The following is a 57,671-nucleotide window of genomic DNA, read 5'->3' on the forward strand; positions in this document are numbered from 1 at the left end:
GCTCCGAATGCCCGCGGATGAGGTTTGCCGCCAAGCAGTCCGTCAGTGCACGCGTTCATCTCCGGCCGCTGCATAAACAGCTTTACATGCTCTTCCGTACCATAAAAATCTACCATGCCTACGGCATTTTCTTCCTCATATAAAAGATCAAAAACAGCATCATAAGTAGCCTTATGCCGCAGCTTGGCAAATTCTGTCAAGGATAATCCTACCGCATCCTTATTTTTTTCCGTTTTTACACTTGTGACATATATATTGTCCATTCCGGCAAAATCAATAAAATTATCCCAGCCGCTTATACCGTTTTCTATATCATGAACCATTCTCTGTCTTGCCGTTTTATCATTTAATCTTTCCAAAACCTTATTCGTACCGCCGTCATGCACCCACGGCGGCAGAATCACACCCAGCATCGTACTGCCTGCGACATAAGGATATTGATCAAAGGATACTCTTATCCCTTCTGCCTGTGCTGCATCCAGCAGTTTTACCATTTCATCAATATAATGCCAGTTTTTCTTGCCGCATACTTTGAAATGAGAAAAATGGACTCTCACTCCTGACTTTCTGCCTATTTCTATTATTTCCCTCATTGATTCTATAATAGTGTCTGCTTCACTGCGCTGATGTACGACAAATACACTGTCATACTCAGCTGCCACTTTACAAAGTTCTATCAATTCTTCAGTAGGCGCATAAGCGCAAGGCATATAAATCAATCCCGTGGACAAGCCATAAGCGCCTGCTTCAAGCTCACGTCTCAGGATTTGCTTCATCCTGTGCATTTCTTCGGCGTTGGGTGCCCTGTTGATCAGCCCCATTGCCTCCATACGCACATTGCCGTGCGGGACAAGATAACATTCATTGATGGACGGTTGTGCTTTCTCTATCATTTTTAAATAATTTTCAGCAGTCTCGTACTGCCAGTCCACCTCATTGCTGTCACCATCAAGTCCTGCCAGATTTTTTCGCCACGGATCAATATATTTTACAGGCAGCGGTGCCATCGATACCCCATCCTGCCCGAGCACTTCGGTTGTTATTCCCTGCATTATCTTTGGCAGCAGCTGCGGCTTTATCAACACATTCAGATCACTGTGGCTGTGTGTATCGATAAATCCAGGGGCAGCGCACAAGCCGGTACAATCGATAAGCTCGTCAGCCTTTGCAGAAAAACTGCCTGTTTTTACTATTTTATCATTTTCTATAAAAATATTGCCGTCAAACGGTTTTTCACCGCTGCCGTCAAATATTTTTAAATTTGTCAGCATTATTGTCATCGGCATATCCTTCTTTCTATAAACAGCCCTGTTCCTTTTTGTCCAATAAATCTGTCTTCGGCATATACAATATCACCGCGCCTTATAACCGCATCCATGCGGCCCGTCATTTTTTTCTGCCCGTAAAGAGAATAACCGGCAGATCCATGCAGTCCTGCATCGCTGAAATCAGTTTCTCCCTTTTCATTTATGATCATGATGTCAGCATCACTGCCGGGCAGCAGATTTCCCTTGCGCGGATATAATCCGTAAATACGTGACGGATTTATGCATAAAGTTTCCACAAATTTATTCAAAGTGATCTTTCCGGCCGCCACTCCTGCGGAAAATATTGCCATGACTCTTTCTTCCACACCGGGCGCACCATTCGGACATTCAGTAAAATCTCTTTCACCGCGCAGCTTATCTGCCGTACTAAACGGACAATGATCTGTGGCTATTATATCAATACTGCCGTCAGACAATCCTTTCCACAAAGCCGCTTGATCTGCTGCCTTTCGCAGAGGCGGCGACATAATGTATTTTACCGCATCCCTGTTGCTGTAGCAATTCTCATCAAGCAGCAAATACTGCGGACAGGTTTCCGTATAAATATTTCTTTGTCCTCTCGCCCTTGCCTCTCTGACAGCATTCAAACCGCCCTCTGTGGACAAATGGACTATGTAGATCGGTGCATCTCCTGCCATATGTGCAAGGCGCAGTACTCGGCATACAGCTTCCGTTTCACATTCGGCAGGTCTGCTCAATGCATGGTAAAACGGTGTTTTTTTATTTTCGGCAGCAAAACGTCCGCGCAGATAATTTATTATCGAATCATTCTCACAATGCACAGCGGTCACAGTACCAAGCTCTCCGCCCTTTTCCAGGACACGCAGAATATCTGCATCGGCAAGTGCGAAATCATATGTCATATATATTTTAAAGCTGGAAATCCCCTCAGCTGCCAGTTCGCCCATCTCCCGCAGTATATCGGCATCAACATGCTGAATAACGCCATGCAGGCCATAATCGCTTACAGCCTTGTCTTTTGCGGCTGTCTTATATTCATTTATCCTGCTGCGCAGAGAGCATCCTTCAGGTCCAAAAGCCAGATGCTCAACGACGGTAGTCGTCCCACCGCAGAGAGCCGCACGCGTTCCCGTAAAAAAATCGTCACTTGTATGATAATCCCCGGCCTGCAAATCTATATGTGTATGCACGTCGACAGCCCCTGGCATTATATATTTTCCGTCGGCATTGATCCTTTCTCCCGGCTGTTCTGCAAAATCGCTGCCGATGGCTGCGATTTTTCCGTTTTTCAGCATTATATCCGCTTTGAATATATCGCGTCCCGTGACAAGAATTCCATTCTCAATAATAAGTTCCATAATAAGTCCCCGTCATCATAAATTGAATTTTTCACTTACTTCAGCAACGCTTTCATGATAGCATTATAACATTCTGTTACCTTTATCAGCTGATCTATTTCAATATACTCATCGACAGTGTGCGCTATATTTTCTTTTGACGGTCCCATACCTATGGTCTTTATACCCGCTTCACCAGCATAATGACTGCCGTTTGTGCAGAAATTATACTGAGTGATCTCCGGTGAAAAACCGGCTGCGTTCAGTTCCGCAATTATATTTTCGATAAATTCATCATCTTCTTTATAAAGCCATCCCGGAAAAAATCTTTCACCAATGATGCAATTGCCCGTATAACATTTTTCCTGACCGACCGCATAAGAGATTTTGTATTGCGCATCTTTATCCTCGCGCATTATTTCCGTCAGCGCATTTTTCAGCGGTTCCATAACCGATTCTTTATTTTCACCGGTCAGCAGCCGTCTGTCATAGGTCGCTCTGCAATATTCAGGAACAACAGATGCACCCGGATAGGGAGCTGATTTTATATCCGTCAGTTCCAGAATCCCATCTCCCAGAACAGCATGATGCCGTGGCTTTACCTTTTTGAGCATTTCTATGGCACGGCATATTTTATATACAGCATTTATTCCTTTTTCCGGATTGGCCGAGTGACATGCTTTACCGAAAGACTCCAGCACGATTTCTGCCCGGCCTCTTTGTCCTATTTTCAAATTCAGATTTGAAGCTTCACCGATTACCACATAATCAGGCTTCACTATCCTGCTTATTTCTCTGGCAGCCACTCCCTCAAAACATTCTTCATGAACAACTCCCGCAAAATAAATATCACCGGCAAAGTCTCTGTCCGAATCCTCAGCAAAAAAACCTGCGGCAGCAACCATTGCCGCAGCAGCTCCTTTCATATCGGAAGCACCTCGTCCATATATCTTATCGCCATGAATCTCAGCCGCAAAAGGGGGATACTGCCATTTTGTTTCATCTTCCACGGGCACAGTGTCCATATGTCCGTCAAACAGCACTTTCGGCCCTTTTTTCCTGCCCTTTATATGTCCTATTATATTGCCGTATTTATCTGTCTGCACATCATCAAAATGGGCTTTTTCCATATAGCCTCGCAAAACCTGCGCGACTTTGTCTTCTTCTCCCGAATAACTTTTATTTTTAATAAGCGTGCGGCAGAGATCGATTACTTCACCGCTGCGTTCTTGTTCCAGCATGATCTTTTCCCCTTTGTTTTTATCTTTACTCTGTACAGCTCGCTTCTTTGCCGTCCCATACAATTGACTGATAATTTTTTTTATCGGTAGCACCTTCCGTACTGAAGCACAGAACCACTGAATTTTGATTGAGCCCTATTCTTCCGCACAATTGCGCATATTCGGGTTTCATTAAAAGTTCCATAACAGCACCGCTCGGCGCTGCTCCGCTTTCACCGGAAATTATGCGTTTATCACCGGCAAGAGGAGCCCCCAGTGCTCTCATACCTTTCGCCGATACATTATCGGCACAGGCTATGGCAAAATCAGCATAGCCTGCCAATACTTTCCAGCCTATATCACACGGTTCTCCGCAAGCCAGCCCCGCCATCATCGTATTCATGCTGCCGCCCACAAAATGCAGCCTGCCGTCATCAGCCTTTGCCGTATCAAAAATACATGCGGCAGTATCCGGTTCTACGATTGTAACTATCGGCTTTTCCTTCCCCTTGCAGACATTGGCAAAAAATCCTGTCACGGCTCCTGCCAAAGCTCCCACGCCGGCCTGAATAAAAATATGCGTAGGTTTTTCCGGCAGCTGCTTATAAGCTTCCAGCGCCATTGTGCCGTACCCTTGAATTATCCACTTTGGTATGTCCTGATATCCCTTCCACGAGGTATCCTGCACCATTACCCATCCATATTCATCGGCATGTGAATTGGCCAGACGCACGGCATCATCATAATTAAGATCCGTGATCGTCACATCTGCCCCTTCTGCTTTTATATTTTCAAAACGCTCTTTACTGCTGCCCTTCGGCATATAAACGACGGCTTTCTGACCGAGCTGCCTTGCTGTCCATGCCACACCTCTGCCGTGATTGCCGTCTGTCGCTGTTACGAAAGTTATACTGCCCAGCTTTCCCTTTATTTCCGGTGATATCATTTTCTCAAAGGACAATTCACTTATATCCATTCCAAGCTTTTTGGCAATATAGCTGCCAATGGCAAAACTGCCGCCAAGTACTTTAAAAGCGTTGAGCCCAAACCTGTAAGACTCATCTTTTACAAAAAAGTTTTTTATCCCAAGCAAAGCTGCCATTTCTTTTAGTTCGACGAGCGGAGTTTCCTTATACATCGGAAAAGATTTATGAAAGGCCAGAACCTTATCGGCGTGCTCTCTGTTTAAAAAATCAATGCTGTTAATATTTTTTATGCCTTTGGTAAATGCTGTCAACTGCATTTATAGAATATCCTCCTTTTAATGAAAAAACGCCCGGAAAATTTATTTTCCAGGCGACTCTGCCATTAGTCTAATCTCTTTATGAGACTAATGTTATCTTATTTTGAAACAAATGTCAATATGCAATTTATTCTCAATCCGTCAAATCATATTCCTGTATCTTTCTGTACAAAGTGGCTCTGCTTATACCAAGCATTTTTGCGGCTTTTTCTGCCTTGCGCACTTCTCCCGCCACTTCCTCCAGTGCTTTTTGTATCGTACGTCTTTCCAAATCACCAAGATTGAGTTCACTATATTTTTTATTCTTGCTGACCTGTTCTTCTTCCGCCACTTCAGCAATATTTCCGGTTATAAGCTCTGCCATTTTGCCGATGAATTGCACCATCCACGGCTTATTCTCCACAAAATGCCTTGTCTGTTTTTCATCAAAACTGACCAAACCGATGACGCCGACAGTTTCTCCGTTGAAAATTATCGGTGCGGCAAGCTCCGTATACTCCGGACAATTCTGGTAATTCGGACAGGGTTTGCATAATATATGAAAACCGGGATGCTCTATCATTATCATTTTTCCGGTTTGCAATACATGATCATACACAAATCCGGCATTCATCAATTCACCGCAGTTTTCGCTGTATTTACCGGTACCGGCAATACGTATAAAATTCTTATCGGCTACCTCAACTTCAAGTCCGATAACTTCCGCTATAGCCTGAGCCGTTTTTTGTACAACCGGCTGTATCTGCTGCAACAAACTCTCCATATCCACCAACCTCATAAATCTATAATATTAAGCTTCATTTACCGGGACTGTCAATGTTTTCCGCAGTGCCTCAATATATTTTCATATAATTCGTACGGAATACAAAGGTTATCGTCCGTTCCCGTACCCAATTCCACACCTATACGGTTTTTACCGTGAAAATCACTGCCGCCCGTAGGTAATAAATCATATTTTTCGATCATAGCCGCAGCAAAAGCTTTGTCATCCTCACTGTAATTTGTATAATATTGCTCCATCCCATCAAGCCCCATACCGTGAAGCTCAGCAATGGCATTTTCCTGCTCACGGCGGCTCATCCCCATAAGGCCTATCAATTTATGAAAATGAGCAAGCGAAAGCACCCCGCCGGCTTGATGTATTCCCTCCGCAGCTTCGGCAATGCCGATATTTTTGTTCAGACCCAGCTCCTGTATTGTCGGGTTCAGGTATGTGTCCCAAAGTTCCTGCATGGTATCGGTCAAATGCAAGGTCGTCATATAGCGCATTATAGCATAGCGCTCCATCTTTTCACCGTACACGAAAGGTCTGACTTTTTCCAGACTTATATCTACTCCTTTTTCCCGTATGCGATCGATCACCCGTTCCATCTGATTTTCCTTATGTGCACGAATATTTTTATATAAGCTCTTAAAAGCAGGATGGTTATAATCAAAGCCAAGTGCCACGGCATGAAGTTTTCTATTTCTGTAATCTATAGAAACCTCCATTCCCGGAATAAATTCTACTCCTGAACACAGAGCTTCCTGCGCAGCTTCATTAATTCCATCTATAGTATCATGATCAGACAAAGTAATCGCCGATACACCGCGTTTTTTTGCCAATTGTACTAATTCCCGCGGTGTGTATGAACCATCTGACATAGTAGAATGAACATGTAAATCAATAAATTTCATTTTCCGACACCCTTCGTTAATAATATATGCAATTCAATATAATATATTTATTGTAAAGCAATTTATTTATAAACACAACATCAGGTGTCACTTCTAATGCACAAATGATTCCTGTGCCGCAAAAAAATTATATACAGCCTGTGCTGTCGGTTTAGTCATTCCCCTTACGGCTGCCATTTCCTCCACAGAAGCTGACTTTATTTTATCCAGCCTGCCAAAATGATCCCACAAAAGCTTGCGTCGTTTGGGACCTATGCCGTCAATATGATCAAGAATGGAAACCATATTTCTCTTGCCGCGCAGTTTCCGATGATAAGTAATAGCAAACCGATGCGCTTCATCACGTATTCGCTGCACCAGATAAAGTGCATCGCTGCGGCGAGGCAGAATGACCGGATCACTCTCCCCTTCTGTAAAAATGTACTCGAACTGCTTGGCAAGTCCCACGACCGGCACAGTCAGATGACCTGCTCCTCTTATTATCTCAAGTGCCGAACTCAGCTGCCCTTTGCCGCCGTCTATTATTATAAGATCTGGCATTTCCCCTTCATCAAGCTTTTCATAACGTCGTTTTGTGACTTCACGCATGGACATAAAATCGTCTGGTTTTCCTTCCGTGGATTTTATTTTAAACCGTCTGTAATCTGATTTTTTAGCCTCACCGTTTTCAAAAACCACCATAGATGCTACAGTTTCCGAACCTTGTATATGTGATATATCAAAACATTCCATTCTTTTTGGCAGATGCACCAGGCGCAGATATTTTCCCAGTTCTTTTACAGCCCCCATAGTTTTGGCATCTTCACGCAAAATTCTTTCTTCTTCATCTTTAAGATATTTTTCTGCATTTTCTTCGGCCATTTTTATTATATCTTTTTTTACTCCCCTCTGGGGAATATTCACTTCCACCTTTGAACCATATTCTTTTGTCAGCCAGCTTTCCAGCAGCGATTGTTCCTTTATACCGCACGGCAGCAATACTTCTCTGGGCAGTGAGGATGTCTGATTGTAATATTGCTGCAGGAATGCGGTAAGAACATCCTCATCTGTTTCCTCTTCACTGTTTTTAAGTATAAAATGACTGCGGCCCGTCATCTTCCCATTTCTGATATAAAAAACCTGTATGCATGCCCCGCGGCCAGAACGAGCCATACCGATGGCATCCTGATCTCCTTCCCCCGTCATTATTTTTTGTTTTTCAATTGTTTTTCTGACAGATGCAAGCTGATCACGCAATGATGCCGCCATTTCAAACTGAAGATTTGCGGCTGCTTTTTCCATTTGCTGCTGCAGTGATTTTTCAAGGATATCATTTTTCCCGTCCAGAAAAAGCACTACAGAATTGACCATTTCAGCATATGCTTTCTTGCCTATTTTCCCCACACATGGCGCAAAGCATCTTTTTATATGATATTCCAGACAAGGCCGATCCACATTCATATTCTTACAGGTGCGCAGCGGAAAGGATTTCCTCAAAAGTTTCAAGCTCTCCTTAACCGCGCCAACATTTGTATATGGTCCGAAATAACGCGAACCATCCTTTTTTATATGTCTTGTCACTATTACTCTTGGAAAATCTTCTAAAAGAGTGACCTTCAAATAGGGATATGTTTTATCATCACGCAGACTGATATTGTACCGCGGATGATGCTTTTTTATAAGGTTGCATTCCAAAATCAAGGCTTCGATCTCAGATCCTGTCATTATTGTTTCAAAATCGGCTATTCTATTTACCATTGAAATTACTTTGGCAGAATGATTTTTATTGCTCTGAAAATACTGCCTTACCCTATTCTTCAGAACAATTGCCTTGCCCACATATATTATTCTCTTATTGGCGTCCTTCATGATATATACACCGGGACTTTGGGGCAGCTGCTGCAGCTTCTGCTCTATAAGCTCATTCATTTTCATCAACTACCTCCTATGCAGTCTGATTTAACGGACAATATAAGCAGAATTGTACAAGCTGCACTCAGTTCTTAAAATCTGATCAACTATTAACATTTCTACTTTAAGACAAAAAAGCCGCCTGAATGGCGGCTTGGCAATCAGCTGACAAGGGTAGGCTTCATCGACTGCAAAAAGCGCCCTTGCTGTTCAGTTAAGATTCTTGTCTTTGTAATAATTTGTCCCTTTTACTGCAACTTCCACGGCCAGGCCCTTTGTAGTCATCTGATATATCCATACTCCCGGAGACACCATCACTGCGCCTTCCAAAGAATCGCCGCTTACCCCGTCATTGGCAGCCGCTGTTGCCTGTGCACCGAAGGACCATCCTTTTTCCACAAAGGTGTTCCATGCATCTTCATTTGCAAAAACAAAAATCACTGCATACTCCTTGACTCCCAATCCCAATCCAGCCTGATATTCCTGCATACGCATGAATATTTCCTGTCCGCTGCTGTTATTTACAGCCATTCCCCGTCCGTGAGCGCTGCCCAAAAGTCCCAATTTCAAACCGGTACTGTTGAACACCGCATAACCAGCCGCATGTTCGATGACCGATTGTGCCTTAGGCTGTTCTTTATAAAGCGCATCCAGCGTTGCTGCCGTTTTCTGCCGCAATTCATCTCGTTGTGCATCTTTACTGGCGGCTGCCGCTGTTGAAGCAAATGCTATCACCAAAACAAATATCAGCCAAGCTGTCTTTCCCACTATCTTTTTCATTGGTATTCCTCCACAATAAAAAAATTTTCCTACGGGATCCTGAATAAATAATGAAGTGCACTAAGAAATTCACACTGATATTATAATAGCAAATCCCCAGTATTAGCGCAATATTATATTTTCATTAGGTTCCATATACTTGCTGCTTAGCCATCGCAGTTTATTTTATCCCATATCTTATTCCAAGATTGAAAATATCCAGCACAGAATTTTTTAAATAATATTTTGATATAAATCGTTTGTAGATACTTTAATATTTTTTGTGATCTGTGGTACTATTATATATTGTTAGATTGATAAAATATGTGAACATACATATCTGGAGGTAATAGAATTGGAAAGTTGGCTCTTTTATGCATTGCTTTCGGCACTTAGTGCCGCGCTGGTTTCTATTTTTGGCAAGGTGGGCTTACAGGGAATCGACAGCAATGCAGCAACGGCAGTGCGCTCTATAATTATGGCATTATTTTTGATAGGCGTTACTGCTTTACAAGGCAGCCTGCAACATATTCCTGATGTTTTTGCTGATCGAAAAGCACTGCTGTTCATATGTTTGAGCGGAATTGCCGGAGCAACATCCTGGCTGTTCTATTTTTTGGCATTAAAAGTCGGAAAAATTTCTCAGGTAGCTCCGATAGATAAACTAAGTGTAGTTTTTTCTGTTCTATTGGCCATGTTGATTTTTCAGGAGAAAATAAGTCTGATTCATGGCTTAGGCATCTTACTTATTGCTTGCGGAGGACTGGTCTTAGCAATTTTTTAAAAATATGTACCGGACAGATAACGACAATTAATTATAATATATTTTATATATAACCAGGATTTCACCGTGTAAAAAAAACACTTGACTTGGTGTTGACTCCAAGTGTTACTCTTATTATGAAAAAATGAGATCAAACGGCAGTTGTGTTTCAGTAATGGCTATAAGGATTGCCATGCAGAAGAAAGACACAGCTCATTGATTTTACTTACTAACAGCTAGAAATTGGAGAGAAAATTTATGAAAGTTTTATATTATGATTGTTTTTGCGGTATCAGTGGTGATATGAATATTGGCGCATTGCTTGATTTAGGTGTAGATGAAAATTACTTGAGACAGGAATTATCTAAACTCAATCTGGCTGCTGAGTACGAACTGAAGATAAAAAAAGACAAGAAAGCTGGTATCAACGGCACCAGAGTTGATGTAGTTTTAAAGCAGGAAACCATTGGCAGCCACGGACATAATACTCAAAAGCAGCCCGATATGAGTCATGATCACAAACAGGGGCATCATGATCATAGAAATTTGAAGGATATTGAAAATATCATCAACAAGAGCAGTTTAAATGCTTCTGTCAAAAAAACATGCTTAGATATTTTTATGAAGATCGCGGAGGCCGAGGCAAAAGTTCATGGCAGTTCTTTGGATGAAGTTCATTTCCATGAAGTTGGCGCAGTAGATTCAATTATTGACATTACCGGAGCCGCTATATGCCTGGACTTTTTAAAAGCAGACAAGATCATCGCTTCAGCCGTTCAGCTGGGCGGAGGATTTGTAAAATGTGCTCACGGCATTATTCCTATTCCTGCACCGGCTACAATTGAAATCTTAAAGGATATTCCCATTAAGACAGGCATAGTCCCGTTTGAAACTACTACACCGACCGGCGCCGCTATTTTGGCGGCAAATGTCAGTACCTTCACCGACAACATGACCTTTTCAATAAGCAAGATCGGTTATGGCATAGGACATAGAGATCTTGAAATTCCTAATGTTCTAAGAGTATATCTTGGCAGTGAAAAAACTAACAAAGACTCTGAAAAATGACTATTATGCTCGAATAATATTTATTCATCCCGAAAATATGAAAAAGAGGTTATGAACTATGAATATTGAACTTCAGTCCAAATTGGATCACTTAATAAAATTATTGACTGATCTTGACAGTGCAGTCGTAGGTTTTTCTGCCGGTGTGGACAGCACTTTTTTAACGGCTGCAGCCTCTCGCAGTCTGGGAAAGAAAGCAATAGCCGCAACTGCGTATTCGGCTACACTGCCTGTATCAGAAAAAGAGGAGGCAGTACGAATAGCCAATCAATTAGGAATACAACATATTTTACTGCCTATCGATGAATTGGCGAATACCGAGTTTGCAGCCAACACTAAAAATCGCTGCTATTATTGCAAAAAAACCCGCTTTAATGCCCTGCACCAATGGGGGATAGAACATGGTTATACATGGGTGCTGGACGGTGCTAACGCTGATGATTGCATGGATTATCGTCCGGGCATGAAGGCAATAGCCGAAATGGAAGGTGTATGCAGTCCCCTGCTGGAAGCCGGCTTGACCAAAGCAGAAATACGGGAAATTTCTAAAGAATGGGGTTTGCCTACATGGAATAAACCCAGTGCAGCCTGCTTATCATCCCGAATAGCTTATGGTCTGACTGTCACAAAGGAACGTCTGAATCAAATTGAACAGGCAGAAAAGATAGTAAAAAAATTTTGCAGTGGGCAAATCCGAGTCCGACATCATGATAATTTGGCCCGCATCGAGGTTTCTCAGGCTGATATTCCCATTCTTGCCATACCTGAAAATGCTCAGTATATATGCAACGCTTTGAAAAAACTGGGATTTAAGTTTGTTACACTGGATCTTGCCGGCTATCGCACCGGCAGCATGAATGAAGTACTGGCACAATAATTTACCTTTAAATAATTTCATCTGAAAAATCAAAAAAGCAGTATCATCTGCAGCATTGCACTGCAGATGATACTGCTTAAATATTATTATTGATCCTTTATGCTCTGTCCAAAGAGAAATAAAATTATTTTACTTCTACAGTTGCGCCAGCTTCTTCTAATTTAGTTTTAACAGTATCAGCTTCATCTTTAGCTACTTTTTCTTTGATAGGAGCAGGAGCACCATCAACTAAAGCCTTAGCTTCTTTCAAACCAAGTCCGGTTATTTCACGAACAGCTTTGATAACGTTGATTTTGCTTGCGCCAGCAGATGCAAGGATTACATCAAATTCGGTTTTTTCTTCAGCAGCAGCGCCGCCAGCGGCAGGAGCAGCAGCAACAGCAACAGGAGCAGCTGCACTAACACCGAATTTTTCTTCCATAGCTTTTACAAGTTCAGATAATTCAAGAACAGTCATTTCTTCAATGGCTTGCATAATTTCTTCTTTAGTCATTTTAATATTCCTCCAAAATTGAATGTCGTTTTATTATATAATATATAGCTTAGGCTGATTCTTTCTGTTTACGAATCGCTTCAAGCACATAAACAGCATTGCGGATCGTGCCCTGAAGTACATTGACCACACCGGAAACAGGAGCCTGCATACTGCCAAGCAATTTGGCAATGAGGACTTCGCGGGAAGGCAGAGAAGCCAAAGCCTTAACGCCTTCAGCATTAATAACCTTACCGTCAACAACACCGGCTTTAACAGTTAAAGTTTCTGTTGTTGCCAGATTGTTTTCCTTTATAAAAGTTTCAATAACTTTCGCCGGAGCAATAGCATCTTCACTGGAATAAGCAACTGCTGTCGTACCTTCCAAATATTGAATCAAATCTTCATAACCAAGATCCTTAGCCGCAAAACGGAGCATCGTATTTTTTACAACATGATAAACAACACCCGCTTCACGCATTTTTGCACGAAGCTTTGTATCCTGAGCAACAGTGAGACCTTTATAGCTGGTGAGAACAATCCCCTGTGCATTGGTAAAGCTTTCCTTAAGTTCTGCAACGATAGCTTGTTTTTCTGGACGTACTGCCATGAAAACACCTCCTCTCAAAAATTGTGCCTGCATAACAAAACAGCCTGTGGTCTTCTGCCGCAGGCTGCATTTTAGAATAATGGCATTGCCATATATATCAAAAATCCATTAAACCTCGGCAGGCAATCACAATTATACCGCGATGCGGCACCTGCTGTCTTAAGTTTCTTAAGATGTATTATTCAGCTTTAGTTGCTTTCAAAGACGGATTAACATGAACACCAGGGCCCATAGTAGCACTCAAGGTAACAGATTTCATATATTGTCCCTTTGCTGCTGCCGGTTTCACTTTTATCAGTGTATCAATCAATATCTGGAAATTTTCCAGTAACTTAGCACTGTCAAAAGAAGCTTTTCCGATAGGCACATGAATATTCCCTGCTTTATCCGTACGATATTCGATCTTACCGGCTTTTATTTCGCCGATAGCTTTTGTAAGATCCATAGTAACAGTTCCCAATTTTGGATTAGGCATCAGGCCACGCGGACCAAGAATCTTACCTAAACGACCAACAACCCCCATCATATCAGGAGTCGCAACTGTTACATCAAAATCATACCAGCCGCCTTGAATCTTAGTAACAAACTCATCTGATCCAACATAATCAGCTCCCGCTGCTTCCGCTTCGTTAACCTTGTCACCTTTAGCAAAAACGAGAACCTTTTTAGTTTTACCTGTACCGTGCGGCAGAACTAATGCGCCGCGAACCTGCTGATCCGCATATTTAGGATCTACACCTAAACGTATTGCCGCTTCTATTGTTTCATCAAACTTAGCTGTCGCAGTTTTTTTAACTAATTCAACAGCTTCGGAAGCATCATAAAGCTTATCTTCAATAAGTTTTGCTGCATCCTGATATTTTTTGCCAAATTTGGCCATAAAATATTCTCCTTTCGTGGTTATAACGGGTATGCCTCCCACGTACTATGAAATCAATCTACGATTTCAATCCCCATACTACGGGCAGTGCCTTCTATCATACGGGTTGCTGCTTCAACATCAGCAGCATTCAAATCCTGCATTTTTGATTCAGCAATTTCTGCAGCTTTTGCGCGAGGCAACTTAGCTACTTTCTTTTTGTTTGGTTCACCAGAAGCCTTTTCAATCCCAGCAGCTTTTTTTAATAATATTGCAGCTGGCGGTGTCTTCGTGATAAAGGTAAAAGAACGATCTTCAAACACACTGATTTCTACAGGAATTATAAGACCAGCCTGTTTGGCTGTTCGTTCATTGAATTCTTTAACAAAAGCCATAATATTTACCCCAGCCTGACCTAATGCAGGACCAACCGGAGGAGCAGGAGTCGCTTTTCCTGCTGCTACTTGCAGCTTTACCATCTTTACAACTTTTTTCGGCATATCTAACACCTCCTTAAACGAGATATATTAAATCTTCTCTATTTGGTCAAAGCCGACTTCTACAGTCGTTTCCCTGCCAAACATATCGACGATAACTTTCACTTTTGATTTATTATAATCAATTTCTGTAACAGTTGCTGCAAAATTCTCGAAAGCCCCTGAATTAATATGGACGCTTTCTCCTATTTCTACATCAATGCTGACTGTCGCCGAAACAGCTCCATCTTCTCCACAGGAACCAAGAATCTTTTTCACTTCTCCGTCAGTAAGAGGAATAGGTTTCGTTCCAGATCCGACAAAGCCGGTAACTCCAGGTGTATTTCTTACTACGTACCACGAACGGTCACTCACGATCATTTCGACAAGCACATATCCCGGAAAAACTTTATGACTTACTACCTTTTCTTTCCCGTTTTTCTTCTCAATTTCATTTTCCAAAGGAACAACTATTTTAAATATTTCACTTTCCATCCCCATGGAATGAACCTTACGTTCCAGATTAACCTTTACTTTGTTTTCATAACCGGAATAGGTATGAATGACATACCATCTTTTTTCAGTTTCCGCATTAATGGACATTCACTGCACCTCCCCGGTATCAACGCAAAATAATTTCTAAAGCCCTGGCGAAAACGGTATCGCATATCCAGATGAGAGCACACACAAATATAACTGCGATGAATACAACGACTGTATAAGAAGACAATTCCTTACGAGTAGGCCAAACCACTCTTTTCATTTCTGCTTTGACGCCAGTTAGAAATTCTTTTAGATTGAAACTCTTACTTTTTTCATTCTCAGTTGTCATTTTCCCATCAGTCAATCCATTCACATCCTAAAATAAATACAGTATAAAACTCATCATCTTCAAACATAAAAATTATTTTGTTTCTCTATGCGGTGTATGTTTCTGACAAAACTTGCAATATTTATTCATTTCCAGTCTGTCCGGATCGTTCTTTTTGTTTTTATTGGTCTGATAATTACGCTGTTTGCAAACTGTGCAGGCCAAAGTAACTGCATTACGCATTTCCTATGCACTCCTTACCGAATAATAATTCATATGATAATTTATCAAGCGCCGCAATTTTACGGCTGCATACCCGAATAAACTTTACCATAGCAAGCGATAACTGTCAATTAAAAACCGCTTTAATTTCTTACTTACATAAATAAAACCCCCATAAAAGGGGTTGTACTTGCACTTTGGTGGCGGCGCACGGATTTGAACCGCGGACACTGCGGGTATGAACCGCATGCTCTAGCCAACTGAGCTACGCCGCCGCAATTCTCTTTTTTATGGAGCTGATGACCAGGATTGAACTGGTGACCTTATCCTTACCAAGGATACGCTCTGCCGACTGAGCTACATCAGCATAATTGGTTGCGGGGAGAGGACTTGAACCTCTGACCTTCGGGTTATGAGCCCGACGAGCTACCAACTGCTCCACCCCGCGATAATTTGGAGCTGACGAGAGGACTTGAACCTCCAACCTGCTGATTACAAATCAGCTGCTCTGCCAATTGAGCTACATCAGCATGCTATGCCTTTCAATCGAATCAGCCGTCGGTAATATATACTACCATGTTCTAAACCATTTGTAAAGAACTTTTTTCATTTTTTTTAATCCAATCAATGAAATAAATTCTTAATGAAAAAAATGGTCGGGATGACAGGATTCGAACCTGCGACCTCATCGTCCCGAACGATGCGCGCTACCAAGCTGTGCTACATCCCGTTGAAAACAAAATATATTATATCGCTTTTCAAACAATAATGCAAGCCTTATTTTAAAATTATTTCTGCATATTTATATCTTTTTCTCTGTAATTAATACGGGAACCGATTAAAAAGCAATGCACGTATTTCATATTTTAGATTCAGCGTTATTTTAAAGTTTGCATGAACATATCGGATAATCGGATATGTTCAATACAATTTCAAGACAGGCCTATCAGCAGGATATAAATTAAATATTTTTGAGATCATTTTCTTTTATTTTATAAAAGCAGATTGTAATATTGCAAATATATTATGTTTTAGCTATAATAAATTTTACCGACTTTGAAGCGGCAATTATATTATATAGAAGCAGGAGAGTTTTATAATGGAAAAAACAGCAGTAAAAAAAGAGACAGTGCAGATGCCTGCACAAATTGTCGCAGAAACATCAATAGCCGATGTTTATCGCGCGGCCAAACAACTTGACGGTATAACCCGTCATACTGATCTTATTTATAGTGAATATTTCTCTCAGATTTCATCCAATGATGTATATATAAAACCAGAAAATCTTCAAAAAACAGGTTCGTTTAAGCTTCGCGGTGCATATAACTGCATCAGCCAGCTGTCTGACGCGCAGAAAAAACGTGGTGTAATTGCTGCTTCTGCTGGTAATCATGCGCAGGGAGTGGCATTTGCCGCCCAAAAATTAGGTATTAAAGCAGTAATAGTCATGCCCGCCACGACACCGATTCTAAAAGTTGAGGCGACGCGTGCTTACGGAGCAGAGGTTATCCTGTACGGCGACAGCTACGATGATGCCTGTGCAAAAGCTTATGAGTTAGAAAAAAAGAACGGTTATGTTTTTATTCATCCTTTTAATAATCTGCAGGTCTTGCTTGGGCAGGGAACGACCGCACTGGAAATTATAGACAGCCTGAAGGATGTTGATGTCATTCTTGTTCCGATCGGCGGGGGCGGTTTTGCCAGCGGGGTAGCTTTGGCAACAAAGCTTGTAAATCCTCATGTAAAAGTGATCGGGGTCGAGCCGGCAGGCGCAGCCTGCATAAAGGCGTCTTTAGAAGCAGACAGAGTAGTATCACTTGCCAGTGTGGAAACAGTGGCAGAAGGCACAGCAGTGAAAACTCCCGGTGATCTTACCTTCGCCTTCATAAAAAAATATGTTGATGATGTGATAACAGTCACGGAATTCGAAATAATGTCCGCACTGCTTTCTTTGATAGAAAAGCACAAGCTCATAGCTGAGGGAGCAGGTGTTCTTTCCTTGGCAGCTTTGCCTAAATTATCTTTCAAGGGAAAAAAAGTCGCAGCTATAGTCAGCGGCGGCAATATCGATATATCTACAATTTCAGCGCTTATAGATAAAGCATTGGTGGCACGCAGCCGTGTGTTCTGTTTCAGCGTTCAGCTGCCTGACAAGCCGGGACAGCTTCTTGCAATCTCAAAAATTCTGGCAGATCTTGATGCCAATGTCATTCATCTTGATCACAATCAAGCTAAAGTTACGGATAGTTTTCAAAAAGTATTATTGGAAGTGACCGTTGAAACTCATAACAGCGAACATGTCGCAAAAATTTCTGAGGAATTAAAAAAACATGGCTTCCAAATTACGAAAGTATATTAAAGAATGTTTTAGATCGGCAGAATTAATCTCCCGGATTGACAAAAAAACTGCCCCCCAAAAGTTAGATTTAGGAAATCTGACTTTCGAGGGGCAGTTTTTCATTGCACAATAGCGTTTATGTCAGTCATCGAAAAATTAAATTCAATACAGTATATGCGCTATTATATAGCCCACACAGCTGCCTGTAATAATACCGATAAGTCCGGGAAGTATAAAGCTATGATTTATTACAAACTTGCCGATGCGTGTAGTACCCGAACGGTCAAAACCAATGCAAGCCAGATCCGAAGGATATGTCGGCAAAACGAAATACCCGTAACAAGCTGAAATAAATGAGATGATTATCAGCGGATCTACACCTACGCTCAATGCCATGGGGACAACAATAGCCAATGCCGCAGCCTGCGAATTAACAAGTTTTGATATCAAGAACAATACTACCGCATAGGTCCATGGATATTGGAGAACCACTTCTCCCAATACTTTTTTCATTCCCGGCAGATAGGCACCAAAATAGGTTTCTGCCATCCACGCTACACCATACACAGAAACAACAGCCACCATACCGGATTTAAATACCGATCCGTTTGTAACCTCACTTACCTTGACCTTGCACGCCAAGAGGATTACCGCAGCTATAACAAGCATAGACAACTGAATAGTAGGCGTCATTGACAATGGCTGCCATACGCCTTTTCCGTCAGGTACAAACGGAAGCAGTTCTGTCGGGAAGCTACCGAACAAGGCTATTACTACTATTCCCGCCAGAAAAATAAAAGTCGCTCTGTATGCAGTCTTTGGCAGTTTCATTTCGGCTATGGATTCACCCTGCTCTTCATAAATATAAGCACGCTGCTCCGGATCTGCCAGTCTTGCCTGAAATGCCGCATCCTTGTCCAAATCCTTGCCGCGATGCAAACTCCATAATCCGGCCACAACTACTCCGCAAAAAGTGGCAGGTATCGATACTGACAATATCTGCACAACCCCCAAAGGATGAGATGTATTTGCCAGCATTGCTACCATTGATACTACAGCCACCGACGCAGGTGAAGCGCATATTCCCATCTGTGAAGCAACGGAAGCCACAGCCATAGGGCGTTCCGGACGTATATTCTGCTTTATGGCAATATCATAAATGATCGGAAACATCGTATAAACCACATGACCTGTTCCGCATAAGACAGTAAGAAACCATGTCGTAATAGGAGCCAGGACTGTTACTTTCTGAGGATTCTTACGCAATATTTTCTCTGCATATTTCAGCATAACATCCAGTCCCTTTGATGCCTGCAAAAAGCCTGAGCATGTTACGACAGCCATGATGGTAAGCATAACATCAATAGGCGGTTTACCGGGAACCAGCCCTATGACAAAGACGAAAAAAGTTAAACCGATACCTGATACTGCCGCCAATCCCAAGCCGCCATAATGCACACCGACAACGAGACAGGCGATTAGAACAATAAAACCTAAAATTTCCATAATATGAGTCCCTCCAAAATAAATTGTATTTATTATACAATAGGGTTATTATATAAATTTAAAATGGATTAGTCAAATTCATATAAACATAAAAATGGGCAATTTATATTTATGTTTATATAATATAACTGCTGAAAAACATTGTAAAGCAAATATTTCGGCATATTGTCATCTGTATTTATTTATTCAATTGTTTTTTTTATTGCATGCGATCGGTTTTTTTTATGATAAGCTACACCGTCCTGTTCCAGCTTATATAACCTTTTTCCTGATCTGCTAAAATACTCCCGAATTTATTCTTTTACTTTTCCGATAGAATTATTTTTTTATAACACAAAAACTCCCTATAAAATAGACAAAAGAAAAATCCATTTTATGGGGAATTTTTTACATTTCCTTACTGCGGTTTTTTACTATTATAATTTACTGACTGCCGCCTTTATTTCATCAGCTTTGTTCAGCCTTTCCCATGGCAGATCCAGATCATTTCTGCCGAAATGGCCGTAAGCGGCCGTCTGTCTGTAAATAGGTCTTCTTAGTTCCAGTGTTTCAATAATGGCACCCGGTCTCAGATCAAATACTGTTTTTATAACATCCACTATCTGCCCGTCGCTTATTTTTCCTGTTCCAAAAGTTTCAACGGCGACTGATACGGGTCTGGCAACTCCTATTGCATATGCCAGTTCGATTTCTATTTTATCCGCTATGCCTGACGCAACTATATTCTTTGCCACCCAGCGTGCGGCATATGCTGCCGAACGGTCAACTTTCGTCGCGTCTTTGCCGGAGAACGCACCGCCTCCATGACGGCTTGTTCCTCCGTATGTATCTACGATTATTTTTCTCCCGGTCAGCCCAGAATCTCCCTGAGGTCCGCCTATAACAAAACGGCCTGTCGGATTGATAAAATATTTTGTCTGCCCGTCAAGCAGGTTGGCCGGAATTACCTCCCGAATCACATATTTTTTTACATCTGCTTCTATTTGTTCAAGTGATATTTCTTCACTATGCTGCGTGGACAATACTATTGTATCAATTCGTTTCACATTATTATCATCATCAAATTCCACTGTCACCTGTGTTTTGCCATCAGGTTTCAGATATGGCAGAACACCCGTTTTTCTCACCTTAGCCAATTGCCTTGCCAGACGATGTGCAAAGGTAATCGCCGGCGGCAGATACTCGGGTGTTTCATTAGTAGCGTAACCGAAAATTATTCCCTGATCGCCCGCACCTGTATCAAAAGCTGATGCATTTTCTTCAGAACGCGTTTCCAGAGCTTTATCGACTCCTTGAGCGATATCCGGTGACTGCTCGTCGACCGACACCAGTACGGCGATCGAATCGGCATTAAATCCGTCTGATTTTTTATTGTACCCTATATTGCGTATTGTTTCACGGGTGATTTTAGCAATATCGACGTATGCTTTCGTAGAAATTTCTCCTACAATCAAAGCCAGTCCGGTAGCAACCGTAGTTTCTGCCGCCACTCTGGAATAGGGATCCTGTTCCAGCAGCGCATCTAATATGGCATCTGAAATCTGGTCGGCTATTTTATCAGGATGTCCTTCCGTAACTGATTCGGATGTAAATAATTTTCCCATGGTGAATTACCTCTTTTATATTATTTTTGTACTTACACGCTCATTATCCACCCACCTGATATTGCATTATTACCCGCCAAATAATTTTTATCATTTGAATGTTACTGCTTTGATCATTTTTTGCCGTTCAGATATTATATTCCACGGCCAATTCCTCTTTAGGAAAAAATTGTTCATATACCAGCCTTCGTACACGGGCAAAATCATCACTGGTTCTGTCTCTGGGTCTGGGAAGCTCCACGGAAATAACTTTTTTTACGGTTCCCGGCTTAGCTGATAAGACCACTATCTTATCCCCCATAAATATAGCCTCATCAATATCATGTGTCACCAAAATCAGCGTAGTCTTCTCTTTTTCCCAAATATGCAATACCTCTTTTTGCATATTTATTTTAGTGAATGCATCAAGTGCACCAAACGGTTCATCCAAAAGCAATGTATTTGGCCTGTTGATCAAAGAACGCGCTATGCTGACCCGCTGCTGCATACCGCCCGACAGCTGCTTGGGCAGTGCTTTTTCAAATCCGGTCAGTCCTACCAGATCGACATGTTCCCTGATAATCTTTTTTTTCTCTGATTTTGACAATGTTTGCGATATGCCGAACTCAATATTTTTTTCGACCGAACTCCATGGCAGCAGCCTTGGTTCCTGGAAAATTACACCTATGTCCTTTTCGGAAGGATGATCTATTTTTTTTCCGTTTAATTCTACGCTGCCTGATGTGCTTTGTTCCAATCCGGCTATAACTTTTAACAATGTGCTTTTTCCGCAGCCGCTGGTCCCAACTATACTGATAATCTGTCCGTCGCCAATAGAAAAATTTATATCATGCAAAACTTCGATTTTTCTGCCGTTAATAATGAAAAATTTTTGCACATTTTTTACATTTATAGCCATAGATTTATCCTTTCTTAATCCTCCTGATCCACCCAATACAATGTTTTTTTCTGTATTTTGATAACTAATATATCTATGATCAGCCCAATTATCGCGATCGAAATAATTCCCACGAATAATGTCCCAGGCTGTGCCAGCTCACGTCCGTATGATATCAAATATCCCACTCCGGCCGAAGCAGCGATCATTTCGGCTGCAACCACGCAGGTCCATGCGCCGCTTATCCCCAAACGCAGTCCGGTAAATATCGCCGGAACGGCCGAAGGTAAAATAATTTTGCATAACATTATTTTTCTCGTCTTGCCGAAGGCTTTTGCTAATTCCAGAAGTTTCGGATCCGCACTGCGTATTCCCTGCATTGTATTGAGCAGTACGGGCCAAAATGCGCCTATTACAATAACTCCTATTTTTGATGCCTCACCTATTCCCAGCCACAATATAAAAAAGGGAATACAGGCGATAGCCGGAATCGGTCTCAATATGCCTATTAAAGGGTCAACCATTTTGCCGAAGGTTTTAAATAATACCGCCAGGCTGCCAAGCACAAGACCAAGCATGCTCCCTATAATATATCCATAAATTACTCTTCCCAGACTTGCTGTAACATGTTTAAAATAGCTGCCTTTCTCCACCATTTGATCAAACGAAACGGTAATAGTTTCAGGGCTGGCAAATATCGATGGTTTTATAAGACCGCGATCACTTGCAATCTGCCATAAAATTATTATAAGCAGGGGCAGCACTAAGGCTAAAAATAAATTTTTAAATAACGCTTTTACCCGAAAAATATTGTGGACTGCCATGCTTTCCCCCTTCTTTCATCTAGGTATATAGATAACATTTATTGAATGCCTGCTTTTTGCAAAATTGAGGTATCAATATATTTGGCAATATCAACATTTTTTTTCAGCAGACCATATTTATAAGAGTCCTTTGCACCTTTATCAAGAGCATCTATTTTATCCTGAGTAAGTGTCAAATTCAAATCTCCTACATCTAATAATATTTTTAATCCCGGAACAGTTGCTTCTGTAGCTTCATGAGTAATTTCTATTGCCTTGTCAGGATTTGCCTTCGACCACTCTGCGGCTTTCTGCAGTGCTTTCAGCAGTTTGGCCGTTGCTTCCGGATTATCTTTGATAAATTGGTTTCTTGCCAATATTGGCGACACAAATAATTTTATACCTGTACCTCTTTGCAGAACGGATACACCGTTTCCTGTCTCTGCCGCTTGTGAAAGGTTTGGTTCCCATATAACATCAGCATCAATATCACCTGATACAAGACTTGAAACTCCATCTGACGGGCCAAGATTTACAATTTCGACATCTTTTTCGGTCAGCCCCCCTTTAGCCAGCAGCAGATATAAAAAAGGCTGAGCGTTACTGCCAAAAGGAACTGCTATTTTTTTCCCTTTTAGATCAGACAGCTGATGAATATGGGCGGCATCTCTGACAGCAATTCCCTGATTGTCGCTTGAAGCACTCGCCGAAGCTATGATCTTTATGTCAAGTCCGTTGGCAATACCTGAATAAACCGGCATATCGCCCATAAAACCGACATCCAGATTATCAGATGTCATTCCTTCAATGATCGGTGGCCCATAATTGAATGTGGAAATTTCCACATCAAGTCCCTCATCCTTAAAATAGCCTAGTTTTTCCGCCACATAAACCTGAAAATATGTTGGCTGTGATGCCAGACGTATTTTTACGTTACTGTCTTTCGCCGCTGATTTTTCTCCGTCCTCCTGCGCTGAACTGCCGCAGCCGGCAAAATAAAGCATTGATAAAAATATTCCTAATATAGCTGCGGTTTTACGTATTGCGGTAAATTTCATGGCACTCTTTCCCTTCATTCAACTTAACTTATAATATCCGCTGAATTTTAATCAGCCGCACGGTAATACCGGGGATTGACATCAATATTTTCATACAGTCGAAACAAGTCATACGGCACCGTATCGGCATTGGCGTTGGCATTGCGTATTTTCTCCCAGCTTATTCCGTATTTTCTATACATAGCTGCGGTTCTCTCAAAAACATCCCAGTGCCATTCTTCCGTCGGTGTTCTGTGTCCCTCAAGCGGTGACCCCACATTTACATACCACTGACTTGCACAGACGACTATGCCGTGTGAAATCAAATATTCTATACCTTCAAGCAGCGATTCTTTCGGCTCAATGCCCGAGACCACTGTGGACCGGACATTATACCGGCCAAATACCTGAACCTCATAATCAAGTGCATTGAGCCAGTTTTTTCTGCCGCCGCATAATTGAGCCTTACCGGGGCAGATAACATCAAATATTTTTTCATTCCATATTTCAAGATTTGTCGCCATCGTACGAAAACCTGCCTCTTTGTATTTTTCAAATACCGACAGATCCTCCGGTGCGCCCACACAGGCTGTCCCGTTAAAATCTTCAAGCCCTGTGGCTTCCTGAATAGCTTCCGCCACATCAATATAATATTCTACTTCTCTTCTCTCGGGAATAAATCCGCCGCTTATTGTCACGTGATCAAAACCCTGTTTATAGCCGACCGCAATCGTTTCACCGACCTGCTGCGGAGTTTTCCATTTTATATCCTGCGACTGTGAATAAATTTCCTTTGTTGCATTAATATTGCAGAACAGGCAGTCCATTCCTTTGTCTTTCAGCGAGCATTCATTGCTGTACGATACAAACATGCCGCCATAACCATAATCTGCCGCGACCGTGCGCATTGCTGTCCCGTCTGACGTTTTGCGGCCGTAGTATTCGGGTCTCTTAGTGAATTCAATATTTTCTATGACCAGTTTCTTCCTGTCATATATATTATAGATTCCATCCTCATATTTCAATTTCAGCGGACTGTCTATATTCCAGCGTATCTGCACTCTGTATTTTCCCAGCGGTGTCAAAAAGCACGCAGGAAATTCAATATTGCTGTGCGCATGCCGATCATGGGTAAAAAGAACATTTACCTGCTCGATATATTTGCCGCCGATGTCCAAATGTCTGAAAACCTCAGGTGCAAATGCTATACCTTCAACCAAAATACGATTTTTTAATTTAATTTCATCTAACAATTTATGTTTTTCTTCATCGGAATAATGACTCATATTTCTAACCTCCTTAATTTTCGGTTCTTCCTGATTTTCCGCAGAAAACATAAAAACCGGAGATCTCTGCCTTAGTATGCAAAAAACCTCTGGTTTTCCAGTCGGTAATTTATTCACTGATATGCCTTCAGCTTATTCAGCAAATGGAGATCAAATGCCGCGTCCGATGCGGCTGATTTTTTCAATCAGCGCTATTGCGCCGGCGTAACCTATATCAACACCGCTGACAGCCAGCTCCCTGTTCTGCGGGTTGCCTATGACAAATAATTCTGCATTAAGCCTGGCCGCCGCACCTGCCTCCAATTCTGAACCAAAAATTATCTCATTATCCGGGCCAAGTTTTTCTTCTATTCTTTCCGTATCATCACTGTACACTATATCAGAGATAATTTTCTCCAGCGACTTCACAGGCTGCTGTTCTTGTGAATCCCCCTCATAATCTGTGATGACAGCTGTTTTTATCTGCATGCCGAGATACTTTTTGAGGAACTCCCCGTAGCGTATAACCTTGCTTTCTTCGCCGATAACAGATATTTTGCGGCGAAAATCATAGGAATAATAATATTCGGCAAACTGCCGGATTACATAGTCAAATTTTTTCTTTTCGCTGTACAGAAAATTGTCAACTACATTTTTACTGATGCCAAGCTGTTCACCGACAATTTCCACAAAATTATCGGTATCAGGTCCAAGGCCCGGATTTTCTATGAAAACATATGGCGTACCATAGGTTGATCTGAGGTTTTCAGCGGCTTTCACTCCCCATTTCGAAACTACAACATTAAGTGCGGCAGCCGGTACAGACTGCCATGACTGCCAATCCTCTCCATCACCAAAAAGTCTGTTCGTCTTCACTCCCAACGATCCCATTATTCTCTGGATCTCCCTCAGATTTCCCTGCCAGTACAGATCCTGCTGCGGTATGATGCCAAATATATTTACGGATTTAGTTTCCCTTTCCTGTTTCGGCGCTTTACCCGCAATCTGATCCAGCAGAACAGCCACGACTTCTTCATAACCCGTTCGTGCATGTCCGCGGAATCCCGGTGCTTTATAATATGCGGCCGCATACCCTTGATCCGTTATTTCCTGCGTCATTGCTACAACATCATCACTTATCATTTCTGACTCGACACCGGAAAGCACCACATAAAGCTGGCCCTCAATGACCCTCACTGTATTTTTAATTTGCTCGCGCAGCCGGGAACCGCCGCCGAAAACAATTTGTTTTTCATACATGTTGGTCGACGGCACACTATAGCCGTTTATTGACCCCACGATACCATTACCGGATTTATTTGCGGCAAAGGATTGAATCCCCAGTCCCGCAGTTCCGTGAATAATAGGCACGACTGCTTCGACAGCTTCCAATGTAGAAAGGGCTCCCTGAAGATTGCAGCCATATCTTGTCTTGCCAATCTCTGCTGTCATTATTTCACCTCCAGCTTTACATACCAGTCCGGACTTTTTTTCAGCCAGCTTGTCTTATAGGGCAGACTGTCATTTTTATATAAATAATTACCGAATTCATTTGCTGTCTGTGCCTGCCGCAAACGTTCTATAAGCTCTGCCGCTCCCTTATATCCATATAGAGTCATCTGGCTCACCGATATGGGGATTATTCCCAAAACTGCCGTCCAAGCCGCAGATCCGTCTGTTCCTATATAAAAATCAGGTTTAATTTTTCCTAAAATATTGGCCAGTTCAAAGGGTTGACCGCCGCCGATTTTGATAAAAAGATCATCCGGCAAAATCTCCAGTGCATCTTTATTCAGAGAATCTATATACGGTGCCGAAATTCCGCTGATTTCAAAACCGATTCCTCGCAGAAACAATGCCAGTTCGGCTGCTGGACGAATAGGCAGCGCGATAAATACTTTTTTTCCGGCAAACGGTTTATTTTTCAGATATTCAGCAAAAAATCTCTCTTCTTCCTCAATAACAGCATGTGCTCTATCCGCCGACTTAAAAGTATCTCCCAGCGCCGAAAGCCAGGCAGCCGTCCCTTCTATTCCTATGGGAACTCTGCTTATAATGCTTTTTACCCCGCTTTTTTCCTGCAGTCCGGACAGCAGCACCTCTGCTTCATCCGAATTAACAGCTATTGCGGCCTCTGCCCTTCCTGCTTTTGTTATATCGTCCAGGCAGGAAAATTGCGGTATTATATTGCATTTTATTTCCAGCCTGCCAGTCAATCGTTCCAATTCCCCGAGATTTTTTCTGCTTTCCGTAATGCTGATAATATCTACAATATTTATTTTTTCGCCGTATTCCGCCAAAATATATTTAGCCAAAGCATGCAGGACAATATCGATTCCATTTATTTCGGCTTTGCTTTTAAAGCCGTCAGTATATATAGATATTATTTTAACCGGCAGTTCCTCCTGCATTTCAAGAATAACAGTGCTGATATCATCATTATTAATGGCAACGACGGAAGTCCCTAAAATAAATATTGCCTTCGGCTGATGCTTTTCATATGCCCGACGCACTGTATCACGCAATTTTTCGTCACTGCCCAGAATAGTATCACGCTCATCAAGATTGGTCGAATACCATATCGGCTGTTCCTGACCGTGTATTAACGATGTTTCCAGGATTGCCGTGCCTACGACTCCATGCACAATGACAACCGTATCTCCTATTTCTGACAGGAGCCGCAAAGCTTCGTAAACTTCATCCTTTTTATCCTGTGAGAAAGTGCGTATTCTCTGCTGAATCTCCTGATCTGCTGTTACAGCCTGCAGTTCTTTTTTGCTTCCCTGATAAGCAGTGACCGCATTTGTACGCTTTTCTCTGGTCAGAATTTTTCTTTCTTCCAGCATTGTCAGCCGCTCCTTTCCATTGTCAGATATTCGCCGACTCGGCAACTATACCCGTCTCGTAATCAAAAATACGATCGCCCCATATCTTAGCCCAGTCTCTCAATTCGGAAACACTCAAGGGAGCGGGTATAGTCAGATCATCATTTTGTGCTATATACCTTGCCAGCCGTCTGTATATATCTGCATGTTTGTCATGAGGATTGGCCTCGATCACTGTTTTTCCGTACAATTCACTTTGAGATACGACTAATGAGCGGGGAATATATTCGACAGTTTTTGTACCTGTTCGATTGGTAAAATCATCCAGCAGCATCTTTGAATATCCTGCCGATAAACCGTTGCCTATTATGCCGCCAAGCCTCGCCCCTCCCGCAGGAGCATATTTGCTGATCGCTTTAAATAAATTATTAGCTGCATATACAGCCATAAAGTCTGAAGAACTTACCACATAAGCCCGATCCGTTATTCCGTCTCTTATCGGCACCGCAAAACCGCCGCAGACAACATCACCCAAAACATCATAAAGTACGTAATCAGGCTTATACTCTGCAAAAAGTTTCAATTCCTGCAGCAACGATACCGCCGCGTTGATGCCGCGCCCCGCGCAGCCGACGCCCGGCACCGGACCTCCCGATTCTATGCAGAGCACTCCCCCGTAGCCTTTAGCCGATATATCAGCTAAATGTACTTTTTTCCCCGAACGCATACTGTCAAGTACTGTCGGCAGATATGCATTGCCCCGCAGCGTATTCGTGGAATCACTTTTGGGATCGCAGCCGATTTGAATTACTTTATATCCTGCTTCAGCCAATGCCGCGCTGATGTTTGATGTAGTAGTAGATTTTCCTATTCCGCCTTTTCCATATATTGCTATATGCCTGCCAAATTTTTCACCCATCTTATTTACCTCTTGCTGCTTATTAAAAGCCGCCTGTCCGGCTTGCAGCTTTCCTCAATGCTGTATTTTTTTATGCAAAAATCTCAATAGTCTAACATAGAAAATTTTTCTCTTTTTAAAATGACAGCCAAAACTATTCACACAAATCCTTTTTTACCGCCCAAATCAAAGATTCGATACATTTCTCTCTTTCAACGAATTCACTCTGTAAAGATCATCCCATGACGGTATTTCCAATGCATTGTTTTTATCCATCCTGATCAAACCTTTATCCTGAAATCGTCCTAATATCTCTGTGACGGTCTGGCGGCATGCCCCGATCATATTAGCCATTTCCTGGTGAGTAATCCGATAATCTATATAGTATTTATCTTCCTTCCTCTTTCCCGCAAGATGGCACAGCAGACTGGCCACTTTTGCTTCTGTATTGGCTGCCAGCAAATCTTCCAGTCTGTATTCATAATTTCTTACATATGAACAAAAGATCATGATCAGCTTAATAGAAATATTTATATTTTTTTCAAGGATTTTAATAAACTCATCACGTGATATCCGCCACAATACGCATTTTTCCATAGTTTTAGCAAATACTCCGCGGTTTTCCCTTAATAAAACCGCCGGCAATCCTATTATTTCACCGCTTTTGCAGATCGAAACAATAATTTCTTTGCCTGTAACGGTATTATGGTAATGTTTAATATGTCCTTTTCTAATGTAATAAATATAATCTGCCGGGCTGTCTTCATTAAAAATAATTTCATGGGAGGATAATTGCAAAATACAAGAATTCGCTTTCAATAGAGCCAGTTCTTCAAGTGTCCAATTTATTTCCTGCATCAATTACCACTCCCTAAAAAAAATAGGCCGCATATCCCTTCCGGGATCACGCGGCCTGCAGTTTACTGCTCAGCATTTATTATACTTATTATTTTGACAGTGCTCAGACATATATCCGGTAATCGGCAATATTCTCCAACGTGTCCCCGTCCAGATCATACAAATAATCAAAAAACCGGCCTTCATCATTCGTACTATTGTAGAATTGTTCATGCGTTATGCCGTTGCGCACGAGAATTTTATAGCTTCTGTGCATAAGATCTATAAACCACTCAGTAGTTGGTGCTCTATGTTCTGCCAGAGCAGAGCCTGGTTTTGGCATCCACATCTGCGGTACTGCAACTACGCCGAATGAAGATAATTCGTCCACTCCTTCCAGCAAAGTATCCTTCGTTTCAAGCCCGGCCACAAAATAGGATCTGACATTGCCTTTTCCGAACACTTCTACCTCATGACGCAGTGTATTGACCCAGTTATCATACCCGCCGCACATAGCATCCTTGCCCGGACAAATATATTTGAACAGATTTTTATCCCATATTTCCATATTCGTCGCGATCCTGCTGTACCCCGCTTCTTTATATCGTTCAATAACTGATAAATCCTGCGGCGCACCTATACAGGCCGTTCCGCCGAAATCCTGCATGCCTGTGTAGTCCTGTATTGTTTCGGCTACATCAATATAATAATCAACTTCCCTGCGTTCGGGAATAAAACCGCCCGTGACAGTCAGATGTGTACATCCTTCATTATACGCGGCTCCAACTGTTTCAGCTATCTCACCAGCATTTTTCCACTCAATATTCTGTTTTTCGGCATATTTGGCTTTAGTCTCGTTAATATTGCAAAATCGGCAATCCATATTTTTTTCCAGCAATGCACATTCATTGCTGTAAGCGATACTTATCTTTGACGAACCGACATACTGGGCTATAGTACCCATAAATTTACCATTGGTGGTTATTTTATTATAATATTTTGGTTTATGCTCAAACTTTATCTCAAATAAATATTCTTTTGCTTCTCTAAGATAAAATTTTTCTTCCTCTTTAACAATATTGAAGCGTGATGCCGGATCGAAAGCAAATGCAAACCTATATCCGTTCGGTGAACGAAAAGCTTGTGGCAGACTGTCAGCATAGCTTATATGATTATTAAAAAAACAGGCATGGATTTGCTCCAGATATTCATTTTTAAAATCAAGATTGTGGAATAATGAAGGATCTGCATTTATTCCCTCGTTAAAAACGCCTGCTCTTATTTCCAATTCTTTCAACAGTTCCTTTTCTGATTGATTATCCCTTTTTGCGGTCATCTTCTCACTCCCCAATATTATAAATATAAGCGTCAATAATTTCTTCTAAAACAGCTTATCTTTTTTTCAATTCGTGCCGGACCTTCTGATATTTATGTCTGATAATAAAATGAGGATATACAGATATGACATCTGTATATCCTCGTCTGCAGTATTCTGCTCAACGCAATGTTTAATTGATATTGGAACATAGTATAGTGCAATTCAGAATTCGTGTAAGTCGTTCAGACGACAAGAAAAAGGATTTTATTATTCATCCATCATATAGCGGCGCCCCAACGCATTATATTTAGCGACACCAAAACGATGGTAGGGAAGCTGTTCATATACTGTTTCCGGTTTATTCGCCAAATAATTCTTTATGGCAAGCAGATCATCCGGCGAATCATTGAATCCCGGTATTACGGGCGTTCTGGCATATTTAGGCAGTTTGGGAAAATCACGACAGAGATTATCAAAATTCTGCAGTATTTTCCGATTTGTTTTTCCAGTATAGGCAATATGTTGTTGTTCGTCAAGTGATTTTATATCAAAAAGAATTGCATCCAAATATTTGGCAGCCTGCTTCAAGATAGGATAATCAGCATATCCGCAGGTTTCTATAGCCGTCGTCAGGCGCCGCTTTTTAGCCTGCCTGAGCAGTTGGATCAAAAATTCACCCTGCATCAGCGGCTCTCCGCCGCTCACAGTCAACCCGCCGTTCCCATGCCGATAGAAAATACTATCCTTCTCAACTATATCAAGGACTTCTTTGATCGAATACTGATGCCCTTCTGCTTTATATGCTTTTGCCGGACATTCATGAACACATTTCATGCAGCTGCTGCATTTATCTCTTTGGATAACAGCTTTATGCAAATCAGAAAATTCTATTGCACCGGCATCACATATCTTTTCACATTCGTTACATATTTTTTTGCCTAGGCATTTATTTGCATCATAAGAAATTTCCGGCTTGGTTTTTTGAGATTCGGGATTACAACACCAACGGCAGCGAAGCGGACATCCTTTCATAAAAACAATCGTGCGGATGCCAGGACCATCATGCAGCGAATATTGCTGGATATTGAATATCATTCCTTTTTTGTCCATAGATTATATAGCTTCATTCTGCGTTCTGGCTATAATGTCATTTTGCAAATCAATTGACAGATCTGTAAAATAAGCACTGTAGCCGGCAATACGCACAAGCAGATTACGATAATTTTCGGGGTTTTTCTGTGCCGCAATCAACGTTTCCTGGTTTATCACGTTGAATTGTATATGCCAAAGCTTTAAGTCGCGCCATGCTTCTATAAAATCAACCAGTTTTTTTGTTCCCTTTTCTCCGCGTACACAGGCAGGACTTAGTTTGACATTGAGCAGCCTTGCTGCACGTTCATGATATTGATAATTTTTCGTAGCAAAATTTGACAGCAGCACTGCTGTAGGACCATATGTGTCTGCCCCCTGAGATGCACTTGAACCATCTGATAATGGTGTCCATGCCAGTCTGCCGTTAGGTGTGGCACCAACCACTTTGCCGAAAGGAACATGCGAGGTAAACGGAACATAGCGCAAATCAAGATTCACTCCCAGCTCCGCCGAATATTTTCTGGTAAAGAGCAGCGCCTCTTTATCAAGCCGTTTGCCCAATTCATCAGCATAGGAATCATTATTTCCGTATTTCGGCGCATTTAAAAGCCTTTGCCGCAAAATATCATATCCTGCAAAATTCTTTGTCATAGCTTCCTTGATCTGAGCCAGTGTCGCTTTTCGATCCTCAAATACGATTTTTTTAATTGCTGCCAGTGAGTCAATGACTGTGGCATAACCTATAAATTCAAAATATCCCAAGTCTATGCCTCCGTCGATATGAGGCTGATGAATATCAACCAAACTACTGCGGCATAATTTGTGAAGCGCCGATCCCAGCGGACTGGCAAAATGATTTGCTCTCAGGCGGATAATTTCATGCTGCTGAATAAAAGCATGCTTGAGAAAATTTTTTTGCTGCTGCAAATATGCCGCGAAAAATTCGTCAAAAGAAATAAAGGTATCTATTTCCCCCGTTTCTATGCCGATCAGCTCACTGCCGTATTTTGCCATACGTCCGTTATAGATAGTCATTTCCAATGCCGCAGCAAAATTTATATAAGCATTCGGACTTGTATAGGTATCACGATTGGGCATGCGGCATTCAGCGCAGCCTGACACACTGTAGTCATAGGCTTCGGCAAAATCGGCACCTTTGGCAAGCAGCAATGGTATAACTTCCTCATCATTGATAAGCTTTGGAAAACCAGATCCCTCTTTTATCGTTTCGGCAACTTCAGCCAGATACTGCTGTGTGCTGCGCGTATGAACGCGGGCTGCCAGGTCAGGATAATTTAAAGGAAATTCTCGTTTCGATTTCAATAAAACATATGTGAGATCATTGACCGCATCCTGACCATCAGGTGTCTGTCCTCCCACGGTAACCGCTTCCCAGTGAGCATAGCCTTCATTGAATGCGCCGCCTGCACTTGATATATATAAATCTATATATTGAGACATCGCTACCCATTCACAATCAAAAATCTCCTGCACATCATTATCGGTAATGAGACCTTCCTTTATATCTTTTTCATAAAAAGGATATAAATACTGATCCATGCGTCCGTTGGAGATAACTGTCCCTGTCTTTTGTTCCACACGGGAAAACAGCTGAGTAAACCATTGAGACTGAACTGCCTCGCGAAAATTACGGGCAGGATATTCCGGTACCCGTCTGCATATCTCAGCAATATTTTTCAGCTCTGTTCTGCGCGAAAGATCATTTTCCTGCAAAGCTTTTTCATCTGCCAGCTCCGCATGCCGGCGAGCCCATAGAGTTATCGCGTCACAGACAATTATGACCGCTTCGATAAATGGTTTTTTTTCTGTCTGATCAATGGGACTGAAGGGATCAAGCTGCCTCAGTTTTTCTCCCATTTCCGTGCGTATACCAAAAAAGCCCTGCTGCAAAACTATCTCATAATCATGAACCCATTGTATGGAAGACCGAAAAGATGCCGTCTCATTGACAATAAATCTTGACGAAAAATCTTTGTCATTATTATAAGTAAGTGCCGCTGTTTTCGGTGTAAGAGCTTTTATTAAATCTTCATGAAATGTTTTACCCTTCCAATACGGTGCTATCTCCTCAGCTATGAGTCTGGCATCATTGCCGTCAATATCAAAAGGAGATGTTTCTCTGTCAGGCAGCTGTCCTATAGCATCTCCCATAATATCGCCGTCAAGTTCCGGATATAATATGCCGTAACGTCCGCTTCGTCCTATTCTGCCTGCAATAAGCTGGTCATCATCAATATAGACCGTCGCTTGTTCGGCATAATACTTCAACGCTTTTGCCCAGCGCAAAATCATGGGCTGTCCTTCTGTTTCTTTAAACGACCGTGTAAAATACAAACCTCTTTCAATATCAATGACAGGCTTTTGTCCCTGTACACGCTTCAATAAAGCAAATGCGCGGTTTTTCGGCCCGTGTAAGCCGGCAATATTTTTATTTCCTTTTATTTCAGAAAGAATACGTTCTTCCTGTCCGGAAAAAATTTTTTCTTCTGTCATTTTATCCTCCAGCTTTCATTCATATAGTGTAATAAAAGGTCTGTAATTTTTCTTCAAAAAATTCTTTGTATATCTTATCTTTTTGTCTATGAAATTCAGGACTTACCCTGCTTCGCGGTATAGATTGTTCGATATTATAACTTTGCTTGATCCTGCCCGGCTGCGTATCCATGACAATAACACGCTGCCCTAAATATACAGCCTCCTCGATATCATGCGTTACTATGATCATGGTAATTTGTTCCATCTCCCAAAGGCGGAGCATCTCTTCCTGCAAATGCATTTTAGTTATTGCATCCAATGCACCGAAAGGCTCGTCAAGGAGCAATATCTTGGGCTGGTTCGACAGGGCTCTGGCAATCGACACCCGCTGTGCCATTCCCCCTGAAAGTTGTTTTGGATAAGCTTTTCTGACGTCCTGCAACCCGACTATTTCAAGATTTTCCACTATGATCTTTTCAACATTTTCCGTTGATTCCGGCAGGCTGAATTTTATATTTTCTTCCACTGTCAGCCATGGCAGCAGACGATGATCCTGAAAAATAAACCCCCGCTCGCGGCCCGGGCCTTTAATGGGCCCGTTTTCAAAATAGACGCTGCCTTCATAATCTGTATCCAATCCTCCCATAATCCTCAAAAGCGTGCTTTTCCCACATCCGCTGGGCCCGATTATCGAAATAAATTCCCCGGGATTAATTGTCAGATTAACATTCTCCAGAACTTTTTTTGTCTGCTTGCCTGAAACAAACTGCTTACTTAATTTTTCTATTTGAATAATTGGATCTGCCATATATTTCAACTCAATTCCATTTAATCATCACAGTTGACAACTTTTTCAATATATCATCCATAAATTTACCGACAATTCCTATTATGATCATACCTAAAATAACCATGTCAGGTCTTGCAAGATCACGTCCGTCCATCAGCATATACCCAACGCCTCTTGTCGCTGCTATCATTTCAGAAGCCACTACGCAGATCCACGCACTGCCCAGTCCCAGCCTGGTACCGGTCATTATAAATGGCAAAGCACCGGGTAAAACTACCTGCTTTATCACTCTTTTCTTCGAAACTTCATATACGCGGGCGAGTTCAATATATTTTCTGTCAATATTTTTTATTCCGTCCAGTGTATTCAAAAAAACCGGAAAAAATGCACCAATAAATATTATATATATTTTAGATGCCTCGCCGATACCGAACCATAAAATAGCCAGCGGGATCCAGGCAATCGGCGGAATGGGTTTCAAAACCTGAAGAATAAAATCAGTGATTATCTCAAATTTTCCTGACAGCCCGGCTGCCACCCCGACAGCCAATGCCGCGGCCAATGCCAAAAAGAATCCCTCAAGAACACGCAGTATACTGATTATGATATTTCCGGCCAAGGTCCCGTCTGCGGTTAAGGTGACTGCCGTTTGAATGACTTTATCCGGTGACGGCAGTGTGTAATTATGAATAATCCCCAATAAAGCCGCACCTTTCCATAAAAGCAGCACTAGGATGGGAAGTATCCAATATAAACTCAAATATTTAGCTGTCTGTATATATTTACTGGCTGCCATTTCTTTCATTCGCGTCTCCTCTGTTCATTTGATTAAACGGACATATATACTGCCTCTCATCGAAACAATATATATGATTACTTATCACCTATACCGGCCTCTTTTAAATATTCAAGATTAATAAAGCTGTCCATATCAATATCATTCTGAATCAGTTTCTGCTGAAGCAAATAGTCTTTTACTTTTTTTATTTCATTTACATCTTCTGTTGTCAAAGCCTGATCATAATGAAGATTCTTGAAAGTATCTTCCAATATCAAAGGATCGACTTTCATGTCTTTTGCTATTAGTTCAGCCGCTTCCTTAGGATTGGATTTGATATAATCTGACGCCCGCTGACATGCTTTAATATATGCGGCTATGATCTGCGGGTTTTCCTCTGCATACTTTTTCACGGCATAAGTAACAAGATTACCGCGTTTTATTCCTGTTCCATCGGCTATTACCTTCGCCTTTCCTGACGCTACAAGCTGCGAGATAAACGGCTCCCAAATAACGGCAGCATCAATCTGACCGCTTTCCAGCGCTGCCGGTATATCTCCGGCCGGTATATTCACTGACTGTATATCATTAAATGTCAAGTTTTCCTTTTCCAGAAGGAGCGCCAGTAAATGCTGTGCATATGTACCTTTGCCATAAGCAACCTTTTTGCCTTTCAACTGCCCTGCCGAAACAATATCCGACCCTGGGCCTGCCAGAAGTGCCAACGCTTTTTCGCCATATGCAACATCAGCAATTATTTGTATATCCTGTCCTGACGATTTAGCTAAAATAGCGGGCATATCCGCCATGAATCCTATATCATCATGCCCCGAAGCTACAGCTTCATTTACCAGAGGACCCGATTTAAAATCCGTCCATTCGTATGTAGCCCCCACTTTTTTTAATTCTTCATCGAGATAGCCTTTTTCTTTTGCTACATAAATCGATGCATATAACGGATAAGGCTGTGCCCCTATACGCAATACATTTGAACTGTTTGCTTTATCAGCTGATGACGATCCGCTGCCTTCCTCACTATTTAATCCGCAGCCGGCAACCAGCAAAGTGGCAAGTACAAATAATAAAATCACTTTCTTCATACTTTGATGCTCCCTCTTTATTTCATAATTAATATACAGGCAGGATGATCCGCAGCAAATATAAACCGTATGCCGAAAAACAAAAAGACCGGGCTAAAAAGCCCAGTCTTCATTTATTATGATCAACTGCCCGGAAAGTACAATGCATCGCAGGATAACACTTCACGAAGAACACTGCACTTCCCCATTAATTTGCTATTCTAACATATTTACAAACAAAATATTGTCGTCCAGGCGACAATATTTTGTTTTTTTATTAAAACAGTATACTTTTTTTAAAAATATATTGACAAAGCAGTACTTTGTGTAATACCATTATAAAAAAATATGGTCAACTAGAAAACTAGAGACTGGTTTTGCGTACACGCAGATCTCTGGTTTTTATTTTTTAATTATGGTATACCAGAATACCACCATTAAAAACAGCAGAACCCAAAGGAGATTTTTATGTTTCAGGCAATAGATCGAGCACAAATACGTGATTTCGACGGATTTTACCACAAGATTGTGGAAGATATCAAGGCTTCAATTGTCGATGGGACTTTAAAAACCGGAATGAAATTACCTTCTGAACGCGATCTGGCAGCTCAATTCGGTGTAAGCCGTGTCCCTGTGAGGGAGGCCTTAAAAACACTGGAGTTCATGGGTATTGTTCAGCATATTCGTGGTAACGGTGTATATATTCGTTCAGTTGATATACATGATTTGCTTCAGCATATAGAATTCGCTGTGCAAAATGATAGCGATGATATCAAACAGACTTTGAATGAATTATTTGAAGTCCGCGAGGCAATTGAGGTAAAAGCAGCCCAGCTTGCAGCTGCACACAGAACAGAGAAGGATCTGCAGATTCTTCGAAATGCTGTTTTTGCCATGGAGTGTGATATCAAGGCCAATCGTAATCATAAACAATCTTCAATGGATTTTCACTCAGGTATCATTGACGCTGCACAAAATAAAATATTAAGCAGCATCAATAAAACACTCCTCAATCTACTCTGGCTTTCCCGTCAAAAATCAGCTGAGATCAGCGGACGCGGTCCCATAGCATTAGAATTTCACCGTAAATTATTCAAAGCAATTCAGGATAAAAATACTTCATCAGCCGGTGAACTTATGAAGGAACATTTAGGCCAGGCTAAACGGGCCTTGAGCTGCAATAAGGAATAATTTGATAATAGGTATATATAATACAAAGGAGAGTATTATGAATAAGAAACTTGACCAGCTAAGCTGCACTAATTGCAGTATATATAACTGCCGATACGGAGATAAAAAATTCCCGGGATTTTGTCTGACCACAAAGGACAACGGTGAACATGCCATTGCAGAGGATATTGCTGAGATAAAAAAACATTTACAGGGCGATGATCAAGATGCTATAGTAGCCAGAGCCTCTGCTCAGGTCGAAGGACTATTCTATGGCAAATTGACTAGAGTGGAGGAAATCATCGAATTTGCCGGTCGCATAGGTGCAAAAAAAATTGGTATAGCAACTTGCGCCGGATTGATAGAAGAATCAAAAATATTTGCTGAAATTCTTGAGGCCAAGGGCTTTGACTATTACAGCGCTATCTGCAAGGTTGGCGGTGTGGACAAGGCCGAAATAGGTATAAAAGAAGAACATAAAATACGCCCGGGCAATTACGAGGCCATGTGCAATCCTATATTACAGGCCCGTCTTTTGAACTATCAAAAAACAGATCTGAATGTGGTAGTCGGCCTGTGTGTGGGACATGACTCCTTATTCATAAAATATTCGGATGCTTTGGTGACGACACTTATAACAAAGGACCGTATAACCGGGCATAATCCTGCCGCTGCCTTATATACCGCTCATTCCTATTACGGCCGTCTGCTGAAGAAATAATAATTTTTTCTGTGCCGTTTAAATCCGGCATAATTTCCATTTGGCCCCAAAATTACATTTTGCTGACCGGAAAACCGGAAGCATAAAACATAAAAAAATGTTTTATGCTTCCGGTTTTTTATTACTGTGCATCATCATTTATTTTTGTAAAACTATATATGTGTGAAAGGAATATTTTGATTATGAAAAAACATATTTTATTCTATTTCCTGCTGGCGGTTATCGCGGGAGCATTACTGACAGGCTGCGGCTCCAAGCAGGCTGCCGAACAGTCAGCCTCAGGCTCAAGTCCTCGCGAAATCTCTGTAGGTGCGGGTTCAAATTTCGAACCTTACACCTATATTGATAAGGATAATCAGCCTGCCGGATATGATGTGGCTGTTTTAAAAGAAATTAATCGCAGACTGCCGCAATATCAATTCAAATATCAGTCAATTGAACTGAAGAATCTGCTGCTCAGTCTGGATGCAAAAAAAATACAGCTGGCCACTCAGCAATTTGAAAGAAATCCTGACAGGGAAAACAAATATCTATTCACCAATGAAGGCTTTGCCAATTATGACAAACGTCTTATTGTAGCTAAAGGACGCACCGATATAAAAACGATAGATGATCTTGCCGGAAAAAAAGTAGGCTGCGGACAGGGCAGCAACACAGCTGCAATACTCGAAAAATATAATCAAAGCCATGATAATAAAATAAATATCGTATATGTCCAAAATGGAAATAGTGCCGTATATGATGACATAGTGAACGGGCGCCTTGATGCCGGTGTTATGACCCGAAAAACATTCAAACGCACCAATGATGCTTTTGGCGGCGGTCTTGATATCGTTGACGACAATTTATTCAGTAAATCGGAAGCATATTTCATCCTCAGCAAAAACGAAACTCAGCTGCGCGATGATATCGATACAGTTCTCAAAGAAATGAAAGCAGATGGCACTCTGAGCAAATTATCCTATGAATACACAAATTCCGACTATAATGTCGAATAATGGTTTTATCCGGCAGCAGGAGGTCAGACAATGGGAAGTCTTTTTGATATAAGATTAGTTTTTGAATATTTTCCGACGATTATTTCCCGCTTTCATATTACATTGCTGATTGTGGTAGTCGCTATAGGTGTCGGATTACTGCTGGGTCTTTTTATTGCTTTGGCCAGAATGTATAAGATTCCCATATTAAACCAGCTTTCCATAGTTTATGTGTCGTTTATCCGCGGCACGCCGCTCATTGTTCAGTTATTTATTATTTATTATGGATTTCCTCTTCTGCTGGACGAAATAGGCATAGATGTCACTCAATGGGAAAAATTATATTTTGTCTTAATAGCTTACGGTTTGAACAACGCTGCCTTCATGTCTGAGATCATTCGCTCTGCAATTTCGAGCGTGGCAGTCGGCCAGCATGAAGCTGCTTATTCTGTCGGTCTCAGCCGTTGGCAGACACTTCGCAGAATAATATTGCCTCAGGCTTTTTTGACGGCCTTCCCTGTATTCGGAACAAGAGTGGTAACCACATTTGAATCTACGTCTTTAGCCTTCACACTCGGCATTCTTGATATGATTGGCCAGGCACAGGCTATCGGCAGCCGTACCTATCACGAATTGGAAGGATATGTCGTACTTGCGATTATTTTTATTGCCGTAAGTATGATACTCGAAAAAATATTTATATATGCGGAAAAAAGATTGATTTTGAACAGGAGATAGCAGCATGATTTTTGATTTTCAATATGTAGTCACATCTTTTACAACGGCGATCCACTACATTCCCGCTACTCTGGCATTGTCCCTGATCCCCTTGTTTTTGGGGATCATTTTTGGAACCATGATCGCTGTCTGCCGCAGATTCAGAATAAAATTTGTTGCTCCGCTTGCAGATATTGCTATTCCCGTAATGAAGGGCATCCCCTTAGTTCTTTATCTATTTATCATGAATTTCTTGATTTTCAAACCGTTTGATATGCTGGCCCAGTATTACGCCTGGGCCGATATTATACGATATATGGATAAATTGTATATCGGTATAATTGCGATCTCTATTTATGCCATTGTTATTATATCAGAAACTATGCGCAGCGCGCTTATGTCTGTAGGCAAAGGCCAGTATGAAGCCTGCTACTCAGTTGGTCTGACCCGCTGGCAGGCATTATGGCGTGTGATCCTGCCCCAATCACTTCCCGTCGCGATCCCTGTTTTGGGCAATAATCTTATCGGCCTTATCAAAGGGTCTTCTGTGGTTTACCTTATAACTGTTCTTGATGTTATGAACGGCGCCCTCACGACTGCCCAGATAAATTACCGCTTTTTAGAAGCATATATAGCTGCGGCGTTTATTTACTGGGGAATCTGCCTTTTGACTGAATGGCTTTTTACTGTATGGGAAAATCATACAAAAAAATATCAAATGAGAATTGATAAGCACAATTTACGAAAAGAGGTGTTATAAATGATCGAACTTAGAAATGTGCATAAAGCATTCGGCCAGAATGAAGTTTTAAAAGGTATCAATCTAAAGGTCAATAAAGGTGAGGTAGCCGTAATACTCGGTCCGAGCGGCTCTGGAAAAACTACACTGCTGCGCTGCATCAATTTTTTGGAAACGGCTGACGACGGTGAATTGATCATTGGCGACAGCAAAGTCAATTTTAGAAACGCAGCCAGAAAAGAAATATTGGCCGTTCGGCGCAGAACAGCTATGGTATTTCAAAACTACAATCTATTCAACAATATGAATGCTCTGGAAAATGTTATGGAAGGCTTGGTGACAGGAAGAAAATTTCCTATTGAGAAAGCAAGAGAAATTGCCAGTCAGGCTCTTGATAAAGTGGGACTTAAGGATAAATATAATGCCTATCCGCTTCAATTATCGGGCGGCCAGCAGCAGCGAGTCGGTATAGCCAGAGCTATTGCGCTTAATCCTGATGTCATTTTATTTGATGAACCTACTTCAGCACTTGATCCCGAACTGGTCGGCGAGGTGCTCGCTGTTATGCAGGCAGTTGCCAAAGAAGGCATTACAATGATTGTAGTGACACATGAAATGTCATTTGCCATGGATATTGCTCAGCATATCATTTTTATGGATGGCGGTAATATTGTGGAAGAAGGTACGCCGAAAGAAATTTTTACCAATCCCAAGGAAAATCGTACAAAACAATTTCTCGAAAGAATTCTGCCAAGGTGGAATTATACTATCTGAAATAATCCTATTTGCAGAAAGCTGCCGACATCTTTATAAAACAATACGCTCCGATAATATTTTTTACTAAAAGGATTTATATATAATGAAAAAATTTGATCATATTAAAAATCGTCTTACCACTTTTCCCAAAGTAAAATTGGGAGCTTATCCCACTCCGCTGCACTATCTGCCCAGATTGTCATCCCAATTAGGCGTTGAGATTTATCTTAAACGTGAAGATTTATCCGGGTTCAGTCCTTTTGGCGGCAACAAAATACGCAAACTTGAATATTTATTGGGTGATGCTCTGAAAAATAACTGCGATACGGTTATTACTTTTGGTGCTACTCAGTCAAATCATGCAATGCAAACTGTCACTGCCTGCCGCAAATATGGTCTTTCTCCGCATTTGTTTCTGCGCCGTGTTATTAAGGAAGATACGGAGCTGCGTGCCAATCTGCTTATTGATAATTTAATGGGTGCGGACGTACACTATTCCGCAAGCCGGGAAGAGTCTCAGAAGCAGGCTGAACAATCAGCTGCCAGACTGGAACAGGAAGGGCACCGATGTTATATAATACCGGGTGGAGGCTCAAACGAAATCGGTGCTGCAGGATTTATCGATGCCTTTATTGAGCTGACCGAACAGCTTTCTGCCGATAACTCTGAACCTGATTATCTGTTTCATGCCACCGGTTCAGGTGGTACACTTGCCGGACTGCTGGCCGGGAAAAGTCTGTCCGCTTCATCAATGAAGATAATTTCCATAGCAGTGGGTGAAAAAGACACTAATACCTATGCAGAAACTATACTGGATCTCGCCCGCAGAACCATAGCCTCTACAGGTATCCCTGCAGATTTGTCGGCCGGTGATATTCATATTGACCACAATTTTTACCGGCCCGGTTACGAAATGCCTAATGACTCAGCGACTGAGGCCATTCATTTGCTGGCTCGCACTGAGGGCATCCTTCTGGATCCTGTATACACAGGCAAAGCATTCGCCGGCATGCTGCATTACATCCGCAGCAGAATAATTCCGCAGGGAAGCCGAGTCGTCTTTCTGCACACCGGCGGCACTCTAGCTCTATTTGCCGAAAAGGCCATTACAGGAGATTTATGAAAGAGGCTAAATTATGATAAGAGATTTTGATCAGCTTCATAAGTATGATAATCTATTTTCCAATAAGTGGAATTTATGCGAAGAGAAAACACAGGAGAAAGATATTCTGCCTATGTGGGTGGCAGACATGGATTTTGAAACAGCACCTTCTGTTGAGGAAGCTTTAAAAAAGCGGGTGGATACAGCCATATACGGTTATGCTTCTGAGACCAAAGAATATTTTAATGCCATTTGCCAATGGTTTTCCAGACGCTATGACTGGCATTTTTCTGCGCTTGACATAGTACATACTCCCGGGATAGCAAGTGCCCTGGTTATCGGACTCCACACTTTTTCCCAAAAAGGAGACGGTGTCTTAATTCTGACACCTGTATACCACAAATTTTTTTATATAATCCAGCATACGAAGAGAACTCTTGTTCAAAGTGCACTTCGGGAAACATCTGATGGCTATGAAATCGATTTTGCTGATTTTGAAAATAAAATAAAAACTCAGCATCCCAAAATATTTATACTCTGTAATCCGCATAATCCTGTCGGTAAAGTATTTACCAAAGACGAACTGAACAAAATGGTTCAAATCTGTCTCAAATATAAGGTAATGATATTTTCTGATGAAATCCATGGTGATCTTGTTTTCGAAGGTAAAAAATATACACCGCTGGCTGCTCTCTCCAAAGAGACAGCCGATAGGATCATCGTGTGCACGTCCCCCAGCAAGGCTTTCAATATGGCTGGACTGCGCAGTTCCAGTGTAATTATCAGCAATCCGGATATTCGCCGGCGATTCAAAAATAAAATGGATTTTCTCGGTTATCCCAAGATCAATTTATTTTCCCTGCCGGCTACCATTGCCGCTTATACTAAAGGTGAAGAATGGCTTGCCAGTGCACTGGCATATATTGAGCAGAACAGAGATTTTGCGTTGTCTTATTTAAACCAATATCTCCCCAGACTGCTTGTTCATAAGCCTCAGGGAACCTATTTTCTCTGGATCGATTTTCGGGCATATGATGTCAGCAGCACACAATTGGAGCAATTTTTGCTTCATAAAGCAAAGGTTTGGGTCAATCAGGGATATTCCTTTGGCGACAGCGGTATCGGTTTTGTTCGTATGAACATCGCCTGTCCCCGCAGTATTTTGCAAAAAGCGCTGGAAAGAATCAAAAACGTCATCGATAAAATTGATATTGTCTGAATGATTATTCTCAAAATAAAAAAACTGCCGTTAAATAGTATTTTTTACGAAAATCACACTATTTGACGGCAGTTTTTTATTATTAATTTTGTAAATACGGAAAAAATAATCTCTCCGCTCTGATAAGTTTAAAATTCATATATTTTCGGCTCACCTGCAAAAGAGTATATAGTTGCCGTGACATTTTTCAGATAAAATACCTGAGTATTCCCGTCACCGGCTGCATACATTTTTTCCAGGATAGGAAATGCATCCAGCATTGATTGCTGCGCTTCCAAGCGGGTATCCTCTATAAGCACGGCATCAATCCGTATCCATGTTTCTGTACCGTACATTGCACTTATTTCTACTTTTGGATTATTGACAATCTGCATTGACACAGACTTTTTTTTGCCGGTCTGGATGTAAAGCTTCCCTTCAAATATATGGAAAGTGGTAAAAGGACGTACCCGTGCCTGCCCTGCTTTGTCATCATAAGTGGCTATAAAATAAGCCGGGCATTTTCGTACGAAATTGTATACTTCCTGAATATTCTGCACGATCAATTCCTCCATTTATTCTGTAAAATTAGTTTATAAACAAACTGTAATAATATTATAACAAATCACGATGCCAATAAAAATACAATATTTTACTATAGTAAGTATCCTAAAGCATACCTATTACAATACAAAAAGAATCAGACTCAGCAGGAATAAAAGAATTTTCACCGTTAATCCGAAAAAAAATCCTCAGTACTGCAAATAAATACAATAATGTCGCAATAGCGACTTACAGAATCAATTTTATGTATTATTATAAGTCAATAACATACAGCCTTGTAACAATAGCACAACTGCTGAGCAGATAACTGCAGGCCATAAATATTTACGGCACCTCGTAAATATTTATGGCCTGTTTTGTGCTATAACACAGTACTAACTATGTTGGGGATAGTATACTTTAGAGAATTTAAGGGGGGAAAATCAATGAGTTATAAAATAGCAGCAGCTTCTTCTGATGGAATATATGTAGACCGCCATTTCGGGCATGCAGATCTGTTTTATATCACAGAAATTTCTGATGGCGGCATGTGCCGCTTTCTCGAAAAAAGGACTGTACTCTCTCCGTGCCGGCATGGTGTGCACGATCTTCAAATAATGCAGGAGGCAGTGAAGCTAATTGCCGACTGTCAATATGTCCTGTGCGAAGCTGTCGGCGCGGGAGCCGCAGCAATATTGGGACAGCATCATATTACACCTCTGGAAACGGATGAAAGTATTGATAACGCAATAAGAAACATTATTTTATACAAAAAACGGGTAAAAAATTTACAGCGTACTTGCAGTTAATTGTTTACCGTAAAGCACATAAAATTGAGGTGACCGAAAATGAAAAAACTAAACAGCATACGCGAACTGCATCCGTGTTTCGGTGCCAAGAACAACCGCGGCAGAATGCATTTGCCCGTTTGTCCCGGCTGTAATATTTTCTGCCGTTTCTGTGAACGCAGCATCAATAAAGACGAAGACAGACCGGGTGTTGCGGCAAAGGTGATCACACCGGAGGCAGCTTGCGAGTATGTGGAACGGGCTTTGAAATTTTGCCCGGATATCACAGTCGTAGGCATAGCCGGACCGGGCGATACACTGGCGACCGATAATGCGATAAAAACATTTAAGCTTATAGGGGAAAAATTTCCTGCCCTGCTAAAGTGCATGAGTACAAACGGTCTGCTGCTTAAAGAAAGACTACCGGATATTTTGGACGTAGGTATAGATACACTGACTGTCACCGTGAATGCCATAGATCCGTACATTGAGGCACAGCTTAACGACGGAATCATTTATCACGGCAAAAGGATTATGGGTGAAGCCGGCGCGGAAATACTCATCAATAATCAGCTTGCCGGCATTCAGGCGGCAGCGGAAACAGGAATGACAATAAAGGTCAACACTGTTTTAGTCAATGAAATAAACAGATTTCATATAAAAGATATCGCCAAAGCCGTTTCTGAACGCGGTGCAGCGATCTATAACATCATACCGCTTATTCCCCAGCACAAGCTGAGAGACCTTTCAGTTCCCGGCTGTATCGATATAGAGACTGTCAGACATGAAGCCGGCAAATATATAGATGTATTCAGACATTGCCAGCACTGCCGGGCGGATGCTGTGGGTGTTCCCGGCAAAAATAATTTCAGCCGCCAGGTTTATCTCGGTGAGCTGCAGAGTCGCGAAACTTTTTCGCACGGGTGAAGAGAGAATTTTCGTTTCACAAATCAATCATACGATTCTCTTTTATGAGAAGATTCATCATAGGATAAAAAACAAAGGAGAAAGAATTTTATGACAGACAAAAAGATTCGACAGATAGCAATATATGGAAAAGGCGGCATAGGCAAATCGACTACCACGCAGAATTTGACTGCCGGCCTTGCTGAACAGGGAAGACAAGTCATGGTCGTTGGCTGCGATCCGAAAGCGGATTCAACCCGCCTTTTACTTGGGGGACTCGTCCAAAAAACAGTTTTGGACACGCTAAGAGAAAAAGGACAGGATTTTGATCTTAACAGCATTGTAAAAGTGGGATTCAAGGGAATACGCTGCGTGGAATCGGGAGGTCCTGAACCGGGTGTAGGCTGCGCAGGACGCGGCATCATAACATCGATAGGTTTGCTGGAAAGAATGGGCGCATACACTGAAGATCTGGATTATGTATTTTATGATGTTCTGGGTGATGTCGTATGCGGCGGATTCGCCATGCCGATCCGTGAGGGCAAGGCAAAGGAAATATATATCGTAGCCAGCGGAGAAATGATGTCGCTTTATGCCGCCAATAATATTTCCAAGGGCATACAACGCTATGCCCTCAAAGGAGGCGTCAGGCTCGGAGGTATAATATGCAACAGTCGCAATGTGGACAGGGAAATAGAGCTGCTCAGAGCATTTGCCCGGGAACTTGGAACGCAGCTGATTCATTTTGTACCGCGCGACAATATAGTACAGCATGCCGAAATAAGGCGCAAAACTGTTATTGAATATAATCCAGAAGCAAAACAAGCGGAAGAATACAGAGAACTGGCTTCCGAAATAGAGGAAAACAAATTATTTGTAATACCAAAGCCAATGGAACCAGATGATCTTGAAAAGATTTTGATGGAATATGGTCTGTATGACAATATTGAAAGCAATTATGCTATTTGATCTTGCAAGTAAATTTTTTTGAATAGGAGAGAATAAAAATCATGTCAGGGAAATGTTGTTTTATGGAAAATTGTATTTGTAAATTAAAAACGAGTACATTGCGGCTTCTTGCCGATAGACAGCTATAAAGAGACGTCTGTCATCGGCTTTCAGGAAAAAGAGGCGGGTAATGTCTAAACTTACCATGCCTTATTTTTTTTGGCTTCAAACATAAGATATATGATATGCAGTGTATTAATATGTAAGATATTAAATTATGTGCGGACATTGAAAAGTAATCTATTGTATATGTGTCAACTAAATTAAGGGAGCATTTACGGTGAAAGGAATTATAGGAAAGATCAATTATCATTTTATTGATATATCGGGGATATTGATTTTTTTGTTGCTATGGGAAATTTTGCCGCGTGCGGGCATTATTGACGGTCAGTTTATTCCGCCTCTCTCAGAGGTGATCGCGGCAATTGCCAGACTTTTTATCGCCGAGCACCTGATGCTGCATATTGCAGCAAGCCTGCAGAGAGTATTTATCGGTGTTATTTTAGCAGTGATTTTGGCTGTTCCTCTGGGATTCTCACTGGCAGCTTTTAAAAAAGCTGCTGCTTTTTTACAGCCCCTTTTAAAAATAGGCAGTCAGATCAATGCTTTTGCTTTATTTCCGATCTTTATTTTACTGTTTGGCATAGGTGAAACAGCAAAAATAAGCATTATCTTTTGCGCTGCTTTTTGGCCTGTATTATTCACCACTTTGGCGGGAGTGAGACAAATTGATCCCTTATATGTAAAAAGTGCCAGATCGATGGGTGCAGGACGGCTGACGATCTTTAAAGAAATCATCCTGCCCGGGACAGCCTCGTCTATCTTTACCGGCATCCACAGCGGCACCACGCATGCTTTCCTGATGCTGATTGCCGCCGAAATGATCGGTGCCAAGGCCGGTCTGGGATGGATCATCCTCAATTCGACGGCAAACAGTTTAATGCCGCGTTTGTTTGCAGCCGGCATTATCATTGCCCTGTTGGGAATGTTTCTGAGTTATTTTATTCACTGGCTCGAAAAAACTATAGTCTATTGGCAGGAAGATGCCATTTAATTTTGGCAAAATGGTGAGGAGGCAGTTTTATGCAAACCATAGTGAAAGAGTTTTCTGTTCAAAAGGATCGTCCGTTGAAAATCAGGTTTTTAGGAACAGCAGTAAAAAAATTCATTGCTGCCAATATTTCTATCGCAGCATTTTTTGTTATCTGGGAAATTTTTGTGGATACAGGAGTACTTAAGGACACATTTGTAGCTGCTCCGTCGATGATAGCGGTCACTATAGTACAGCTGCTGGAAAACGGTACACTTTTAGGGCACATTGGCATCAGCTTGTTCCGGGCTATAGGCGGTTTTATTCTCGCGGCAGTGATCGCCATTCCTCTGGGATTTTTTTTGGGCGGTTCATTTCATATGTTCCGGCGGGCAGTTACTCCATTGGTCCGTTTGCTTAGCGCAGCTAATCCATTCGCGCTGCTGCCTGTGTTCATTCTGTTGTTTGGGATCGGTGAAATATCAAAGATAGCCATTATCTTCTGGGTATGCCTGTGGCCGATTTTACTCAATACTATCACGGGCATACAGAATGTGGACCGTCTGTTGGTAAAATCAGCCCGTTCGATGGGTATGCAGGGGACGGCCCTTTTTTTTAAAGTGATTTTACCGGCAGCAGCGGCACCCATTTTTCACGGTCTTAAAATGGGTTGCGGAACAGCTTTTTTTATGCTGATCGCTGCGGAAATGATCGGAGCAAGCACCGGTTTGGGATGGATGGTCTGGAACGCTCAGATAAATTATCAGATTCCTAAGCTGTTCGCCGTAACATTCATCATTTCTGTGCTTGGTCTGCTTTTGAATTATTTATTTACCAGAATAGAACGAAATATTCTTTCATGGCAAACAGAATCACCGGAATATTAATTTAAATAATAAATAGAAAATGTATTGAATTAAAAGAGAAGGGATTGCGATAATGAGCACGCAAAGAGGATTAAAAAAATTTCTGGCCGGTATAATCGGTGTGGCAGTTATCGGTGCTGTATTTTACGGCGCAAGTCACAGCGATCAGGCTCAGAGCGGCGGTCAATCCGCTGCCGCAAGCAGTGACGGTCTGTTTCCGATAAAGACATGGTCCCAGACCGACTGCTCATCGACACCATGGGTCGTAGCTGACCAAAAGGGTTTTTTTGCCGAGGAAGGGCTTAAGGTGGTTTATACCGGCGATACTCAGCCGGCACAGCAAATTCCTTCCGTTATAAACGGTGATAACGATGTCGGCGGCGGTACGCATCCCAATACTCTTGCCGTGGCTATTAACGGCGGAGCAAAAATCAAGGCCGTAGTCGCCGGAGGTATAGATCCTGCCCCCGATCTTGATCCCAAGCTGCGCCACATGGCATGGTATGTGACTCCGGAAAGCGGCATAAAATCATTCAAGGATTTGAATAACATTCAGGGAAAAGTTAAATTTTCCACAATAACGACCAATATCTGCGCCGATTTTTTGGCTAATAATATCGCCGACAGAAACAATGTATCGCGCGATAAAATCGAATGGGTATCAATGCCTGACATTCAGGCAGTACAGTCCGTAAAACAGGGCCTGGTCACTGTAGCCGGAGTTCATCCTCCATACTACAAATCCATGGAGGATGCCGGCATGATAAAAATCGCCGACAGCTTTGATGCCGGCCTTGGTCCTGAAGCCGGAGTATCATATTATTACTTCAGCGAAGATTTCATTAAACAGCATCCCGACGTAGTCAAAAAATTTTCCAAGGCAATGGTCAAGGCTGAAAAATGGTCCAATGATAATCCCGAAGAAGCGCGATTATTGACCGAAAACTGGATACATGTTCCGGTCTCGGCAACACATTATTATTATACCAGCACCGACTTAAATCCGCGCCTGATCGATCCGTGGATCAAAGATTTGGAAAATAATAAAGTGATCCCTGCCGGTAAGATCAAATCGGAGGATCTGCTGGCACTTAATCTGGTGCAGTAACCGAATTATGAATTGACAAACCTGCCTAATGACAGAAAGCAGATGATATTCTGGCTGATTTTAAATAAGTAAAAACCATATTGATTAGCAGGAGAGGGGCTTGCGATAATGGGCACGCAAAAAGGATTGAAGAAATTCTTAGCCGGTATAATCGGCGTAGCAGTTATCGGTGCGGTATTTTATGGGGCAAGTCACAGCGATCAGGTCCAGAGCGGCAGTCAATCCGCTGCCGCAGACAGTAACGGTTTGTTCCCGATAAAAACGTGGGCTAAAACAGATTGTTCGTCTACGCCATGGGTCGTAGCTGATCAGAAAGGTTTTTTTGCAAAAGAAGGATTAAAAGTAGTTTATACGGGTGACACCCAGCCGGCACAGCAAATTCCGTCAGTAATAAATGGTGATAACGACGTGGGTTCCGCCCATCCGAATAATATCGCCGTAGCAATCAACGGTGGTGCAAAAATAAAGGGTGTTGTGGCCGGCGGTGCGGACCCTGCCCCCGATCTTGATCCCAAGCTGCGCCACATGGCATGGTATGTAACTCCGGAAAGCGGCATAAAATCATTCAAGGATTTGAATAATATTCAGGGAAAAGTCAAATTTTCCACAATAACGACCAATACCTGCGCCGATTTTCTGGCTAACAATATCGCCGACAAAAGCGGTGTTCCGCGCGATAAAATTGAATGGGCGACAATGCCCGATATACAGGCCGTACAGGCAGTAAAACAGGGGCTGGTCACTGTAGCCGGTGTTCATCCTCCCTATTATAAATCCATGGAGGATGCCGGCATGGTAAAGATCGCCGACAGTTTTGATGCCGGTTTTGGACCGGAAGCCGGAGTGACCTATTACTATTTTAATGAAGATTTTATAAAACAGCATCCCGATACTATTAAGAAATTTGCCCGGGCGATGGCCGCTGCCCAAAAGTGGTCTAATGAAAATCAGGAAGAGGCGCGCTTATTGACTGAAAACTGGATACATGTTCCTGTTTCGGCAACGCATTATTATTATACCGGTACTGATTTGAATCCGCGCTGGATTGATCCATGGATCAATGACTTGGAAAAGTCCAAAATAATTCCTGCAGGCAAGATCAAGTCAGAGGACATACTGGCGCTCAATGTGGCGCAGTAACTGAATTTATAAATTGAGAAGACTGCTCAATTGCAGAAGGGGTGATTATATTATGACTGATTTTACCGGTGATACCGTTTCTGTACATGACGAAACAGAAAAAATCGTTGCTGTCAATATAAACAAAATATATAAGGTACGGCAGAAAGACAGCGAAAAGCTAACAGAATTTCAGGCTCTGAAAAATATAAATCTGACAGTGAAAAAAGAAGAGTTTCTTGTTATTGTAGGACCAAGCGGCTGCGGTAAATCAACTTTTCTGGATATGGTCGCTGGTCTCGCACATCCGACATCGGGTGAAATATACATGGATGAAAAGCTGATTACGGGTCCCGCTCTGGACCGGGGAATTGTATTGCAGGGATACGCTTTATTTCCCTGGCGGAGTATACGGAAAAATGTGGAATTTGGTCTGGAAATAAAAAAGATACCAAGAAAGGAGCGGACTGAGATCAGTCAGCGATTTATTGATCTTGTCAATCTGCATGGATTTGAAGACCGTTATCCTCATGAACTGTCCGGTGGTATGAAACAGCGGGTAGCAATTGCCAGAGCGCTGGCTTATGATCCTGAAGTGCTGCTGATGGACGAACCGTTTGCAGCTGTCGACGCACAGACCAGAGAGTCTTTGCAGGAAGAACTGCTGCGCATCTGGGAAAAAACAAAAAAAACCATTATTTTTATTACCCACAGCATCGATGAAGCGATATTTTTAGCTGACAGAGTTGTGGTGATGTCGGCTGATCCCGGAGAAATAAAGGAAACGATAAATATTGAGCTTCCTCGTCCGCGTGATGGAATCAGAGCGTCAGCCGAATTTGGCAGACTGCGGCAAAAAATATGGCAGCTGCTGCAAAACGGACATGCTGATACAGAAGAACTGCGGCAAAGCGACAATTTAAACGACAGGGCTGTATAAAAAAATTATGAGGAACAACGCGGTGAAGCAGCAAAATAAAATCAAACTGGAAAATATAGCTGCAAGAAGTTCTGGTATCCTATTATTTTTTCTTTTGTGGGAACTGTCTGCCCGTTTTCATCTGATCGACACGCAGTTCCTGCCGCCTATATCAGTCATACTGAATGAGCTGATACATTTGCTGATCAGCGGAGAACTTCTGCATAATTTACTGATCAGTCTGTGGCGGATAATATGCAGTCTGCTGCTGGCGGCGATCATCGGCATACCGCTGGGAATACTGCTGCAGGGTTGGTTTCCGCGGCTTGCCAGAGATATGGATTCTTTTTTCCGTCTATTGAGTCATGTGAATCCTTTTTCTCTGTCACCGTTATTCCTGCTGTTGTTCGGTGTGGGTGAAATACAGAAATTAGCTGTAATTTCCATTGTTGCATTGTGGCCGATTCTTTTTCATACAATTACCGGTGTGCGTTCTATCGAACCGGCAATCATAAAAACTGCCCGGTCCATGAAAACACCAGCTTCAGTCATGTCTGTCAAAATACTGCTCCCGGCAGCCCTACCGACAATTATGACGGGACTGAGGATAAGCACTCAATTATCAGTATTTATGCTGACAGGAGTAGAAATGCTGGATGCACGTACGGGCCTTGGTGCTTTGGTCCACGGCAGCGCAATGTCATTTGATATTCCTCGTTTGTATGCCGGCGGTGTACTGATTATTTTACTGGGAATTGCCTTGATACAGCTTCTGGCATTATTGGAAAAACAGACGCTGCGCTATGAGCAAATAAATCAATATTCTGATGCAGCCAGTGTCAAAAACGGACTGCACGGATATTATATACCGTTGATAGCAGGCGCTCTCTGCAGCATCATTATTTTTGGCGGCCAGCTTGTGCGGCAGACTGCCGTAATGCCGGAAATGGACCATAATATGGTACACGGCAGCGGTACGAGCCACCACATGAACGCAGACAACAGTGCTCACGGCAGTATGGACCATCACCATATGGACATGGAGCAAAATGATACATCATACGATGTTATGCTGCATCCGCCTGACGGAGGTCCATGGCCTCCGTCAGCTGCCCACAAACATATGGATAAGGCTGACCAGGGTGCCGATATGACTCAAAAGGATGCATCCGGCAGTCAAAGTGACGGTACAGTTCACATGGATACGGCCGATAACACGACTGATGACGGTATGCAACATCACGCTATGCATATGAATAATAGTCAGCAGACAAATGCGGATAATAATAATCAAGGCAGCAGCACTGACCATCATCAGCAGCACCATATGGATGAATAAAATGATGCCATCCTGATAAATAAAGACAACTGTCATATAAAGCAGCTATGGGCTGGACGGATGAAATTCACAAGAGGAGTCACGCAGATGAATAATATGTGGAAATATTTTGAAGGAAAAATAGTTATTCTTTTTTTTATATTTGCCTGGGAAATAATCGGCAGAAGCGGTTTAATCAATCCCTTGTTTCTGCCTCCTTTTTCCAAAGTGATGGTAACTCTGTGGGAATTACTGCTTGCAGGCAATTTTTCCGCTAATATACTGATCAGCCTGCAAAGAGCAGTGCTGGGTTTTATACTTGGAACAGTAATCGCCATACCTCTTGGATTTTTCTTATCTGCATGCCCGTACAGGCTCCAGCTGGCTCTTCGTCCGCTGTTCAGAGCAGCCGAGCAAGCCAATCCGTTCATTTTGTTTCATGTAGTTATTCTATTCGCAGGCATTGGGGAACCTGCCAAAACAGTCATTATAGTATGGGTATGTCTATGGCCGATATTGTTCAGTATCTGCGACGGCATCAAAAATACTGACAGCGGCATGCTTAAAATTGGCACTTCATTTGGTCTGAGCCGTTGGCAGCTGTTTACCAAAATTACTGTTCCTGCCGTACTTCCGTCTATTTTTACAGGACTGCGCATCAGTTCAGGATATTCTTTTTTTCTGTTAGTAGTCATAGAAATGATGGGATCGAATTCAGGACTTGGCTGGTTTATTCTGTCCAGCCAGGAAAATTACAATATCAACTGGATCTATGCCGGTGCAGTAACAATTGCCATTTTAGCCGTTTTAATAGATCTTATTTTAAAATCAATTGAGGTGAAGCTGCTTGCAGGGCGATATCCGACAGCTGCCGATTAGGATTGTTGCATTGGAATTGTTAATGGGAGTGATCAGCAAATGAGTATTTATAAAGATACGGCGGAGGTCGAAATCAGGGAGAGAAGGCTTGACGCCATTCTTTCTTATCGGGGAGACGCCAAGACCCTCAACATACAGTCAAAGGAAAGAAAAGTCAGCTGCCCCGGCAGTTTTTACAGTCAATGCAGCCAATGCGCCGAAGGCTGCGCGGAAACAATAACCTATCATGTTATTGATGCCGCAGTGATCAGTCATGCACCGATCGGCTGCAGCGTTGGGGTGTCACCGCGGCATATTTTGGGACGTGCGGTGTCAAAGAACCGCGGTCTTCCTGAACATAAGGTCCAAATGATCAGCAGCAATATTAATGAAGAAGACACTGTTTACGGCGCTTCAAAAAAATTGCTTGCAGCAATATATGAAGCTGACAAACGGTTTAAACCAAGAACGATTTTTTTACAGGCATCCTGTGCTTCCGGCATCATCGGTGAAGATATGGAAAGCATTGCCAAACAGGCAGAGGAAAAACTGCATTATCCGGTTGTCCCCGTCTATTGCGAGGGTTTTAAATCTAATATATGGTCTACCGGTTTTGATGCCGCTTTTCACGCAGTTTTACGCAAACTGGTGAGGCCGGCGCAAAAGAAGCAGCGTGATCTGGTGAATATCTTCAATTTTGCCGGTTCAGACACATTTATACCTTTTCTGCATAAGCTTGGCCTGCAGGTAAACTACTTAATACCCATGGCTACTCTGGAGCAGATCGCTTCTCTGACGGAAGCTGCATGCACGGCGCATATCTGTGAGACGCTGGCTACATATGTAGCTGCGGCACTAGAGGAACAATACGGTGTTCCTGAAGTGAAAGTACCGCCTCCATTCGGTATCGACTGGACTGACGAATGGATAAGGGAAATCGCCAGGTATACCGATCGTGCGGAACTGGCAGAGCAGGTAATCATCCAGGAACATGAACGGATACAGCCAGAGCTGGAAAAACTCAGAGAACAATTAAAAGGAAAGACTGTTTATATAATGTCCGGAGATGCTTTTGCGCACAATCTAGCCAATATCGCCAAAGACTTGAATCTGAATGTCATAGGGTTGAGCACGTTGCATCATGATTTGCATTTTGAAACAAAAGAACAGGCAAATTCACTGGAAGCCTTAATTAAAAGTGCCGGCAATATAGAAAATGTCAGGGTCTGCAATAAACAACCGTACCGTATTATAAAGGTGCTGCAGGATATAAAACCGGATGTATTGTTAGTGCGCCATCCCAACCTTGCTCCAATCGGCATGAAATTGGGAATACCGACTTTGAGCGAGGGCGACGGAAACTACAGTATCGGCTATGACGGCGTGCTGAAATTTGGCCGCCGTTTGCTGGAACTGCTGACTGCAAAAAAATTATTCGTCAATATTGCGGCTCATGCCAGATTGCCGTACAGCAGCTGGTGGAAAGAAAATAGTGTTGATGCCTTTGACGATAATACACAGGACAATGAGCAAAGTATCGTCATATAAGTATATGAAACAAAATGATGCCCGATACGATGATGTTATCTGCAGCAATATTGGTTTGCACAGAAACGATAAGTATAGCAACAGGAGTGGTTATGTGTGAGTGTTTACAAGGATACGGCCGAGGTCGAAGTCAGGGAAAGACGGCTTGATGCAATCCTTTCTTATAAAGGAGATGCTAAAACCCTCAATGTACAGTCGAAAAAAAGAAAAGTAAACTGCCCGGAGAGCTCTTACAGCCAGTGCAGTCAATGCTCGGAAGGCTGTGCAGAAGGACTTATATGCCACATCATTGATGCTGCAGTGATCAGCCACGCACCGATCGGCTGCAGCTTGGGAGCATCATCCCGGCATATTGTGGGACGCGCGGTGTCAAAGAGCCGCGGTCTGCCGGAACATAAAGTACAGATGATATGCAGCAACATTAATGAAGAAGACACTGTTTATGGTGCTTCCAAAAAATTATTCACCGCAATATATGAAGCCGACAGGCGTTTTAAGCCAAGAGTGATCTTTCTTCAGTCGTCATGTGCATCCGGTATTATCGGTGAGGATATGGAAAGCATTGCCAGGCAGGCTGAGGAAAAGCTGCATTATCCGGTCGTTCCCGTCTACTGCGAGGGCTTTAAGTCCACTATATGGTCCACCGGTTTTGATGCCGCTTTTCATGCGGTTTTGCGCAGACTAGTGAAACCGGCGCAAAAAAAACAGAATGACATGGTCAATATATTCAACTTTACCGGATCAAATACATTTATTCCTTTGCTGCATAAACTCGGTCTGCGGGTGAACTATTTGCTGCCTATGGCTACTCTGGAGCAGATTGCATCTGTTACGGAGGCAGCCTGTACAGCGCATATCTGTGAAACACTGGCCACATATGTGGCTGCAGCGCTGGAAGAACAGTACAGTGTTCCTGAAGTAAAAGTACAGCCTCCGTTCGGTATTGACTGGACCGATGAATGGGTAAGGGAAATTGCCAGATATACCGATCGTGCCAAACTGGCGGAGCAGTTAATCGTTCAGGAACATAAACGGATACAGCCGGAGCTGGAAAAACTCAGAGAACTATTAAAAGGCAAGACTGTTTATGTAATGTCGGGAGATGCTTTTGCACACAATCTGGCCAATATCGCTAAGGATCTGGATCTGAATGTGATCGGGCTG

The 57,671-nt window shown here is 42.1% G+C and carries 56 protein-coding genes, 5 tRNA genes and 1 other annotated feature (2 of these 62 cut by a window edge); of the genes, 24 read left to right on the forward strand and 37 right to left on the reverse strand.

Annotation, left to right across the window (positions count from 1 at the left end; genetic code table 11):
* From I6758_RS11920 to I6758_RS11955, 8 genes are all read right to left on the reverse strand, one after another.
* Positions 1 to 1,280, reverse strand: partial view of an N-acyl-D-amino-acid deacylase family protein gene (locus I6758_RS11920; RefSeq protein ID WP_196605486.1) — the 5' portion only. It extends 307 nt beyond the left edge of the window; 1,280 of the gene's 1,587 nt are visible here — the first part of the coding sequence; its start codon is at positions 1,278 to 1,280; its stop codon lies off the left edge, out of view.
* Positions 1,277 to 2,647, reverse strand: a complete 1,371-nt coding sequence (gene hydA, locus I6758_RS11925; protein WP_196605487.1) for a dihydropyrimidinase — start codon at positions 2,645 to 2,647, stop codon at positions 1,277 to 1,279. The genes I6758_RS11920 and hydA overlap by 4 nt, the downstream gene beginning before the upstream one ends.
* Positions 2,648 to 2,682: 35 nt before the next feature.
* Positions 2,683 to 3,867: a YgeY family selenium metabolism-linked hydrolase gene (locus I6758_RS11930; RefSeq protein WP_196605488.1), complete on the reverse strand. Its 1,185-nt coding sequence runs from the start codon at positions 3,865 to 3,867 to the stop codon at positions 2,683 to 2,685.
* 25 nt (positions 3,868 to 3,892) lie between these two features.
* A complete protein-coding gene (gene dpaL / locus I6758_RS11935; RefSeq protein WP_196605489.1) occupies positions 3,893 to 5,089 on the reverse strand; it encodes a diaminopropionate ammonia-lyase in 1,197 nt (398 codons plus the stop codon).
* Positions 5,090 to 5,222: 133 nt separating this feature from the next.
* Positions 5,223 to 5,852, reverse strand: coding sequence for a helix-turn-helix domain-containing protein (locus I6758_RS11940; RefSeq protein ID WP_196605490.1), 630 nt, complete (start codon positions 5,850 to 5,852; stop codon positions 5,223 to 5,225).
* A 50-nt stretch (positions 5,853 to 5,902) separates the two neighbouring features.
* Entirely contained in the window at positions 5,903 to 6,766 is an 864-nt protein-coding gene (locus I6758_RS11945) for a PHP domain-containing protein (protein WP_196605491.1), read from the reverse strand.
* Between the two features lie 93 nt (positions 6,767 to 6,859).
* Positions 6,860 to 8,674: an excinuclease ABC subunit UvrC gene (uvrC, locus tag I6758_RS11950; RefSeq protein WP_196605950.1), complete on the reverse strand. Its 1,815-nt coding sequence runs from the start codon at positions 8,672 to 8,674 to the stop codon at positions 6,860 to 6,862.
* 192 nt (positions 8,675 to 8,866) lie between these two features.
* Positions 8,867 to 9,436 carry a lipid-binding SYLF domain-containing protein gene (locus tag I6758_RS11955; protein ID WP_196605492.1) on the reverse strand — a complete coding sequence of 190 codons (570 nt, stop codon included), beginning with the start codon at positions 9,434 to 9,436 and terminating at the stop codon, positions 8,867 to 8,869.
* Positions 9,437 to 9,770: 334 nt separating this feature from the next.
* Between I6758_RS11955 and I6758_RS11960 the strand changes: the two genes are divergently transcribed.
* From I6758_RS11960 to larE, 3 genes are all read left to right on the forward strand, one after another.
* Positions 9,771 to 10,199 (forward strand): EamA family transporter, encoded by a 429-nt coding sequence (locus I6758_RS11960; RefSeq protein ID WP_196605493.1) that lies wholly within the window; start codon positions 9,771 to 9,773, stop codon positions 10,197 to 10,199.
* 237 nt (positions 10,200 to 10,436) lie between these two features.
* Complete coding sequence (gene larC / locus I6758_RS11965; RefSeq protein ID WP_196605494.1) at positions 10,437 to 11,246, forward strand: nickel pincer cofactor biosynthesis protein LarC; 810 nt, start codon at positions 10,437 to 10,439, stop codon at positions 11,244 to 11,246.
* A gap of 58 nt (positions 11,247 to 11,304) precedes the next feature.
* Positions 11,305 to 12,123, forward strand: a complete 819-nt coding sequence (gene larE / locus I6758_RS11970; protein ID WP_196605495.1) for an ATP-dependent sacrificial sulfur transferase LarE — start codon at positions 11,305 to 11,307, stop codon at positions 12,121 to 12,123.
* 124 nt (positions 12,124 to 12,247) lie between these two features.
* Here larE and rplL read toward each other — a convergent pair whose 3' ends face one another.
* The 12 genes from rplL to I6758_RS12030 all read right to left on the reverse strand — a co-directional run bounded on the left by rplL (position 12,248) and on the right by I6758_RS12030 (position 16,303).
* The gene (gene rplL, locus I6758_RS11975; protein WP_196605496.1) at positions 12,248 to 12,616 is read right to left on the reverse strand and encodes a 50S ribosomal protein L7/L12; all 369 of its coding nucleotides are present in this window, start codon (positions 12,614 to 12,616) and stop codon (positions 12,248 to 12,250) included.
* Positions 12,617 to 12,665: 49 nt separating this feature from the next.
* Positions 12,666 to 13,205: a 50S ribosomal protein L10 gene (gene rplJ, locus I6758_RS11980; protein ID WP_196605497.1), complete on the reverse strand. Its 540-nt coding sequence runs from the start codon at positions 13,203 to 13,205 to the stop codon at positions 12,666 to 12,668.
* Positions 13,206 to 13,230: 25 nt separating this feature from the next.
* Positions 13,231 to 13,387: a sequence feature (ribosomal protein L10 leader region), on the reverse strand.
* Positions 13,384 to 14,085, reverse strand: a complete 702-nt coding sequence (rplA, locus tag I6758_RS11985; RefSeq protein ID WP_196605498.1) for a 50S ribosomal protein L1 — start codon at positions 14,083 to 14,085, stop codon at positions 13,384 to 13,386. It overlaps the preceding feature by 4 nt.
* Before the next feature lie 53 nt (positions 14,086 to 14,138).
* Positions 14,139 to 14,564, reverse strand: a complete 426-nt coding sequence (rplK, locus tag I6758_RS11990) for a 50S ribosomal protein L11 (protein ID WP_196605499.1) — start codon at positions 14,562 to 14,564, stop codon at positions 14,139 to 14,141.
* A 27-nt stretch (positions 14,565 to 14,591) separates the two neighbouring features.
* Positions 14,592 to 15,143, reverse strand: a complete 552-nt coding sequence (gene nusG / locus I6758_RS11995) for a transcription termination/antitermination protein NusG (protein WP_196605500.1) — start codon at positions 15,141 to 15,143, stop codon at positions 14,592 to 14,594.
* A gap of 19 nt (positions 15,144 to 15,162) precedes the next feature.
* Positions 15,163 to 15,372, reverse strand: a complete 210-nt coding sequence (gene secE / locus I6758_RS12000) for a preprotein translocase subunit SecE (RefSeq protein WP_196605951.1) — start codon at positions 15,370 to 15,372, stop codon at positions 15,163 to 15,165.
* Between the two features lie 72 nt (positions 15,373 to 15,444).
* Entirely contained in the window at positions 15,445 to 15,594 is a 150-nt protein-coding gene (gene rpmG / locus I6758_RS12005) for a 50S ribosomal protein L33 (RefSeq protein WP_196605501.1), read from the reverse strand.
* Positions 15,595 to 15,771: 177 nt separating this feature from the next.
* Positions 15,772 to 15,848, reverse strand: a tRNA-Met gene (locus I6758_RS12010).
* A 16-nt stretch (positions 15,849 to 15,864) separates the two neighbouring features.
* Positions 15,865 to 15,940: transfer RNA gene (locus tag I6758_RS12015), tRNA-Thr, on the reverse strand.
* A 5-nt stretch (positions 15,941 to 15,945) separates the two neighbouring features.
* A tRNA-Met gene (locus I6758_RS12020) sits at positions 15,946 to 16,021 on the reverse strand.
* Between the two features lie 6 nt (positions 16,022 to 16,027).
* Positions 16,028 to 16,103 (reverse strand) — tRNA-Thr (locus I6758_RS12025).
* A gap of 123 nt (positions 16,104 to 16,226) precedes the next feature.
* Positions 16,227 to 16,303: transfer RNA gene (locus tag I6758_RS12030), tRNA-Pro, on the reverse strand.
* Positions 16,304 to 16,672: 369 nt separating this feature from the next.
* On the opposite strand from I6758_RS12030, the gene ilvA reads away from it, so the two are divergent.
* On the forward strand, positions 16,673 to 17,932 hold the full coding sequence (ilvA, locus tag I6758_RS12035) for a threonine ammonia-lyase (protein ID WP_196605502.1): 1,260 nt from the start codon (positions 16,673 to 16,675) through the stop codon (positions 17,930 to 17,932).
* Between the two features lie 141 nt (positions 17,933 to 18,073).
* Here the strand turns inward: ilvA and I6758_RS12040 are convergent, their stop codons facing one another.
* From I6758_RS12040 to I6758_RS12115, 16 genes are all read right to left on the reverse strand, one after another.
* Positions 18,074 to 19,417: an anaerobic C4-dicarboxylate transporter gene (locus I6758_RS12040; protein ID WP_196605503.1), complete on the reverse strand. Its 1,344-nt coding sequence runs from the start codon at positions 19,415 to 19,417 to the stop codon at positions 18,074 to 18,076.
* 416 nt (positions 19,418 to 19,833) lie between these two features.
* On the reverse strand, positions 19,834 to 21,021 hold the full coding sequence (gene metK, locus I6758_RS12045; RefSeq protein WP_196605504.1) for a methionine adenosyltransferase: 1,188 nt from the start codon (positions 21,019 to 21,021) through the stop codon (positions 19,834 to 19,836).
* 127 nt (positions 21,022 to 21,148) lie between these two features.
* The gene (locus tag I6758_RS12050; RefSeq protein ID WP_196605505.1) at positions 21,149 to 21,919 is read right to left on the reverse strand and encodes an ABC transporter ATP-binding protein; all 771 of its coding nucleotides are present in this window, start codon (positions 21,917 to 21,919) and stop codon (positions 21,149 to 21,151) included.
* 14 nt (positions 21,920 to 21,933) lie between these two features.
* Complete coding sequence (locus I6758_RS12055) at positions 21,934 to 22,722, reverse strand: ABC transporter permease (protein ID WP_196605506.1); 789 nt, start codon at positions 22,720 to 22,722, stop codon at positions 21,934 to 21,936.
* A 38-nt stretch (positions 22,723 to 22,760) separates the two neighbouring features.
* A complete protein-coding gene (locus I6758_RS12060) occupies positions 22,761 to 23,759 on the reverse strand; it encodes an ABC transporter substrate-binding protein (RefSeq protein WP_196605507.1) in 999 nt (332 codons plus the stop codon).
* 47 nt (positions 23,760 to 23,806) lie between these two features.
* Entirely contained in the window at positions 23,807 to 25,024 is a 1,218-nt protein-coding gene (locus I6758_RS12065) for a radical SAM protein (protein WP_196605508.1), read from the reverse strand.
* A gap of 150 nt (positions 25,025 to 25,174) precedes the next feature.
* Positions 25,175 to 26,455 (reverse strand): nitrogenase component 1, encoded by a 1,281-nt coding sequence (locus tag I6758_RS12070; RefSeq protein ID WP_196605509.1) that lies wholly within the window; start codon positions 26,453 to 26,455, stop codon positions 25,175 to 25,177.
* Positions 26,455 to 27,849 (reverse strand): nitrogenase component 1, encoded by a 1,395-nt coding sequence (locus I6758_RS12075; protein ID WP_196605510.1) that lies wholly within the window; start codon positions 27,847 to 27,849, stop codon positions 26,455 to 26,457. The genes I6758_RS12070 and I6758_RS12075 overlap by 1 nt, the downstream gene beginning before the upstream one ends.
* 22 nt (positions 27,850 to 27,871) lie before the next feature.
* Entirely contained in the window at positions 27,872 to 28,747 is an 876-nt protein-coding gene (locus I6758_RS12080) for a nucleotide-binding protein (RefSeq protein ID WP_196605511.1), read from the reverse strand.
* A gap of 165 nt (positions 28,748 to 28,912) precedes the next feature.
* Positions 28,913 to 29,584 carry a Crp/Fnr family transcriptional regulator gene (locus I6758_RS12085; RefSeq protein WP_196605512.1) on the reverse strand — a complete coding sequence of 224 codons (672 nt, stop codon included), beginning with the start codon at positions 29,582 to 29,584 and terminating at the stop codon, positions 28,913 to 28,915.
* 103 nt (positions 29,585 to 29,687) lie between these two features.
* On the reverse strand, positions 29,688 to 30,899 hold the full coding sequence (locus I6758_RS12090) for a radical SAM protein (protein ID WP_196605513.1): 1,212 nt from the start codon (positions 30,897 to 30,899) through the stop codon (positions 29,688 to 29,690).
* Between the two features lie 249 nt (positions 30,900 to 31,148).
* Complete coding sequence (locus I6758_RS12095) at positions 31,149 to 31,991, reverse strand: glycyl-radical enzyme activating protein (protein ID WP_196605514.1); 843 nt, start codon at positions 31,989 to 31,991, stop codon at positions 31,149 to 31,151.
* A 3-nt stretch (positions 31,992 to 31,994) separates the two neighbouring features.
* On the reverse strand, positions 31,995 to 34,487 hold the full coding sequence (gene hpsG, locus I6758_RS12100) for a (2S)-3-sulfopropanediol dehydratase (protein WP_196605515.1): 2,493 nt from the start codon (positions 34,485 to 34,487) through the stop codon (positions 31,995 to 31,997).
* A 19-nt stretch (positions 34,488 to 34,506) separates the two neighbouring features.
* Entirely contained in the window at positions 34,507 to 35,277 is a 771-nt protein-coding gene (locus I6758_RS12105; protein WP_196605516.1) for an ABC transporter ATP-binding protein, read from the reverse strand.
* 10 nt (positions 35,278 to 35,287) lie between these two features.
* Complete coding sequence (locus tag I6758_RS12110) at positions 35,288 to 36,064, reverse strand: ABC transporter permease (RefSeq protein ID WP_196605517.1); 777 nt, start codon at positions 36,062 to 36,064, stop codon at positions 35,288 to 35,290.
* 68 nt (positions 36,065 to 36,132) lie between these two features.
* Positions 36,133 to 37,137: an aliphatic sulfonate ABC transporter substrate-binding protein gene (locus I6758_RS12115; RefSeq protein ID WP_196605518.1), complete on the reverse strand. Its 1,005-nt coding sequence runs from the start codon at positions 37,135 to 37,137 to the stop codon at positions 36,133 to 36,135.
* A gap of 447 nt (positions 37,138 to 37,584) precedes the next feature.
* On the opposite strand from I6758_RS12115, the gene I6758_RS12120 reads away from it, so the two are divergent.
* The 8 genes from I6758_RS12120 (at position 37,585) to I6758_RS12155 (ending at position 44,517) form a co-directional block, all read left to right on the forward strand.
* Positions 37,585 to 38,307 (forward strand): FadR/GntR family transcriptional regulator, encoded by a 723-nt coding sequence (locus tag I6758_RS12120; RefSeq protein ID WP_196605519.1) that lies wholly within the window; start codon positions 37,585 to 37,587, stop codon positions 38,305 to 38,307.
* 37 nt (positions 38,308 to 38,344) lie between these two features.
* On the forward strand, positions 38,345 to 39,007 hold the full coding sequence (locus I6758_RS12125; protein ID WP_196605520.1) for a DUF1847 domain-containing protein: 663 nt from the start codon (positions 38,345 to 38,347) through the stop codon (positions 39,005 to 39,007).
* 182 nt (positions 39,008 to 39,189) lie between these two features.
* The gene (locus I6758_RS12130; protein ID WP_196605521.1) at positions 39,190 to 40,005 is read left to right on the forward strand and encodes a transporter substrate-binding domain-containing protein; all 816 of its coding nucleotides are present in this window, start codon (positions 39,190 to 39,192) and stop codon (positions 40,003 to 40,005) included.
* A 30-nt stretch (positions 40,006 to 40,035) separates the two neighbouring features.
* Positions 40,036 to 40,722 (forward strand): amino acid ABC transporter permease, encoded by a 687-nt coding sequence (locus I6758_RS12135; protein ID WP_196605522.1) that lies wholly within the window; start codon positions 40,036 to 40,038, stop codon positions 40,720 to 40,722.
* 4 nt (positions 40,723 to 40,726) lie between these two features.
* Positions 40,727 to 41,461, forward strand: coding sequence for an amino acid ABC transporter permease (locus I6758_RS12140; protein ID WP_196605523.1), 735 nt, complete (start codon positions 40,727 to 40,729; stop codon positions 41,459 to 41,461).
* Positions 41,462 to 42,214: an amino acid ABC transporter ATP-binding protein gene (locus I6758_RS12145; RefSeq protein ID WP_196605524.1), complete on the forward strand. Its 753-nt coding sequence runs from the start codon at positions 41,462 to 41,464 to the stop codon at positions 42,212 to 42,214.
* Between the two features lie 85 nt (positions 42,215 to 42,299).
* Positions 42,300 to 43,319, forward strand: coding sequence for a 1-aminocyclopropane-1-carboxylate deaminase/D-cysteine desulfhydrase (locus I6758_RS12150; RefSeq protein ID WP_196605525.1), 1,020 nt, complete (start codon positions 42,300 to 42,302; stop codon positions 43,317 to 43,319).
* Between the two features lie 13 nt (positions 43,320 to 43,332).
* Complete coding sequence (locus I6758_RS12155) at positions 43,333 to 44,517, forward strand: MalY/PatB family protein (RefSeq protein ID WP_196605526.1); 1,185 nt, start codon at positions 43,333 to 43,335, stop codon at positions 44,515 to 44,517.
* Positions 44,518 to 44,645: 128 nt separating this feature from the next.
* Here I6758_RS12155 and I6758_RS12160 read toward each other — a convergent pair whose 3' ends face one another.
* Entirely contained in the window at positions 44,646 to 45,056 is a 411-nt protein-coding gene (locus I6758_RS12160) for a pyridoxamine 5'-phosphate oxidase family protein (RefSeq protein ID WP_196605527.1), read from the reverse strand.
* 429 nt (positions 45,057 to 45,485) lie between these two features.
* Here I6758_RS12160 and I6758_RS12165 point away from each other — a divergent pair, with 429 nt between their 5' ends.
* The 12 genes from I6758_RS12165 to I6758_RS12220 form a co-directional block, all read left to right on the forward strand.
* Positions 45,486 to 45,848 carry a NifB/NifX family molybdenum-iron cluster-binding protein gene (locus tag I6758_RS12165; protein WP_196605528.1) on the forward strand — a complete coding sequence of 121 codons (363 nt, stop codon included), beginning with the start codon at positions 45,486 to 45,488 and terminating at the stop codon, positions 45,846 to 45,848.
* Between the two features lie 39 nt (positions 45,849 to 45,887).
* Positions 45,888 to 46,754, forward strand: a complete 867-nt coding sequence (locus I6758_RS12170) for a radical SAM protein (protein ID WP_196605529.1) — start codon at positions 45,888 to 45,890, stop codon at positions 46,752 to 46,754.
* Positions 46,755 to 46,859: 105 nt separating this feature from the next.
* Positions 46,860 to 47,702, forward strand: coding sequence for a nitrogenase iron protein (gene nifH, locus I6758_RS12175; protein ID WP_196605952.1), 843 nt, complete (start codon positions 46,860 to 46,862; stop codon positions 47,700 to 47,702).
* Between the two features lie 319 nt (positions 47,703 to 48,021).
* Positions 48,022 to 48,795, forward strand: a complete 774-nt coding sequence (locus I6758_RS12180; protein WP_196605530.1) for an ABC transporter permease — start codon at positions 48,022 to 48,024, stop codon at positions 48,793 to 48,795.
* Between the two features lie 29 nt (positions 48,796 to 48,824).
* Positions 48,825 to 49,658: an ABC transporter permease gene (locus I6758_RS12185; RefSeq protein ID WP_196605531.1), complete on the forward strand. Its 834-nt coding sequence runs from the start codon at positions 48,825 to 48,827 to the stop codon at positions 49,656 to 49,658.
* Between the two features lie 52 nt (positions 49,659 to 49,710).
* Positions 49,711 to 50,745, forward strand: a complete 1,035-nt coding sequence (locus tag I6758_RS12190) for an ABC transporter substrate-binding protein (RefSeq protein ID WP_196605532.1) — start codon at positions 49,711 to 49,713, stop codon at positions 50,743 to 50,745.
* Between the two features lie 108 nt (positions 50,746 to 50,853).
* Entirely contained in the window at positions 50,854 to 51,885 is a 1,032-nt protein-coding gene (locus I6758_RS12195) for an ABC transporter substrate-binding protein (RefSeq protein ID WP_196605533.1), read from the forward strand.
* A gap of 52 nt (positions 51,886 to 51,937) precedes the next feature.
* A complete protein-coding gene (locus I6758_RS12200) occupies positions 51,938 to 52,804 on the forward strand; it encodes an ABC transporter ATP-binding protein (RefSeq protein WP_196605534.1) in 867 nt (288 codons plus the stop codon).
* 22 nt (positions 52,805 to 52,826) lie between these two features.
* The gene (locus tag I6758_RS12205; RefSeq protein WP_196605535.1) at positions 52,827 to 54,122 is read left to right on the forward strand and encodes an ABC transporter permease; all 1,296 of its coding nucleotides are present in this window, start codon (positions 52,827 to 52,829) and stop codon (positions 54,120 to 54,122) included.
* Between the two features lie 87 nt (positions 54,123 to 54,209).
* The gene (locus I6758_RS12210) at positions 54,210 to 54,980 is read left to right on the forward strand and encodes an ABC transporter permease (RefSeq protein ID WP_196605536.1); all 771 of its coding nucleotides are present in this window, start codon (positions 54,210 to 54,212) and stop codon (positions 54,978 to 54,980) included.
* 39 nt (positions 54,981 to 55,019) lie between these two features.
* The gene (locus I6758_RS12215) at positions 55,020 to 56,507 is read left to right on the forward strand and encodes a nitrogenase component 1 (protein ID WP_196605537.1); all 1,488 of its coding nucleotides are present in this window, start codon (positions 55,020 to 55,022) and stop codon (positions 56,505 to 56,507) included.
* A gap of 96 nt (positions 56,508 to 56,603) precedes the next feature.
* Positions 56,604 to 57,671: the 5' portion of a nitrogenase component 1 gene (locus I6758_RS12220; RefSeq protein ID WP_196605538.1), read on the forward strand. Its footprint extends 411 nt past the window's final position; 1,068 of the gene's 1,479 nt are visible here — the first part of the coding sequence; its start codon is at positions 56,604 to 56,606; the stop codon falls past the right edge of the window.

It is taken from the genome of Pectinatus haikarae (genome assembly GCF_015732185.1).
Taxonomy (GTDB): Bacteria; Bacillota; Negativicutes; order Selenomonadales; family Selenomonadaceae; genus Pectinatus; species Pectinatus haikarae.

Excerpts from the sequence above, each read along its gene's own strand:
- I6758_RS12165 (WP_196605528.1), top strand. The coding sequence starts at position 45,486 with ATGAGTTATAAAATAGCAGCAGCTTCTTCTGATGGAATATATGTAGAC.
- I6758_RS12150 (WP_196605525.1), top strand. The coding sequence starts at position 42,300 with ATGAAAAAATTTGATCATATTAAAAATCGTCTTACCACTTTTCCCAAA.
- I6758_RS12105 (WP_196605516.1), bottom strand. The coding sequence starts at position 35,277 with ATGGCAGATCCAATTATTCAAATAGAAAAATTAAGTAAGCAGTTTGTT.
- I6758_RS12145 (WP_196605524.1), top strand. The coding sequence starts at position 41,462 with ATGATCGAACTTAGAAATGTGCATAAAGCATTCGGCCAGAATGAAGTT.
- I6758_RS12065 (WP_196605508.1), bottom strand. The coding sequence starts at position 25,024 with ATGAGTCATTATTCCGATGAAGAAAAACATAAATTGTTAGATGAAATT.
- hpsG (WP_196605515.1), bottom strand. The coding sequence starts at position 34,487 with ATGACAGAAGAAAAAATTTTTTCCGGACAGGAAGAACGTATTCTTTCT.
- rpmG (WP_196605501.1), bottom strand. The coding sequence starts at position 15,594 with ATGCGTAATGCAGTTACTTTGGCCTGCACAGTTTGCAAACAGCGTAAT.
- I6758_RS12130 (WP_196605521.1), top strand. The coding sequence starts at position 39,190 with ATGAAAAAACATATTTTATTCTATTTCCTGCTGGCGGTTATCGCGGGA.
- I6758_RS12115 (WP_196605518.1), bottom strand. The coding sequence starts at position 37,137 with ATGAAGAAAGTGATTTTATTATTTGTACTTGCCACTTTGCTGGTTGCC.
- I6758_RS12070 (WP_196605509.1), bottom strand. The coding sequence starts at position 26,455 with ATGACAGCAGAGATTGGCAAGACAAGATATGGCTGCAATCTTCAGGGA.
- rplK (WP_196605499.1), bottom strand. The coding sequence starts at position 14,564 with ATGCCGAAAAAAGTTGTAAAGATGGTAAAGCTGCAAGTAGCAGCAGGA.
- I6758_RS12185 (WP_196605531.1), top strand. The coding sequence starts at position 48,825 with ATGCAAACCATAGTGAAAGAGTTTTCTGTTCAAAAGGATCGTCCGTTG.
- I6758_RS12195 (WP_196605533.1), top strand. The coding sequence starts at position 50,854 with ATGGGCACGCAAAAAGGATTGAAGAAATTCTTAGCCGGTATAATCGGC.
- I6758_RS12080 (WP_196605511.1), bottom strand. The coding sequence starts at position 28,747 with ATGGGTGAAAAATTTGGCAGGCATATAGCAATATATGGAAAAGGCGGA.
- I6758_RS12120 (WP_196605519.1), top strand. The coding sequence starts at position 37,585 with ATGTTTCAGGCAATAGATCGAGCACAAATACGTGATTTCGACGGATTT.
- uvrC (WP_196605950.1), bottom strand. The coding sequence starts at position 8,674 with ATGAATGAGCTTATAGAGCAGAAGCTGCAGCAGCTGCCCCAAAGTCCC.
- larC (WP_196605494.1), top strand. The coding sequence starts at position 10,437 with ATGAAAGTTTTATATTATGATTGTTTTTGCGGTATCAGTGGTGATATG.
- larE (WP_196605495.1), top strand. The coding sequence starts at position 11,305 with ATGAATATTGAACTTCAGTCCAAATTGGATCACTTAATAAAATTATTG.
- I6758_RS12140 (WP_196605523.1), top strand. The coding sequence starts at position 40,727 with ATGATTTTTGATTTTCAATATGTAGTCACATCTTTTACAACGGCGATC.
- I6758_RS12155 (WP_196605526.1), top strand. The coding sequence starts at position 43,333 with ATGATAAGAGATTTTGATCAGCTTCATAAGTATGATAATCTATTTTCC.
- I6758_RS12200 (WP_196605534.1), top strand. The coding sequence starts at position 51,938 with ATGACTGATTTTACCGGTGATACCGTTTCTGTACATGACGAAACAGAA.
- I6758_RS12075 (WP_196605510.1), bottom strand. The coding sequence starts at position 27,849 with ATGCTGGAAGAAAGAAAAATTCTGACCAGAGAAAAGCGTACAAATGCG.
- I6758_RS12170 (WP_196605529.1), top strand. The coding sequence starts at position 45,888 with ATGAAAAAACTAAACAGCATACGCGAACTGCATCCGTGTTTCGGTGCC.
- I6758_RS12190 (WP_196605532.1), top strand. The coding sequence starts at position 49,711 with ATGAGCACGCAAAGAGGATTAAAAAAATTTCTGGCCGGTATAATCGGT.
- rplA (WP_196605498.1), bottom strand. The coding sequence starts at position 14,085 with ATGGCCAAATTTGGCAAAAAATATCAGGATGCAGCAAAACTTATTGAA.
- I6758_RS12110 (WP_196605517.1), bottom strand. The coding sequence starts at position 36,064 with ATGAAAGAAATGGCAGCCAGTAAATATATACAGACAGCTAAATATTTG.
- secE (WP_196605951.1), bottom strand. The coding sequence starts at position 15,372 with ATGACAACTGAGAATGAAAAAAGTAAGAGTTTCAATCTAAAAGAATTT.
- I6758_RS12050 (WP_196605505.1), bottom strand. The coding sequence starts at position 21,919 with ATGGCTATAAATGTAAAAAATGTGCAAAAATTTTTCATTATTAACGGC.
- I6758_RS12125 (WP_196605520.1), top strand. The coding sequence starts at position 38,345 with ATGAATAAGAAACTTGACCAGCTAAGCTGCACTAATTGCAGTATATAT.
- dpaL (WP_196605489.1), bottom strand. The coding sequence starts at position 5,089 with ATGCAGTTGACAGCATTTACCAAAGGCATAAAAAATATTAACAGCATT.
- ilvA (WP_196605502.1), top strand. The coding sequence starts at position 16,673 with ATGGAAAAAACAGCAGTAAAAAAAGAGACAGTGCAGATGCCTGCACAA.
- I6758_RS11940 (WP_196605490.1), bottom strand. The coding sequence starts at position 5,852 with ATGGAGAGTTTGTTGCAGCAGATACAGCCGGTTGTACAAAAAACGGCT.
- I6758_RS12090 (WP_196605513.1), bottom strand. The coding sequence starts at position 30,899 with ATGACCGCAAAAAGGGATAATCAATCAGAAAAGGAACTGTTGAAAGAA.
- I6758_RS12095 (WP_196605514.1), bottom strand. The coding sequence starts at position 31,991 with ATGGACAAAAAAGGAATGATATTCAATATCCAGCAATATTCGCTGCAT.
- nusG (WP_196605500.1), bottom strand. The coding sequence starts at position 15,143 with ATGTCCATTAATGCGGAAACTGAAAAAAGATGGTATGTCATTCATACC.
- I6758_RS12060 (WP_196605507.1), bottom strand. The coding sequence starts at position 23,759 with ATGAAATTTACCGCAATACGTAAAACCGCAGCTATATTAGGAATATTT.
- I6758_RS11945 (WP_196605491.1), bottom strand. The coding sequence starts at position 6,766 with ATGAAATTTATTGATTTACATGTTCATTCTACTATGTCAGATGGTTCA.
- I6758_RS12215 (WP_196605537.1), top strand. The coding sequence starts at position 55,020 with ATGAGTATTTATAAAGATACGGCGGAGGTCGAAATCAGGGAGAGAAGG.
- I6758_RS12135 (WP_196605522.1), top strand. The coding sequence starts at position 40,036 with ATGGGAAGTCTTTTTGATATAAGATTAGTTTTTGAATATTTTCCGACG.
- metK (WP_196605504.1), bottom strand. The coding sequence starts at position 21,021 with ATGGGAAAATTATTTACATCCGAATCAGTTACGGAAGGACATCCTGAT.
- I6758_RS12085 (WP_196605512.1), bottom strand. The coding sequence starts at position 29,584 with ATGCAGGAAATAAATTGGACACTTGAAGAACTGGCTCTATTGAAAGCG.
- rplL (WP_196605496.1), bottom strand. The coding sequence starts at position 12,616 with ATGACTAAAGAAGAAATTATGCAAGCCATTGAAGAAATGACTGTTCTT.
- I6758_RS11955 (WP_196605492.1), bottom strand. The coding sequence starts at position 9,436 with ATGAAAAAGATAGTGGGAAAGACAGCTTGGCTGATATTTGTTTTGGTG.
- I6758_RS12210 (WP_196605536.1), top strand. The coding sequence starts at position 54,210 with ATGAATAATATGTGGAAATATTTTGAAGGAAAAATAGTTATTCTTTTT.
- hydA (WP_196605487.1), bottom strand. The coding sequence starts at position 2,647 with ATGGAACTTATTATTGAGAATGGAATTCTTGTCACGGGACGCGATATA.
- I6758_RS11930 (WP_196605488.1), bottom strand. The coding sequence starts at position 3,867 with ATGCTGGAACAAGAACGCAGCGGTGAAGTAATCGATCTCTGCCGCACG.
- rplJ (WP_196605497.1), bottom strand. The coding sequence starts at position 13,205 with ATGGCAGTACGTCCAGAAAAACAAGCTATCGTTGCAGAACTTAAGGAA.
- I6758_RS12055 (WP_196605506.1), bottom strand. The coding sequence starts at position 22,722 with ATGGCAGTCCACAATATTTTTCGGGTAAAAGCGTTATTTAAAAATTTA.
- I6758_RS12040 (WP_196605503.1), bottom strand. The coding sequence starts at position 19,417 with ATGGAAATTTTAGGTTTTATTGTTCTAATCGCCTGTCTCGTTGTCGGT.